The sequence below is a fragment of the Ochrobactrum chromiisoli genome, from assembly GCF_026241335.1.
In the GTDB taxonomy this organism is placed as follows: domain Bacteria; phylum Pseudomonadota; class Alphaproteobacteria; order Rhizobiales; family Rhizobiaceae; genus Brucella; species Brucella chromiisoli.
In genome coordinates this window covers 57,672-114,763 of sequence record NZ_JAPHAV010000009.1, presented here as the reverse complement: position 1 = coordinate 114,763, position 57,092 = coordinate 57,672, and the positions used below count along the sequence as shown (strand labels likewise).

Below are 57,092 nucleotides of genomic sequence, written 5' to 3'. Positions count from 1 at the left end.
CCTGCATTATTGGAAATGACGGTCAGATCTTTGACGCCCGATAACCGTACAGCCTCTATCAGGTTCATCGGAATGCCGCACAATCCAAAGCCTCCAGACATAATTATCATGCCATCGGTGAGCACATCCGCAAGCGCCTGCGTTGCGGTAGAATAAACTTTTCTCATTCTTCCTCCCATATGCCGCCTTGTGGTTCAATGCGGTATCATGAGGATAAATTACGGCTTGTTATTTGTGTTTAGTTAGCCGTATTTATACTGCAGTTCTTCATCTACAAAATTGAGATCCGGACGGTTAAGCGGCATCATGTTTTCCCTGCACGAAATCCCCGTTCCCATGGTCTACGCGACGTTCAGGATTATTCGGGATTGCAACGCGGAGTTCCTGACGCTTTTTGGCTATGCTCGTTCCGAGCTCGTCGATAGAAGCTTCGCACGTCTCTATCCGAAGCATTCAGACTTCGTTCGCACCGGTAAAATGTGGCAAGTGCATATGAGCGGCGGCAATATATATTATGACGAACGAATTATGACAGCCAGCGATGGCAAACGGTTCTGGTGTCAAGTTCATGGACGCACGCGTTGTCCAACCGATCCATTCGCGGAAGCACTTTATTGTTTCCAGCCCATAAGCCGTCCCGTTGCCAGCCAGCGGATACATCTGACAGACCGTCAACGGGAGATTGTCGCCCTCGTGGCTCAGGGCAAGACAAACTTAGAAATCGCAAGCGAATTGGGCATATCCACAAGAACAATTGAGTCGCATCGCGCAAGATTGATTAAATCAGCCGGTGTAAGAAACACTGCCGAGCTTATTGCCCGGTTTAGCAACAGCTGAAGAGGTGGCTTTGCTGGGATGGAATTATCAATGGCCAGAAAACTCTACTTTTAAACGCTATTAATTCCCGAGGGGATTGCCCTTCAGTTCCGTTGAATCAAAGAGGCGAAGCCAGGGCGAGAAATTAATTAGGCACTAAGCCTGGACTCAGAGGGCATTAATCCTTGCGAGCAGTCCTTCAGGCCAAGATGCGGAGAATGATGATGTAAGGTATTTTTCATTTGCATAGGTGCGAAATGCTTCAACATCCGGCTTGGTGATTTCAATGCCTTGGCTCTCAAAGAAATTCAGCAATTCAACCTCTTCTTTCAGATATTCGGCATTGCTCCAGGCAAAGGCTTTATCAGCAGCATTCCGTATCGCAATCTGTTGCTGTTCAGACAGGCTATCGAACAATTTCGCATTAATCATTAAAAGACCAAAACCGACATTGTGCTGCGTCAGTACAATCTGATCTGTGACCTCATAGAATTTCATAATTCGATTGTTCGAAAGCGGGTTGTCTTCTGCATCAATCGCGCCGGACTGCAAAGCGGTATACACCTCCGAATAGGCGACAGGCGTTGGATTTGCCCCGAGCGCTTCTCCAAGAAACTGCCATGCCTCACCGCCAGGCATCCGCAATTTGATACCCTTCATGTCCTCAGGGACTGTAATTTTCCGATTGCCTTTAAGATTGATATTTCGAGTCCCATAATAGGCTGGTGCCAGAATGTGAACTCCCATCTTCTCACGGGCCAACTGCTTGAATTCCGCCCCCACATCGCTGTTGAAAATCTTAGTCATGTGTGCGGCATTCCGAACGAGATAAGCAGCAGTCAGAATGCTGAAGGCGGGAACCTGCTCCGCAAAGTCTGATGGCGGCATCAATGCCATTTCCAAATTGCCTCTTTGCACGGCAACAATCTCAGTTCCCTGTCTGTACAAAGTCCCAGAAAAATATCCTTCAAAGGTAAAATCACCACTGATTTCCTTGGCGAATATCTCTTGCAGCGCTCGCGAGCGAGGTGCATCAGCTGTCGTGGAGTCTGCAAATCTGAGTTTAATAGCGTTCGCGCGAGCAAACTTTGGTAGAGCGATGACTGCTCCGGTTATTGCAGTCCCTGCCAGCAAGCCGCGACGGGTCAGAAGAGTCATGGTGTAATCCTCTAAACGTTCAAAACAAAACGGTTTTCAGGCAGCCCCTGACCGGCATTTTCGATTGCTAGGAGAGCTCCGGCAAGTGGTTCGCGAGATAGCTGATCTTCACTCAAAAATTTCGATGCCGTTGTTATGTACAGCGTCTTGTAATCTTTACCGCCGAAGCACAGACATGTGGGATTTGTGACAGGAAGCGCAATTACTTTATCAACAACACCCTTTGGCGTGTATCGAACAATCTTGCCGCCCGCGAAGAACGCTGTCCACAAGCACCCATCGGTGTCGAAGCACGCACCGTCTGGACGCTCCCCGGTATGCGAGTAGTCAGCGAAAACACGCTTGTTCGTAACCTCTCCATCAATGGGATCAAGGTCATAGACCCACGATATGTGGCGTCGTGTGTCGGTAAAATGAAGACGTCTACAATCTGGAGAAACAGCAATGCCGTTGCTCACGATTACGTCCTCAGCGATTTTCGCAAAACTTCCATCATGCATTATGCGATATAGAGCACCATTAGGGCGATGGAGCTTATTATCCATCGTTCCGATCCACAACCGCCCCTGAGGATCAACGCGTCCGTCGTTGAGCCGATTGTCAAGCCCGGCTTCTATCGTTGCAAATGAAGACCAACTTCCGCTTAGGTCGTCATGAAGATAGAGTTTAAGGTCTTTGGCAATAATCCGGCGACCGTCATCACATAATGCCTGCGACCCCAGCCATTCGCAATCCACTGTCGTAGTCAGGTGCTGGTTGGAGCTTGGATCAAACGATTGCAACTTCGGGTTTTCTATATCAATCCAAAGCACACTTTGCCGACGCTCACACCATAACGGTGTTTCACCAAGCCGATCACTTGACCGCACCGCAATATCGATTTTTGGTTGTGGGCAATGAGAATTCATTCGATATTCTTGCTTAATCGATGCTTCTTAAGTGGGCTAGTTCCGCGCAGAGCCCAGATGGCTGATAGATGTGACGGCGGCACGATAGCCCTGCACACCTAAACCCGCGATCACGGCGGTCGCTATTTTGGACATCAGCGAATTATGATAAACCGCTTCGCGACGATGTACGTTGGAAATGTGCAGCTCGATGATTGGCCCGTCGAACATCTTTAACGCATCCATGATGGCAACCGAACTGAAAGTGAAGGCTGCGGGGTTGATAATAATCCCATCGGCTTTTTCATCAATGGCTTCATGGATCCAGTCAATCAGTTCATATTCGCGGTTGGACTGGTGGAAAATAATCTCATCACTTCCAGCAGCTTCTTTGCAGATTGTTTCAACCTGCGCCAATGTTGTGTGACCGTAAATATGCGGCTCACGCGTACCAAGCCGATTAAGATTAGGGCCATTCAGTACATAGATTTTCTTAGTCATTTCATTCACCTGTTAGCCTGTGTAGCCGAAATAGCGCGGCACGCAGAGGACGATACTTGGAAAAATGGTTATGAGTGCAAGCGCTGCAAGCAAACCGAGGATAAACGGCGTGCCATCTCGGAGAAGGTCGCTCATCGACGCGCCTGAAATGCGTTTCACAACGAAGAGAAGCAGACCATAAGGCGGGGTTACCAAACCAATCATTACATTGAACACCACCACGACACCAAAATGGATCAGGTCGATACCGAGTGTGCTGGCCGTCGGGATAAGGACCGGCACGACGATAAGAATGATCGTGGCTCCTTCGAGAACAGCACCAAGCAGCAAAAGCAGCACATTCACGATCAGAAGGAAGGTCAGAGGCGTTAAGTCGAAGCTGAGCAGAAACTGACTGATGGAATTTGGGACGTTTTCGATGGTGACAATGTAATTGAAAACCAAAGCCGCGGCGATCAGCATGCCGATGGATGTTGTCGTGCGCGCAGCCGCCACCAGCGAACTATAAAACTCGCGTAAGCCAACATCACGATAAATGAACATTGAGACGAAAAGCGCATATCCCGCAGCAACGGCAGCCGCTTCCGTCGGAGTCATTACGCCACCACGCAAGCCAACAATCAAAACAACAGGGAGCATCAGTGCAGGGAGGGCTCGAAAGGTAATTTTGGGAAGTTCACGTAAAGGCACCGCTTCCTCTACAGGAAAGTTTTTTACGCGCGCCGTCCAGGACACAATGATCATTTGACTGACAGTGATCAACAGTCCGGGCAGAATGCCAGCCAGAAAGAGAAAGCCAATCGAAGCGTTTGAAACAAGGGCGTAGATGACCATCGGGATTGATGGAGGCAAGATAGGAGCCACCACAGCAGTTACAGCCGTCAGTGCCGCAGAATAACTGGCCGTGTATTTGCCGTTATGGGTCATCATTTTGAGCATCATTTTGCCCATGCCGGCAGCATCAGCGATTGCCGAACCCGACATACCTGCAAACAGAAGGCTCTGAAGCACATTAACCTGAGCCAGCCCGCCCCGGAACCGGCCAACCAATGCATTTGCGAAATTCATAATCCGGATGGTCATCGAACCGGAATTCATGAGCTCTGCTGCCAGAATGAACAATGGAACGGCAAGCATCGTATAGCTTGTGTACATGCTGTTGAGCAGTTGTTCCGCAGCCGTGCCAATATCCAAGCCTGCGAGAAGCAGATACAGGATCGAAGCAAGGATCATTGAATGCCCGACAGGCAAACCCAACAGTGCCAGTGTAACCAGCAGCACAATACACGCCGTAAACGGATCAATGAAACTCATGATACAGGCCCCGACACGTCTTCCGGCTTGAGGGCCGCGCGATCAAAGATTGCGTGCCAAAGTATCCACATGTATCGGCAGACAACAGCAAGAAGAAAAATGATGTAAATCGAAAAGACGATATCGAAGCGGATTTTTAGATAAGCTGTCGACTGGATTTTCATAAATGTGACGTAATCCCAGCTTGCGCGCAGGGAGTACAAGTAAAGGCCGATCAATATCAGTGAACTGATAATCACCATTATGCGCCGCACGCCGCGCGTAACCGACGCGTAAATCAGGTCAAAACGGATCTCTTCGTCTTCACGCACAACAAATGCAGCCCCCCAAAGCACAATCCAGAGCCACATGATGACGGTAAGCTCGGACGACCAGCCCGTAGGCCAGTTTAAGAAGTACCGAAAAACGATTTGAAGGATAAAGGAGAAGAACATAACGGCCAGCATAAGTGCCTGAATGTTTTCAGCCCGTTTCCGGAGCCATTCTCCCATTGCGGAGATTCTCATCGGATTACTCATGTTTGAAAAAAGCGGCGCACAGTGCCACTCTTTTGAGTGGCACCCTTAAAAGAGCGGATCAGAGGGCGTTGATCTTCTCCAGCAAGCCTTGGGGCCAAGACGCGGCCTTGCCCTGATCGACATAGTATTTCTGCGCATGTTCACGGAAAGCGGCCAGATCAGGCTCGTAAATTTCCAGCCCTTGTGCTTTAAATTTTTCGATCAAAGCTGCTTCATTGTTCAGATGTTGCTGATTGCTCCAGGCGATTGCGTTATCGGCTGCCTTCTGGACGCGCGCCTGCTGTTCTGGTGACAATTTCTCCCAAGCTGAAAGCGAAATCGTAAGAACGTCGAAGCCAACCAGATGAGACGTCTGAACAATCTGCTTCATGACTTCATTGAACTTCATGTTTTCAACGTTTGGCAAAGGATTGTCCTGCGCATCAATCGCGCCCGTCTGAAGTGCGGTGTAAGTCTCGGCATAGGCGACGGGTGTAGGGTTGGCGCCAAGAGAGCTTCCGAGGAATTGCCACGCATCACCGCCCGGCATTCTAAGACGAACGCCTGCGAGATCAGCAGGCGTATTGATCTTTTTATCCGTCCGCATCCCGACGTGCCGTGCACCAAAATAGGTCGGTCCTAAAACGCGGATTTTCAGTTTATCTTCCGCGAGCTTCTTCAGCTTCTCGCCTTCCTCGCTCTGGAAGAAAGCCGTAAGATGGTGAGCGTCCCGGAACAGATAAGCAGAGGTTAGAATGGACCATTCTGGAAGTTGCTCTGAAATATCCTGAGGTGCGATGTTGCCCATCTCAAGATTGCCGCGCTGCAATGCAACCAGTTCGGTGCCCTGACGGAAGAGCGTCGCGCCATAGTAACCGTCATATTTGAAATCACTGCCCAACTCTTCAGCAAAGCGCTTCATCATTTCTGCGCGAATATCTTGTTGAGAGAAAACAGCAGAAAAACGCAGCGTCGTTTCCTCGGCGCGTGCGGCATTGGATAGACCTACAATGAGCAGTGCGGCGGTGGTCGCTGCAAGAAACGCGCGTCTGGATATAGAATACATTTCAGTCTCCTCCCGAAGTGTGCGATGGCTCCTCAACCATGTTCCCGTATAATTTTTGACACATGGGATAATGCGGATCAATAGATAAAATGAAAATCGTATGATATTATTTGTTATGTCATTTATTCGACGACCTTGCAGTTGGCCAAACCTTTGAATTAAATGCAAGGGTAACCGGAGCTCCAATCTTGCACGCCCCTTCGAAAAGCATCACAGCAGGCGATAGCGCCTACGAACTGATTAAGTCCGATATTATATTCGGGCGGCTCAAGCCCGGACAAAGGCTTAAGCTCGACGAGATAAAATCAACTTATGACGTGAGCGTCAGCACGATCCGCGAGATTCTCTATCGTTTGAACGCGGAAAGTCTGGTGATTGCAGAAGGACAGCGCGGGTTTACCGTTGCCCCGGTCACCCAGAAAAATTTTCGCGATATTGCGTCAATGCGGATTTTTATTGAGGGCTATGCGCTCACCAAGGCGTTTGAGCGGGGTGATGTGGAGTGGGAAGCCGAGGTCGTTGCCGCGCACCATCGTCTCTCCCGGCTTGAAGAGCAAATCATAACGGGTGATCGTTCGAACCCCCAGGCCTGGAAGAATTACGATCGCGCATTTCACCACGCACTGGTGTCCGCTTGCGGATCTCAAACGCTGCTGCAAACGCATGCGCGAATCTTCGATCAGTATCTACGCTATCAGATTGCGGCTGTTATCTTTCGAGGTCGCATTGCAGCAGACGAACACCGGCAACTCTTGCAATGTGCGCTGGACCGCGATCATTTGAAGGCTATCAGCATTCTTTCGACACATATTCATTCCTGCGTCGATCATACTATCGATAACGGCCTTCTCCCCGTCTGATACGAGATGAATAAAAATCCTATGGCAAAACAGAGCACAACCATCGATCATACAGTTCTCCCGCAAACCATCGGCGAGCAGGCCTATCAGCGCATTCGTTCCGACATCATATTCGGTCGATTGAAACCGGGCCAGAAGCTCAAACTCGATGCTTTGCGCGCCGTCTACGACGCCAGTATCAGTACTTTGAGAGAAATTCTTAATCGGCTCGCGTCCGAAGGACTTGTGCTGGCGGAAGGCCAGCGCGGCTTTGATGTTGCGCCCGTTTCGATAGAAAATCTGAAGGAAATCTCAGAGTTGCGGCTTCTTCTTGAAACGCACGCGCTTCAGCAGTCATTTGCAGCCGGCGGCGTAGACTGGGAGGGCACTGTTGTCGCCTGTCATCACAAATTGGCAACCTTGGAACGTCAAATGGCCGATGGCGACAAATCGCAAACTGAAACCTGGAAACGCTACGACTGGGAGTTTCACCAATCTCTTATTTCCGCATGTGGTTCTCAGGTGTTGATGGAAACACATGCAAGTATTTTTGATAAATACCTTCGATATCAAATGATTGCCTTGTCGTTTAGAGGCGAGATTGCCGCGCAGGAGCACCAGGGGCTGCTTGACGCAGCCCTGAGCCGCAATGCTGAGGCGGCAATCACAATTCTGGAGTGCCATGTTAAAGGGGGGCTGGAGCATGCACTCGCAACGGGAACGATAAAATAACAGATAATAGAAGAAATATCTGATAAAACTTAAAACACCATTTGATTTTAGCTTTCTCCATTGTATCGTTAAAGTGATTTTGACGGGGAGGAGTGAGCATGATTAAGCTTGGTTTGATCGGAGACAATATTCTTGCGTCCAGTTCGCCGCGACTGCATCGCTTGGCGGGCGAGATTGTCGGGCTTGAGGTGACATATGACGCGCTCATCCCCAGAGAGCGTAACCAGGATTTCCACGCGCTTTTCGATTGGTGTGCAGGAGAAGGGGGCTATCGTGGGGTGAATATAACGTTCCCCTATAAGGAGATGGTTTTTGAACGTCTCACGGTGAATTGTCCGACCGTACAAGCCTTGGGCGCTTGCAACACCGCCATTTTCGAAGATGGGCTGGCAACAGGCTACAATACTGACTTCTCTGGCTTTCAGACAGCATATCGCAACGCGTTTCCCAATGATGCGCCGGGACATGTTGCAATGGCTGGTGCAGGCGGGGTTGGGAAGGCGATCGCTTTCGGCCTTGCCACTCTCGGCGCTAAAAGCATTCGCATTTTTGACCCTGCCCTTGAACGTGCGGAACAGCTTGTCTCTGCAATCAAAAGAACTTTCCCTGACATACAGGCGCTTGCGGTCAAGACTATCGAGAGCGCTTGCGCAAATGCTGATGGCTTGGTGAACTCCACGCCTCTTGGCATGGTTGGCTACCCCGGTTCAGCATTTCCGACGCATCTTCTGGCTAAAAGACGCTGGGTCTTTGATGCGGTCTACACTCCCGTTGACACCCAGTTTCTAACGGAAGCCACGCTTTCAGGAGCGACCTGCATTTCCGGCTATGAGCTGTTTTTTCATCAAGGTGTGGACGCGTTTAACCTCTTTGCCGGACAAGACATTGATAAGAAACTGCTTCGTGCGCAGTTAAAGCACGCCCCGAAAAGCAACGGCCGCCTTTGCGGAGAAATCAGCCCACCAGACTGATTTCTATTCCTGCTACGATCCGAGAACGATATGCGTAAAAACAAGAAGATAGAGTGAGCGTATTAGGTATCATTCAGCGCGACACGCTCTTGAGGCTCTACATCGAGCCGTGGCAGCGAGAATTTTTGGAAAAATCTCAGATGTGATTTCACGGCGCTGACTGCCGATCCCATCACGGCACCGTCTATGATCTTTTTTATTTCGGCATGCCTGCGGGGCGAAGATAACGGCGCAGTGCAGCTATTCTGAAGATAGCGTTCGCTGCGCCATATCCAGCATAACCGCTGCGTTGAACGATCTCGAAGAAAAAGCCTTGTTCGTCATTTGGGCTGTAGAGCTGAAAATATTCGCCCCCATCATCGCGATCATACAGCAAATTGGCTGCCTTTAATCGATCGGTAAATGCTGGCTCCAGGCCAAAACGCGCTTCAAGATCGTCATAATAGTTGGGGGAGATTTCGAGCATTGGAAAGCCGTTTTCGCGAAGTGCGGCGGCTGTCGCAAATATATCATCTGTCGCGAATGCCAGATGCTGTATGCCGGAACCAAACGTTTCAGCAATAAAGCGTCCTGCCAACGTGCGGTGATTTTCAGCGCCATTGAGCGTAATGCGCAGCGTCCCGCTTGCGTTTTCAATAACCTGACTGCGCACAACCCCTGCTGGATCGACAATATCGACCATCGGTGATTTATGTGCATCCGTGATCGACGTATAAAATAAAAGCCACGTCAAAAGTTCATCGAACTTCATTGTCTGCGCAATATGGTCGATATGCGTGAGACCGATCCCGCCGGTATCACCTGAATTTGCAACATGCTCGAATTCAATATCGAAAATACGGCCGAGATCAGTTTTCTCATCAAGAAAATAAATCAATCCGCCGCCAACGCCACGGATCGCAGGCTTGCCGATTTCTCCCGGATCAAGCGGTTGCTCAAAGGGTTCCGCGCCCAATGCAACGGCTCGTTCCAGCGCCGCGGCAGCATCATCCACGCTCAGTCCAATCGCGTAGGCTGTTGGTCCATGCATCGCGTAAGCCGTGCTTGCAAAGCCGCGAATATCCGTGTTGATAACGAGATATATCGCACCCTGACGATAGACGCGTACATCTTTGGTCCGGTGCTTTCCGACAAGGGCAAAGCCCAAAGTGGAAAAGACCTGGCCAAGTCTCTTCCCATTCTCTGCGTTGGCAGCAAACTCGATGAACCCAACACGATCCACTTTTGCTCGCTCCGGCATTTCAGAGACCGTTAAATGGCTTGCGGCCTCAATGCGCTTCACCTGATCACCGAGATAGATAAGTGATCTATGCCCATCTTCGGCAATCGAAGCAGGCAAGCCACCTCGAAACTGATCGTTGAAAATTTCGAGGGAAAAATAGCCGTCATAGCCTGTCGCGGCGACTGCACGCATGAAGTCCAGAACCGGCAGGTCGCCTTCTCCGGGCATGTTGCGATAGTGGCGGCTCCAATAAAGCAGATCCATGTCAATCAGCGGCGCATCGGCCATTTGAACAATGAAGAGCTTATCCTTGGGGATTGAGCGGATCGAATTTACATCGATTTTGCGCGCCAGCGTATGAAAACTGTCGAGAATAAGTCCAACATTTTGATGATCAGCACGCCGCACAATTTCCCATGCATCGCGGTGGTCATGAATATGTCGTCCCCATGCAAGCGCTTCGTATCCCACACGCAGGCCCCGCTTTGCTGCTCTTTCGCCAAGCGCATGAAAATCGTCAGCAGCCCTGTCGATGCCACCAAGAGCCGCAGGGGATACATTTGAACACACGAGAATAAGATCTGTGCCCAGCTCCTGCATCAAATCGAACTTGCGTTCTGCCCGGTCGAAAGTTCGGCTGCGCAAGGGCTCCGGCATACCCTCGAAATCACGAAAAGGCTGAAAAAGCGTAATGTCCAGCCCAAGGTCTCGCGCCATGCGGCCCACTTGCTGTGGGCTCTCATCAAAAGTGAGAAAATCATTCTCGAATATCTCGACACCATCAAAGCCAGCCTTCGCAATGGCCTCAAGTTTCTGTTGCAGATCTCCACTAATGGAAACGGTCGCTATCGACGTTTTCATGACATGCGCTCCTGATTGAGGCTGTGCTGATACGTGTTTTGCAGATTGAATCGGCTTAACGCGGAACCGGGTCTTAAATCGCAAAAATAGCTGCTGGATTGCTATTCTGTGTTCAGGTTATCAGCGTAATGCATGTCGATGATAATATCGCATACCAAATGTGCCGCCTTGCATAACATGATGTTAATTTTTGAGGCTGTTCAATCAATATCTGCGAATGAACTGACAGCATTCATTTCTGTACGAAGCAGCTGCACAAAATGATCGGCATAAACGGAGAGGGGGATATCGTTGCGATAAGCGATATAGGTATTAAAGTTGTTTTCAGCATCAATTGGAATGCTTTTGAGGCCCCTTACGACCGCATGTGCCACCGTAAACTCGTCAATGATCGCGATGCCCAATCCGGCCGCAACAAGGCTGCACACAGTCGATCCAAATCGCGCTTTGATGTTCATTTTATAATCAAGACCCGCATTGGTGAACATTGCAGCCATGATCGCCCCATAAGGATCTTTTGGATTGATCCCGATGAGTGGATATTGCGACATTTCCAGAGGGGTTATCTTGCTGCGTGATGCAAGAGGGCTATGTTCCGGCACGATGCATAAAAGCCGTCCCGTTGTAAGCGGCTCAAAATGGATAAGAGGGTGATCAAACCGCGATGAAATCGCAACAATTTCGCCGCGTCCCAGGAGAAGATAATCGACAGCTTCCTCAATCTTAAGAATGTCGAGGTCAAGATGAATATCTGGATAACGCTCGCGAAGTTTCGCAACAGTGCGTGGTATCATGACATTGGCAATGCTTGGCACCGATGCCACGCAGAGTTCCTGCGCCTTTCCCTTGCTCAGATCCGTAACAGCTGATTGAAGATCTTCGATTTTCCGGTGAACCGTATCGAGAAGATCAAAGATATTTCTCGCCTGTGGCGTAGGGACATATCGCCCGCCGCGCCGATCAAACAGCCTTACGCCGAGCGAGTCTTCGGAATATTTCATCAGCCTGCTAAGGCCGGGCGCTGATACATTGAGCAGTTTTGCAGCGCCAGCGATTGTGCCTGTCACCATGATCGCGCGGATCACTTCTATCTGGCGGAGCGTCAACATTCAGTCGCCTTTCAAAGAGTTTGTCACAAAAAACTTTGCGAAAGAACCATCGTAACCGCATGTCCAAGACCGCTTTAAGCAGGCTTGGTGAGCGCAAGCGACTAGAGCCCGTTCGCATGAGCGACTTGTCTAAAGAGACTTATCAAATAGCCGGAAAAGGTACAGCCAGATTGAGAACCAAGAAAGTGGAGAGATGGCATGATCTTACAAGAATCGGAAGGGTCGTTGTAAAGAAACACTGAGATATTTTAATTCGCCTAATATTTTATGCTTTATAACCTTTTTCAAGTCTGCTTGATGGCAGTATGCGTAAAATCATTGTTTTTGAACAACAATGGTAGGTGATTTGCCTTGGCGCAAGCATAGGCAAAGCAATTGCCGAAGTTTAGCTATACTGGATGGGCCACGAACCGCCGCTTTCACCTCAACAGCCTCGCGGGTATAATCCTTATAAATAACCGCTTCTGTAAGGCCTGCAGTTTGATATTCATCCGGTTCGGTTCCGGTAAATCCACGATACATGTCTGCTGATTTGATCCAATCAGATCGAAATGCGCTCTAATTGTGTTGGGCTGTTTCTTCGGTTTCCTCGGACGCTCGTGTCAGTCATTGCTGCTCCTGAGCTTGCTGACACCCAGCGCATTGAAAAAAGATTGCATCAAATTCCGCAATAAAAGTGAAAAAATCGCGGCAGAACCCTACACTTGATAGAGGTTCGCATAGGTTTGACGCAGGATGTTCTTTTGCACCTTGCCCATGGTGTTGCGTGGCAGGTCGGCGACGAACAGGATGCGCTTTGGCTGCTTGTAGCGGGCCAGCCTCTCGTTGAGCGCGAAAAGCACGTCTTCTTCTTCAAGTGTTACGCCATCCTTGCGCACGATCACCGCGGTGACGCCTTCGCCGAATTCGGGATGTGGAACGCCGATGACGGCGCTTTCGAAGACGCCCGGCAGCTGGTCGATCTCGGTTTCGACTTCTTTCGGATAGATGTTGTAGCCGCCGGAAATGACAAGGTCCTTACTGCGGCCGACGATGTGGACATAACCGCGCGCGTCGATCACGCCGAGATCGCCGGTGATGAAGAAACCGTCGCGGAATTCCGATGCGGTCTTTTCCTGCATGTGCCAGTAGCCCTGGAAAACATTTGGACCCTTTATCTCGATCATACCGGTTTCGCCATCGGGAACCGGTTTGCCGCTTTCCGGCTCGGTGATGCGCAGCGAAACGCCCGGCAGCGGGACGCCGACGGTTCCGGCCACACGTTCACCGTCATAGGGATTGGAAGTGTTCATGTTCGTCTCGGTCATGCCGTAGCGCTCAAGGATATGATGGCCGGTCATGGCCGCGAACTGGCGGTGCGTTTCAGCCAAAAGCGGCGCGGAACCAGAAACGAAGAGCCGCATATTGGCGGTTCTTTCGGGCGTCAGGTCCGCGCTCTGGATCAGCCGGACATAGAAGGTCGGCACACCCATCATCACTGTCGCCGTCGGCATCAGCGCCAGCGCCTGATCGCAATCGAATTTCGGCAGGAAATACATTGATGCGCCGGCGAGCATCGTAACGTTGGAGGCGACGAAAAGGCCGTGCGTGTGGAAGATCGGTAGGGCATGGATCAGCCGGTCGGCGCTCGTGAAGCGCCAGCAGTCGCGCAGCGTCGCGGCGTTGGAAAGCAGGTTGTCGTGCGACAGCATTGCGCCTTTTGAACGTCCGGTGGTGCCCGATGTGTAGAGGATGGCGGCGAGGTCGTCCGGGCCGCGCGCGACATCCTCGAACTCGCCCGTCTCGCCGGAGGCGAGCGCCATCAGGCTGCCGCCGCCTTCCTCGTCAAGAGTTTCGACGGCAGCGCTCCTTAAAGCCGCAATCTGCTCAAGACCGCTTCTCGCCTTCGGGGTGCAGACCACGAGGCGCGGCTCCGCATCGTCCATGAAATAGTCGAGTTCGGCAAGTGTATAGGCAGTGTTCAGCGGAAGGTAGACCGCTCCGGCCCGAATGCAGGCGAGATAGAGCATCAGCGCCTCCGGGCTCTTTTCGACCTGCACAGCAACGCGGTCGCCCGGCTGCACGTTCCGCTTGATCAGAGCCGCCGCCAAACGGGCAGAGTGCTTCAGCATGTCGCCGTAGGTCCATGTCGCGCCGCCCACCGTTTCAAGGAAAGGCGCGTCAGGCCGGATACCCAGGCGGATCGCGTCGAACAGATGATTGCTCATGCGCCGAACTCCTTGTTGCTTTTTGGGCTACGGTAGGCACGCCGTCAAACTCGCTTAATCCGTCCGTCCTTTCGCTACTACCTACGCGTTGCAGCAAGGGATTATAACCTTCGCCGCAAAGATTGGCTGTATCTCGCAAGGCATGGGACTATTCAGATTGTTTGAACCATTTTTGATATATTGCTTTATAAGTGCCATCGCGTTTTGATTGATGTAACCACTGATCGACGAAAGCAGCAAAGAAAGGTATTGGTTGTATCCAGTATGCTTTTTCAAATGAGTTGAAAGGCTTATCTGGATTGATTTCACATAGCACCCCAGGATGGATATCTTGCTGATGCCGTGTTTCAGATGCATCAGTAATCAGAACATCTGCTTTCCCCTGTGCGATCTGGTCAAAAATTGTGGTGTTGTCATTCCATAGGGCAATTTGAGCATGTTTAATGTGGGTACGTACAAATTTTTCATTTGTCCCCCTGGGTTTACGATTACCTTGACATTCGGCTTGTCGATATCTGCAAGCGAAATGTATTGATTGTGATCCGCACAGCGTGCAATTGGCGCTTTACCGTCTTGCAAATAAGGAAACGAGAAAAGTCCCATTTTCTGACGTTCCAACGTGATTGATATGCCTCCCATGGCGATATCGAATTTATGGCTGTTAAAATCCTGTGTCAAAGTCGGCCAACTGGTTGGTACAAATTCAATACGAACACCGAGCGGGTTTGCGAGATTTTTTGCAAGGTCGATATCGAAACCTTGATATTCACCGGTTTTGGGGTCTTTGAATGTGAAAGGACTGTAATCGCCAGTGGTTCCAACTTTCAATATGCCACGGGATAAGATCTCGTCGAAGCCGGCTTTGCCAACCTCATCAGTATGAGTATAACAGGACGCTAGTAAATCTGTTGCGATTACTGCAATCCGGATATTCATTATAATTATTTATAATATGTATATTGCTATAGTCTACAGAAAGTGTGGAAACTAATAATAATAATTTGAAGTTAATAGTGAATTGGCTCTGTTGTTCAATCTTTTATAATTGCTGTGAACGCAAGCTGTGAGGCCAATTTCCCGGTTGCCCCCGCCCAAAACAAATTTATACCTTTGCCGCTTTCACGAAGCGTGGATCGAATGTCTGCGCAAATGAAATATCCGCATTTGCCAGTTCCGGATCAAGAAGCTTGAGCATTTCGAACAGGCTCTTGAAGCCGTCTTCTGTAATCATGCCGTTTTCGGAATACATGGCACGGGATTTCTCGAAGCCTGTCTTGTACAGCGCGCGGTCACCCAGCAGATATTTTTCCGGCACAGCATTAGCGACATCATCGGCGGAAGCCTTGTGAATCCAGTTCAGCGCCTTAATGAAAGCATTGACGACGCGCTGTGTGGTCACCGGGTTTGCATTGATGAAGCTTTGCTGCACATAAACAGTCGCGCCCGGATTCGTGCCACCGAAAAGCTGGCGTGTGCCTTCTTCTGTACGCGTATCCAGAAGCAGCGTGATGTCACCATCCGCTTCCAGTTGCATGATGGCCGGATCGACATGGACGAGGGCGGCGATTTCGCCATTTTTAATGGCCGCAATGGCACTTGCGGCGCCGCCGACACCGATAATCGAAGCGGCGTCTGCGGAGAGGCCATTTTTGATGAGTGCATATTGCAACAGCAGCGAGGTCGAAGAGCCGGGCGCCGAGACCCCGACATTCTGGCCCTTGAGATCGGCAATCGTCTTGATCTCGTCGGCGAGGTCCTTACGCACGCCGATGCAGATGCCCGGAAAACGACCAAGCTCGCAGATGGCTTTGATGTCCAGCCCCCTGTTCTGCATACGAATGGTATGTTCATATGCGCCAGTGACTACATCGACCGAACCGCCAATCAGCGCCTGCAAAGATTTTGCACCACCACTAAAATCATTGATGGTCGCCTTGATGCCTTCTTCTTCGAAAAATCCTTTTCGCTCGGCAATGGTGAGCGGAAGGGTATAGAAGAGCGGCTTGCCGCCGACACCAAACATCAGCGCCGGCTTTTCCGGCGTGGCGGAGGCATCCTGCGCATGCGCGGGCAGGCGTGAGGCGATATCCGCAAGCCCGAAGGCGGCGGCGCCCAGCAATATCTCTCTACGCGTTGTCCTCATTGTATTCTCCTTGAATTTCCTTGCGGCTTTGAAGCGCATAAGCGCTTTAAACGCCATTATGACCGGCGGTTTTCGGACGCCAGACAAGCAGGCGCGCTTCCACGATGGATACGCCCCAGTCGATGACAAGCACGAATGCCATGAGCACCAACATGCCGGAAAAGACGCCGGTGACGTCGAACACGCCTTCAGCCTGCTGGATCAGATAGCCGAGCCCCGCTGACGAACCAAGATATTCCCCGACGACTGCGCCGACGACCGCAAAGCCGACAGCCGTATGCAGGCTTGAGAACATCCACGACAGCGCGGACGGCAGATAGACGTTGCGCAGGAGTTGACGCTCATTCATGCCCAGCATGCGTGCATTGGCGAGTATTGTCTGGTTCACTTCCTTCACGCCCTGATAGACGTTGAAGAAAACGATGAAAAAGACCAGCGACACACCAAGCGCCACCTTCGACCAAATGCCGAGGCCGAGCCACAGCGTAAAAATCGGCGCCAGCACGACGCGCGGCAGGGAGTTAGCCGCCTTCACATAGGGGTCAAAGATTGCCGCGAGCAAAAGCTTGCGGGCAAACCAAAACCCGATCAAAACACCACCGATTGCGCCGATAGCAAAGGCCAGCATGGCTTCAAGCAGGGTAATGCCGAGATGATACCAGATCGTTGCGCCGGCAAACCATTTATAGATACGCTGTGCCACATCGCCCGGCGTTGCAAAGAAGAACCTTGCCTTGACCGGGTTGCCCAGCAGATGGGTCGCGGTGAAGAGGTGCCAGATCAGAATAAAGAAGACAGCCACGCTGAGCTGTGCCAGAAACAGCATAGGCTTTTTCATTTTTTTCGCTTACCCGTCTGCTGATAGCCCTTGAGAACCTCTTCTTTGAGCACGCCCCATATTTCGCGATGAATTTTGTGAAACTGGTCGTCGAGACGAATTTCGGAAATCGCGCGCGGACGGGCGAGGGGAATTTTATATTCCGCCATGATGCGGGCACGCGGCCCGGCAGACATGATGACAACGCGATCAGCCAGCGCGATTGCTTCTTCCAAATCGTGTGTTACGAATATCACTGCTTTCTTGTCCCGTGACCAAAGGTCGAGGAGAAGGTCCCCCATGATGATACGCGTCTGCGCATCAAGTGGGCCGAAGGGTTCATCCATCAGCAGATATTTCGGATTGCGGATCAGCACCTGCGCAAGGCTGACGCGCTTGCGCTGTCCACCCGATAGCATATGCGGATAGCGATCACCGAAACTTGTAAGACCGACGCGATCAAGCCAGTCACGCGCCTGCTCGCGCGCATGAGCCTTTGATGTACCACCAATTTCCAGCCCGATGGAGACGTTGTCCAGCACGGTCTTCCAGGGCATGAGAGCATCCTGCTGGAAGAGATAGCCCGCCTTGCGATTAAGCCCTTGCAGCCGCTGGCCGCTGATTTCGACGCTACCGCTGGCAGGCACGAGAAGTCCGGCAACGACATTGAGCAATGTCGATTTTCCGCAGCCGGTTGAACCGACAATTGCCACAAATTCGTTTTCAGTAACGTCAAGATTGCTTTCGGCAACAGCATCGAAGCGACAGCCATCGGCCAACGTGAACGAAATCTGCACATCCTTGAGTGCGATTGCTGGTTTGCACGTTTCCTTCGGATGAATACGGCTTGGGTTTGCGCTCATGGCTCGCCTTTGCCCGCAAACTGATGATGTGTCTTGCCACAACGACTCTTATTTCGGCTCTGGCGCAAATTTTTCAGCAGGTAAAAAGAGCCCAGTCTTTTAAAGCAATTGCGCGACGAGCTATAGACTGTTGCCCTTTGTCCATTTCCCAAAGATACCTGCAAAGACAGGAGGGCTCTGATTGGACCATCAAGCTGTTCATTTGCAAGGCATGACGAGCCAGCTTGTGCCATTTTGAATGCACATAAACCCAACAGAAAGACGAGCATGACAGTCACGATATTCTTATAGACGTGACATGAAATCGAAAATTCATTATTGGCACCCAAAGAATCTATTCATTATGAGGAATTTAATACCTTTATAGAAATTAGAAATACCTAACATATAGCTTGGTATTATGTGCTATGCTCAGCCATTATTTCTTGAAGATTACGATAGAGAACTGAATAACGCCCATAAAAGAAAACGGCGTGCAGGATGACACTTGGAAAAACGAATTCCTTTGGAATCGACTGACAACCAGTTCCACCTTACTCAATTATGCGCACTGATGCTAACAGCGCTCAGTAAAAGTGAAAAACTGGCGACAAACCCGCCGACCATTGGCAAAATCCGCGTTCGTGGGATCATGCGTAAAAACAAAAAGATAGAACATTTAATAATTCAACTTAATTCAGTAATGCTCTAAGTTGAATTTCTGTGCAAAGCATTGCTGTGCGGTGTGGAGAAGCGAGCGCAATCGCGTTCATATTGTCAGATCGCCGCTTTAACGCTTTGCATCTGCGCGTTCCTTGACGACTTCCAACATCCTTCGCCCTTGGCGCTCTTGCGGGTTCATATCATGCGCATCTTCACCGCCTCCCTTGCAACTGAAACCAACACATTTTCTCCCGTTCCAACGGATATGGATGCCTTCAAAGCGGCATTTTATGCAGGGCCTGGTGAGCACCCGGATACGCCCACGTTGTGTTCTTCGGTTGTGCCGGTTTTGCGCCGACGCGCTGCGGCGCATGGGCTTAGCGTGATTGAAGGAACATCCTGCTGGGCTGAGCCTGCCGGTCTTATCCAGCGCAAAACCTATGAGACGTTACGGGATACAATTCTAAAAGAGCTGAGAGCGGCATTACCGGTGAATGCCGTGGTTCTGGGGTTGCATGGAGCAATGGTTGCGCAGGGTTACGATGACCCGGAAGGCGATTTTCTTGCGCATATCCGCGCGATTGTGGGGCCAGATGTTCTTGTTACAGCCGAGTTTGATCCACACAGCCATTTGTCTGCCAAGCGTGTTGCCCATCTTGATCTGATGGCGGCCTTTCTTGAGTTCCCCCATACGGATTTTGAGGAGCGCGGTGAGCATGTGGTTGATTTGACGCTTCGCGCTTTGCGTGGCGAGATAAAGCCTGTTATTTCGACCTTTGATTGCCGCATGATTACGCTTTATCCGACAAACCGCGAGCCGATGCGCTCTTTTGTGGACCGGATAAACCGCATGCAGGGCAAAGACGATATTTTGTCGATCTCCGTTATTCACGGCTTCATGGCGGGCGATGTGCCGGATATGGGAACCCGCATTGTTGTCGTAAGCGATAATGAAAAAGCGAAAGGCGATGCGCTGGCGCAAAGGCTTGGCCATGAGCTTTATCGCATGCGTAAATTGACGGCGATGCCGATGTTTGACACCGATGCCGGGCTTGATCATGTGGCAGCAGTGCGCAAATCCAATGCGTCTTTGCCTGTTGTCATTTCTGATATATGGGACAACCCCGGTGGTGGTGTTGCCGGTGATGCCACTTTCATCCTGCGTCATATGCTGCAACGCGGAATGGATAATTTTGCCGTGGCAACGATCTGGGACCCGGTCGCAGTGTCGTTTTGTCATGCGGCAGGCGAGGGCGCTGAACTTGAGCTTCGTATTGGCGGAAAATCGTCATGGCATGGCGGAGAGCCGCTTGATCTGCGCATCACAATTCAGAAAGTGATGGATGCCGGATGGCAAAGCTTCCGCAAGAGCCGGGTCAATCTCGGTCGGGTGGCGGTGATCAGACCGGTTGGAACGACGATCGATATTATCCTGATTACCAGCCGCTCACAGACCTATGAGCCGAATATCTTTTCCAATCTCGATATTGATTTTGCAGCCAAGGATTATCTGCTGGTTAAATCGACCAACCATTTTCAGGCTGGCTTTCAGCCGATAGCGTCAGAAATCGTTTATATAGCGGCGCCAACATCTTACCCGACCGATGCAGCCGTTACCCAATATAGAAAGGCGAGTATGGAGCTTTGGCCACGCATCGCCGATCCATTGGGGCTGGATTAGAGCGCATCCCGAAAAGTGTGAAACGGTTGTAGGGCAAGACACGCTCTAAATTAGCGGAGGCTTATTCGATGATGGCAAGCGCAGCACCAAGGCTTACGCTCTTGCCTGCTTCGGCACAAAGGCTGATCTTGCCTGAGCGCGGTGCTGCAATGCGCGTCTCCATCTTCATGGCTTCGATAATCGCAATGATTTCGCCCTCAGCCACCGTTGCACCATCTTCGACCAGCCATTGCTGAAATGTGCCGGGAATGGGGGCTGTAACGGTTCCCTCTGCGGCCTGTGGCACAGTTGATGCCGGTTTTTGGGGTGTGTTTAGCCCGGAAAATAACGCCGCCGGCAAACCGATGTCATGGCGCTTGCCGTCAATTTCGATGAAGCTGCGCAACAGGCCACCATCGACGGGATCAATCCTTGCCGACGGTTCAACACCCCGGAACTCAGTCTCGATCCAGTTGGTGAAGACGTTGAATCCATCTTCGCCGGTAAAGTCTTTTTCTTCGACAACCGCACGATGGAATGGAAGCACGGAAGCCACACCCTCAATTTTAAACTCGGCCAGCGCACGTCGCGCACGGATCAGTGCTTGCTTGCGTGTTGCCCCTGTGACGATCAGCTTGGCCATCATGGAGTCGTACAGGCCCGGTATTTCCGATCCGCTCTCGACGCCCGTGTCAAGGCGCACACCCGGACCCGAAGGCGCGCGGAAACGGGTGATCATGCCCGGCGTTGGCAGGAAGCCGCGGCCGGGATCTTCTGCATTGATGCGGAATTCAAAGGCGTGGCCGCGTGGTGTCGGCGTTTCGGTCACCGACAGCTTCTCGCCATCCGCAATCCGCAACTGCTCAATCACGATATCGACGCCGGTGGTTTCTTCGGTGATTGGATGTTCGACCTGAAGGCGGGTGTTGACCTCCAGAAACGAGATCGTGCCATTCTGCGAAAGCAGAAACTCGACAGTGCCAGCCCCGGTATAGCCCGCGGCTGCACAGATTGCGCGCGCGGATTCATGAATACGGTTGCGCTGGTCCTGCGTGATAAAGGGTGCAGGTGCTTCTTCAACGAGCTTCTGATTGCGGCGTTGCAGTGAACAGTCCCGCGTACCCAGAACCACGGTGTTGCCATGCGTGTCGGCGATCACCTGCGCTTCGATATGGCGAGGTTTTTCAAGAAACTGTTCTGCATAGCATTCGCCACGACCAAAGGCCTCAATGGCTTCCCGCACCGCGGAATCGAAAAGCTCCCCGACTTCGTCCAGATGATAGGCAACTTTCATGCCGCGACCGCCACCACCAAAGGCCGCCTTGATCGCAAGCGGTAAGCCCGCCTCGCGTGCAAAAGCCACCGCTTCTGCAGCAGATGCCAAGGGACCGGCTGACCCCTTGACGAGGGGGGCACCAACTTTTTCGGCAATGCGCCGTGCTTCAACCTTGTCGCCCAGCGAAGTGATGACTTCTGGCGATGGACCTACCCAGATGAGGCCAGCATCAAGGACGGCTTTGGCAAATTCGGCACGCTCCGACAAGAAACCATAGCCGGGATGCACTGCATCGGCACCGGCGCGTTTTGCAATGTCGAGTATTTTTGCAATATTGAGATAAGTATCCGCCGGGCGGCCTGCACCAAGGCCATAGGCCTCATCTGCAAGCTCTGCATGCAGTGAATTTGCATCGGCATCGGAATAGATTGCAACAGATGCCACACCATAATCGCGGGCTGCGCGGATGATGCGGATGGCAATTTCGCCACGATTGGCGATAAGCAGCTTTTTCATCAGACTATGATTTCCTGCGGCTCGAAAGCAGAGATCGGGTTAAAACGGATACGGGCGCCGATGGGTATCTGGCTCGCCAGATCGAGATGATGGCTGGCCACAACACCAATCACCGGGTAGCCGCCTGTCAAAGGATGATCGGCCAGAAAAAGCACGGGTTGCCCGTTTGGTGGCACCTGAATTGCCCCAAGGGCTGTGCCTTCGGATGGTAATTCATCGTGGTTGGCGCGTTCGATTGTTGCCGATCCGAACAGGCGCATACCGACGCGGCTTGATTGCGGCGTGACATCCCATTCCTGGGCTGTGAGGGTTGCAAGCCCTTGCGCCGTAAACCAATCGGTGCGGGGGCCAAGTACAATATCCAGTGTAACAACTTCACCTGCGCGGGGCAGGCGGCGCTGGTCGTGGCCAATATCACTGACTGCAAGTGCGGGGCCATTGGCGGGCACCAATATGTCGCCAACCGTAATGGGCTCCGGGCCGATTTTGGCAAGTGTATCGCGGGCTTTTGACCCGAGAACGTCGTCAACAGCAAATCCCCCGCGCAGTCCGAGATAGCTCAGCATGCCTTCGGGCGGGACGCCAAGGATCAGCTCGTCGCCAGCATTGAGTGCGATGGGGCTTGAAAACGTCGCGGTGAGTCTTGTTTGCTTGGCTGTACGGATGGTTAGCGGGCAGGGCGCGCCGGTTACAGCCACAGTGACCGCACGGTCAGCCTTGAAGGCAAAGCCGCCGAAGCTAATTTCAAGAACCGCAGCATCACGCAGATTGCCAAGACAGCGATTGACTTCAAGCATCGCTCTGCGATCAAGCGCACCCGATTGAGAGACGCCCTGACTTGCAAGACCCAAACGGCCCAAATCCTGAAACAGTGCCGGGCGGTCAGCCTGCGTGACAAGCAGGCCGTCTGCGGGTTTGTGAGAATTTTCCAGCTTGGTTGCGGGCTTTGAAACAGGAGTGGTTTCACTCTTGGCCATATCGCGAAAGCGCACGCGATCGCCGGGTGCAAGCAAGGCTGCACGTTTGCGGGTCGTGTCCCACATGGCAAGCGGTGTTGTGCCAAGCAATTGCCAGCCGCCAGGACTGTCGGATGGATAAATGCCGCCGAATTTGCCAGCAAGCGCCACCGATCCTGCCGGAATTTTTACACGCGGGCTTTGACGCCGTGGGACATCAAAGCTGGGGTCGTCGCAGGTCATATAGGCAAAGCCGGGTGCGAAGCCGGTAAAGGCAACCGTATAGGTTGCTTGCGTATGACGGCAAATGAGTTCTTCGACGGAGCAGCCAAGGAAAGCCGCGACATCATCAAGATCTTCACCATTGTAGCAAACAGGGATTTCGAAAAATGCACCACTGCGCGACCTGCGAACCGACAGATCAAGCTTCGCAATCTGCTTGGTCAGTTTTGCGCGATCCGTCATAAAGGGGTCAAAGTGCACCATAATGGTGCGCGCGCCGGGAATGACTTCGCAAATGCCTTTAAGCTCAGCTGCGAGCAGCGCATCAAGCAATGTCAGGCTTATGCCAAGATCGTCAAGCTCGACCAGAAAACTGTCGCTGCCGGAAGGCAGAAAGCGCAGGCGTTCACTCATGATGCAGTATGAACGAAAGGCTTGAGTTCTACGCCGCGTGCCTCAAGTGTGCTGCGCAATGTGCGGGCGATTTGAACGGCTGTCGGATTGTCGCCATGAATGCAGATCGACTGCGCATCAAGCGCGATGTCGGTTCCATCAATGGCGGTCACGCGCTGTTCATTGATCATGCGCAGCATTCGCTCTGCAATGACGTCAGGATCATGAATAACCGAACCTTCAAGGCGGCGATTAACGAGACTGCCATCAACATTATAAGCACGGTCTGCAAAAGCCTCGCAAACGACGCGCAGTCCCGCGTCGCGTGCCTGATCCACAATCGGTGCCGCTGCAAGCGCCATGAGCACCAGATCAGGGTCGATTGCCTTAATGCCTGCGATAACGTCTGCTGCCTGTCGTTTGTCATGCGCAATGGTGTTATAAAGCGCGCCATGGGGCTTTACATAGGTGACTTTTGTTCCGGCAGCTTGCGCCAGCCCTTGCAAGGCACCGATCTGGTAGATCGTATCGGCAATGAGTTCGCTGCTTGACGGGTCCATATTGCGGCGGCCAAAGCCGACCAGATCGCGATAGCCGATATGCGCGCCAACACGCACACCCCGCCGCGCCGCTTCACGCAATACGCTGAGAATTCCGGCAGGATCGCCAGCATGAAAGCCGCAGGCAATATTGGCACTCGTCACAATTGCCAGCATCGACGTGTCGTCACCCATCGGCCATGGCCCGAAGCCTTCTCCGAGGTCGCTGTTGAGATCGATAAATGCCATGTCTCTTCCCGGTTGAATAATCATTCTTTACGGATTATTGTTGAATAACCTATTATGTATTGTTCAACAATATGCAATTCGTATATTCGCTGGAAATTCACGGGGAATAACGCGGCGCAGGCCGCAGAGCGGTTTAAAGCATGTCGCGGAAAAATGGGAACCGGTTTTTCAACAACGACATGCGTAACAACAAGAACATAGAGCGAGCGTATTGGGTACGATTAAGCGCGACACGCTCTGGAGTGAGAAAGTCTGAAGGATATTCATGACGAACGCAATGCCTTCGCTTGATGATGACCAGCCATTGGCGACCCAAACCGCCGCTAAAATCCGCGAAATGTTGATTACAGGCGAATTATTGCCCGGAACCAAGCTTTCCGAACAACAGATTTCAGCGCAGTTTGGCATATCCCGCAACACGTTGCGTGAGGTTTTTCGCCTTCTGACCAGCCAGAGTTTGCTGACCTATATTCCCAATCGCGGTGTTTTTGTTGCAACGCCTGACGAGGCGACGGTCGTTGATATTTATCGTGTTCGGCGTGTTATTCAGAAAGGCGCCGTTCAAATCGCTGTTCCCGCTCACCCGGCTTTAGAGCGTATGAACGCGCTGCTGGAGCAGGCGGTTCTGGCCCAGGGAAAAGGCGACTGGCGGCAGGTTGGTACCATCAATATGGAGTTTCACCGTGCCATGGTGGAGCTTTGCGACAGCACCCGGCTGAGCGCCTGTTTTGATCTCGTTCTTGCGGAATTACGGCTGGTTTTTGCCCAGCTTGAAGATAACGCGCATCTTCATGAATCGTATATTGCGTTGAATGCAGAGCTTTTGGGTTCGCTTCAGGCCGGCAATAACGAGATCGCCGCGCAACAGCTTGATCGCTATCTTCTCAGCTCAGAGCGCTCCGTTCTCGCCGCACTTCAACGTAAAAAGCGAAGCTAGAGCATTTTCAGCAAAAGTGCGAAGCGGCTTTGCGTGGAATAATGCGTGAAAACAAATAGATAGAGCGGTTCCGTTTCAATGGGAGCCGCTTTTACTCAACGCTTCACTGAATTACTCTGCATTATCAATGCGTCCCAACGGCCTGACCATAGACGCGGATGACATTGCGCACCGCTTCGACCATGAGCGCGTGTGGCGTGGCTTCGACCTTGCCGGATGCAACAGCTGGATAAAGCGTGCCAAGATACTGGCTGATCAGCGTTTCCGGGATTTTGCGGCCTTCAAGACGCGTTAGAAGCGCATTGACAGCTGCCACGGCTTCCGGGTGTGGCCAGTAATAGCGAATGCGGTCGCTATAGGAGAAATGGCGCTGAAGACGCAGCTCTTCCGCATCGCCATGATAATATTTCTCCCAGTTCTTCGGCTCGTTGAGAAGAAGCTTCTCAAGCTTGCCGCGAACGGTCTCTTCTTCGGGCAGCTTGTCGAGGAAAGCTGCAATCTGATCAAGGCCATAGAGTGCTTCACGCAGCGCAAAAGTCAGGCCCGGTCCGACTTTGAGAATAGCAAAGCCATCATGAACCAGATCGGAGAGCGCCTCAACCGGCTGATAGTCGGTCGAATGAGCTTCAAAGACAAATTGTGGCGTTTCGTTGAGAACACCGCTTAAAGCTGTCGCTTTTTCACTGTCGTAATAGACAACGTTTTCATTGCCGAATTCCACGCCCGGCTGCACGACAACGCCGATCGCACGCGAGAATGCATCTTCTAAACCAAGCGCTGCAAAAGCCTTGCGATGAATGGCGATGGTTTCAAGAGCTGCATCTGGCTTGGTCAGTTCCAGATCTTCGATTTCTTCCATCGCGCCGCCTGGAATCGGAACTTCTGTGCCAACAATATAGACAGGCAGATCAAAGCCGGATTCAGCAGCTGCTTTTTCTGCAACCTTGGCAAGACGGGCCGCGCGTTCTGCGGTCACGGCATCAGGCAAGGCAACGGGTTCACCGGCACAGCCCATAGAGGTATCGAGGTGGATTTTGGTGAAGCCTGCTCGCACAAAACCATCCATCATCACTTCGGATTTTGCCATGGCTTCTTCAGCAGTGAGATGCTTCCACGGATTTGGGCCGAGGTGATCACCACCTAAAATAAGGTGCTTGGTATCAAAGCCAAGACGCGCTGCAATTTCTTCAACGAAACGCCGGAAGTCAGCCGGTGTCATGCCGGTATAGCCGCCATCCTGATTGACCTGATTGCAGGTCGCTTCGATCAGAACATCGGTGTTGGTGGCAATACCTTCGAGAAGAGCTGCTTCAATGACCAGCGGATGGGCCGAGCAGATTGAGGTGATGCCTCCGCGCGCGCCGCTCGCATAACGGGCGGGAAGTTGGCTCAATCGTTGCGTGCTGCTCATAACGGAACTCCGTGGGTATAACAAAAATTTCAGAGAGAAATGCGTTTCAAATTGCCGTCCAAAGCGAGAAGCTCTGGTAGTGGCGTGCCTGCACCAAGGTTGGGGGCAGCTTTGCCCATCACATCGGCAGGCACAACACAGGCCGCGCGAATGGCTTCTTCAAGCGGCACGCCGACATGCTGAACGAGATTAGCAAGACAGCCGACCATATCGATATGCGCACCTGCAAGTGATCCGGCTGCATTAACCAATGCGCCATCGCGCACTTCAATCCGCTCGCCATAAAGTTCGAAATGATCCGGGCCGCCAATGGTGGACATGGCGTCTGATACAAGGAACATGCGGTCACGCTTCGGGCGTGCACGCCATGCGATGCCGACCATTTCCCATGTCACATGATGCCCATCAACAATGATGCCGACAAAAGCATCGCTGCCGATTGCTGTGCCAACCACGCCCGGCTCACGCGATGTCATTGGCGGCATGGCATTGTAAAGATGGGTGAAGCAACTCACACCTGCGGCAAGCCCGGCGCGCGCCTGTTCCGTTGTGCCATTGGTGTGGCCGGCGGAAACCACGACACCCATATCAGCAATCTCGCGGATCGTGTCGCCCGGTACCATTTCCGGTGCAAGCGTGAGCATGACAGGCACATCCGCTTTGCGCAGAATTTTGAGCGCTTCAAGCGTGGATGCATCCATCGGGCGAATGAATTCAATGCGATGGGTGCCTTTGCGGGCAGGATTAAGATGCGGACCTTCGATGTGGAGGCCGAAGAAGCCATCCATGCCCTTGCACTCGACTGCTGCATGGGCGGCCTCGATCATGCGTTCCGGCTCACAGGTAATCAGGGTTGGCAGAACCCAGCCCGTGCCAAGTTTGCGCAATGTTGAAACGATATGCGCGATGCCTTTGGCGCTGGTGTCGGAATTGAGCATGACGCCGCCCGCACCATTGACCTGAAGGTCGATACAGGCTGGCATCAGCACATGCGGCGTGAGATCGGACGTCTCGTCCGATTTGCGCGGACGAAGGCGCGTGATACCAGAAGTGCCGATCTCGGCCACGAGACCAGTCTGAAGCCGCCCGTTCAGAAATACATAATCGGGGGCGACGAGACGAGTCATTGGCTTTCTCCTGATTTATTTAAGGCGTATAGGGCAACGCCGCGTGCGCCCGAACTATCACCGAAACGTGCAGTTCTGATGGCAGGGATACGTGTGGGGCCAAGTTTGCGCTTTTCAAATGCTTTTGAAACGCGCTCAGTGACGCCATCCATATTGGACAGGCCGCCGCCCAACACAAAACAATCCGGGTCGACAACAAGCTGCATGGTCAGAAGCGATTCCGCCATCAGGTCAGCCCAGTCATCGAGCACCTTTTCTGCGTTCGCATCGCCATTGGACGCGCGCAATGTCAGTTCCTGATTGGAGATGGTCTCATTGAGCTTAATTTGGGAAATAGCAGCAAGGCCCGTGCCGGAAACATAGCGTTCCATACAACCTGTCTTGCCGCAGCCGCAAGGGATCAGCGGAAGGCTCTGCTCGCTTAAGATTCGCGCAGGCATACCCGTATGACCAATTTCCAGTGCAAGACCATTATAGCGCGGCGGAATCTCGCCGTTGATGACAACACCAGCGCCCATGCCGGTGCCGACAATCAGGCCAATCATTGCTTCGCTTCCTTCGGCTGCACCGCCATGCGCTTCCGAATAGGCGAAAGCCATACAGTCGTTCATCAGCGGAAAGCTGCGCCCGAAACGTTTCTGAAGCGCTGCGCCCACATCGCGACCGGTGATCGGAATATTGGATGCAAAGCCGTGGCCGGTGGCCGGATCAATCCAGCCGGGCAGGCTGATGCCGACGGGCAGGTTTGGGTTGCCCGCCGTTTCGGTCAGCCATTCAATCTGCGCGGACAAGCCATCGATGAAAGCATCGAAGTCGCTGACAGGCGTTGGAATGCGCCGTGTCAGAACCGTTTCCATATTTGCGTCGAACAGGCGACCCTCAATTTTGGTGCCGCCCAGATCAATGGCGCCGCAGATCATGCTGACCTCGTGTTTCATGCTGTAAACGGGTAGATCTTAACGCCGGAAACAACGCGTGTCAGGTTGCCCTGATCAATAAACGGGTTGTCGATGTTAAGATTAAGTTCAGCCGACCAGCGGGCAGACCAGATCTGCGCCAGAAGCACATAAAGCACGGCATCCCAGCGGCTGTCGCCAGTCAGATCAAGCGCAAGATCACAACCTTCGCCGCCAACAGTGGTCACGGTTGCGGAAGGGAACTGCTGCGCAATCTCAACGGCAATGTCGCGATCATAACGCGCGGTGTGCTGATCCGGGTGAATGAAAACCACAACGCGGGTATTGCCGACAACAGAAGCCTTTGGTCCGTGACGGAAGCCAAGCGTGCTGTCCCAGTTGGTCATAACCTGACCAGCAGTCAATTCCAGAACCTTGAGTGCGCTTTCGCGTGAAACTCCGGTCAGTGCACCGGAGCCCAGGAAAATCGCGCGTTCTGGATGTGGGGCAGACATTGCGTCGAGCTTTGCTATCGCTTTTGCGCCTGCAGCCGAGAGCTTGTTAAGCTTGTCCGCGACATCCACCGTGTCATCAATGCAGGCGAGCGCCGATAAAAGCATGGTCGTATAGCTCGACGTCATGGCAAATGCCTGATCATGCGTTGCTTCCGGCAGAACGATCACGCGCTGGTCGCCCGGACCTTTCGCTTTGCGAACGGCCAGTGCGCTTTTGCCATTGCAAGTAATGTTGAGGCGGTGCGCCTTTGGGAAATGCGCGTCCAGCAGGTCGAGCGTTGCAATGGTTTCCGAGCTGTTGCCGCTGCGGCCAAATTGCACAACGAGCAGTTCCGCATCGTTGGACAGTGTTTCAGACGGATTGGAAACAATGTCGGTGGTTGGAATTGCTTCGAGCGAAATCGCGCCAGTCTTGGCTGATGCCAGTGCCTGACCGATAAAGGCCGAGGTGCCGGCGCCGCTGAAAACGATATGCTTGATACCCTTGGCGGCGATCCATGCGCGGATTTCAGCCGACTGTTTGGCAAGCGGAGCAGCCCATGCCTGCCAGATACCCGGCTGTGCGTGAATTTCCTGCCAGGTATGGCTCGTTTCCAGTTTAGTCATGAATACCGTCCTCTTGAGTACTGATGACACGCACGCCGCGCTCGCGGATGCGGTTGGCCATGTCGTGATTGGGCTCAAGATCGGTTACGATGGCCGTAATCCGATCCATTGCGCAGATACGATGCAGCCGTGGTTTGCTGAATTTGTTTTTATCGGCCAGCACGATGATGCGGCCCGAGGCTTCGATCATCGCACGGTTTTCGTGGGCTTCGTCTTCCAGGAAAGTGCTCACACCGGTTTCCGGATCGATACTGTCCGCCCCCATCACAAAGGTGTCGAAGCGCATTTCAGAAAGGGCAGTTTCAACCAGTCGTCCGGAGAAGGACATGGTCTCACGGCGTATGCTGCCGCCGGTCAGCATCACCTGATGCTGTTTGTGACGCAGCACACTTTGTGCGACGTCGAGACTGCGGGTCATGACGATGAGCGGTGCGAGATTGCCAAGGTGAGCGGCCAGACGCTCGGCGCTTGAGCCGTTATCAAACAGCACCGAAGTATCGCCTTCGAGCAAATGAACCGCCCTGCGTCCAATGGCATCCTTGGCGTCGAAATTGACGGCACGGCGGTCAACCGGATTGGCTTCCACGCCTGTGGGAACGAGACCAGGACGCTGGGCAAGTGACAAGGCAAGATCAATGCGGAAATCGGCAAGCCCTGCATAGCCAAAGCGCTGGCAGAAGCGGATGAGCGTCGGCTCTGACGTGCCAAGTTGATTGCACAATTCGCGTGCCGTGGAGCGAATGAAACCTACCGGATCATTTTCGATCAACAGGCATATGCCGCGCAGCTTCGGAGTAAGCTCCGGCACTGCCGCTTGCACAGTCTGATAGAGGTCTTCTGTCGGCTGCAACTCCGGCCCTTTCCTTGTGTCGTAGTTGTCTAGTTAAAAGAAAACTTTACTTCAACACAAATTTCTAATGTCTTCTGTTTATGTCAACACAAGTTACTTTTGCTTTTCCTTCACAATCAGGAAGGCGGCTGTCTGCCGTCGGCAACGGCATCAAGCGCTGCACGCAATTCGGCTACTTTTGCGGATGTGGTTCTTGTTGCGCCGGGCACAGCAAAGCCAAAATTCAGTAAGGTTTCGTCCGTGTCGATTGCGGCGCTGCAAGATGCATGAATTTCGGCGAGATCAGGCAGGGCAGCGGCGATGGCTGCAACTGTGCCCATATTCACGCCAGAACCCGGCATGATGGTTATTTTGTCTTTGGCAGCACGCTGCATTTTAGCAAGGCGTTCAAGACCGGATGTGGCTTTCAAAGCACCGCCTGAACTCAAAATCCGGTTGATTCCAAGCTCAGCCGCCATTTGCACCGCTTCCGCTGTGTCAGGGGTAAGGTCAATTGAGCGATGCAGAGCAATTTCAAGACCATCGGCTGCATTCACCAGCCTTTTCAGGGCTGGCCTATCAAGCTTGCCATCGGGCAGATTGGCGCCAATCACCACGCCTGCGAGACCAAGTGAGCGGGTTGCTGCAATTTCGGCTTCCATGATCTGCAATTCATCTTCCGACCACACGAAACTGCCGGCGCGGGGCCGTATCATTACCATGATCGGAATTGGCGCTTTGGCTGCAAGCTGCATCAGGCCAATGGAAGGCGTCAGTCCGCCGATTGCGAGTGCTGAACAAAGTTCAATCCGGTCTGCACCGCCTTTGATTGCGGCATCAAGACCTTCGGCATCATCAACGCATACTTCCAGTATTATCCGGTTCAAGGCATCCCCCTCAGTTCTTATTGTACTCTACCTTCGCCAGTATTGCGACACTCGCCAATCCCGCCATAGCCCCCATAATGGAGACGGTTCCATAGCCAGCAACGCTTGTGCCAATTGCAAAAAGCGCTGTGCCGATCCCCCCGATTGCTGATGCTGCGTAAATCTTCCATCGTGTGGTGAGGAATGCAAGCCAGACCAGATAGATTGCATAAAGAACCGACGCGACAAAGAAGATGCTGATCTGGCTTTTGCTGCGTCCGATACGCGCCCAGAGCAACATAAGCACCGCTTCAAGGCCGGCAACGAAGCCCATGACCATGCCGACATCTTCAACGGAGCCGCCGCCGCGCCCGGTAATGATCAGCGTGCAGCCATCTGTCGTTGAACGCCTCGGACAGCAGACGATTGTTTACAGCGTGCCGGAAGGCATGAGCGAAGCCTTCTGCATCATTACGCCGGGCACGGCACCTGTCAGCAGCGATGCAGCAAGCAAAATTGGTATCGACGCGCAATTCTGCCATCTGTTTGACCAGAACGGTATTGCCTTTATGCGCCAGGGTGATTTTTCCGATCTGCCTGCGAATTAAACGATCTGAAAATAGATGAGAACGGGGCGGCTGTGACGATGACAGCCGCTTTTTCTTTACGGTCTTTTTGGCTTTCACGCTTCAAAATGTCTGAAGTTTATTTATTCTGCCAACGGTTACCGACCTTTAACTTCGTCAACGACATAGCGAGTGAATAAGAATGACGTTTTCTGTGCTCTCCCCGGATGATCTTGGCCCCACCATTTGCGCTGGCGAAATACTGGTCGAGATCGTTGCAACAACCGTGGGCGACGGCTTTTTCGAAGCACAGCCACTGATTGGTCCTTATCCAAGTGGCGCTCCGGCAATTTTCATTTCGCAATGCGCGCGTATGGGCAATCAGTCCGCTATGGTTGGATGTGTGGGAGACGACGATTTTGGACGTGTGAATATCACGCGTCTTGAGAATGATGGAGTCGATGTTGCGGGCATATCCATTGATAAGGATTTTCCGACCGGTAGTGCTTTTGTGCGCTATCGATCTGATGGGTCGCGCGATTTTGTTTTCAATATTGTACAGTCTGCTGCGTCTCGCTTTGGCTGGACCGCCAATGTTGAAAAGCTTGCGCACCGTGCCGGGCATCTGCACGTCATGGGATCGGCACTGTCGATGCCTGCGGCGCGCGGAGTAATCGAACAAGCGGTTACTATCATCAAGGCGCGGGGCGGGACGCTCTCTGTTGATCCCAATCTGCGTAAGGAAATTAAACAGGATGCAGATACGGCGCAGTTTTTTGCACGGTTGATTTCCATGACGGATCTGTTGCTGCCATCTGGCGAAGAGCTTGAGCTTGCGGCAGGGGTTGAAGGCGAGGCCAACGCAATCGGGCATCTGTTCAAGCTGGGCGTGAAAGAGATCGTACTCAAGCGCGGTGGCGAGGGTGCAAGTTATTTTGCAGCCGATGGGACGCAGCTTCATCAGAGCGCGTTTATCGTTGATGAAATCGATCCCACCGGCGCAGGTGATTGCTTTGGCGGCGCTTATGTTGCTTGCCGCAGGCTGGGTCTGTCGCCCGATGTTGCGCTTAACTACGCCTGTGCCGCCGGTGCGCGTAATGTTACGCGACGGGGGCCGATGGAGGGGGCGGGAACACGCGCAGAACTCGATGCTTTCATGGTTGCAACCAAGCGCAGAACGTGACGGGCACTTGCCCAACACTTTTGTACGAACGTTGCCGATGAGGATTATGCTTTAAGGAATAGGGACCAGATTTTTTCTTTGTTCATTTTTTAACGCGCTTCCAAGCGACGCTTAAACGCTGTTTTAAGCATATTTATCGGTGCATAGCCTGCGAATGAGGAATGATTATCCAAATACGACGTCAATTGGTCAATTGTCGTCGAATTTGGTTTTTTTCTTGCGCTTTGGATGCTAAGTCGCTCTCGCGATCAATGTCGACAACCTTATATGGCGAATTCATCAGCATAGCCGAAGCCTGGAAGCCCCCAACATGACTGCACGTCTTTCATTCGCGCGTGAGCGTATCAATGTTCTTCTTCTCGAAGGTATCAACCAGTCTGCTGTCGATTATTTCAAATCGTCCGGCTACACCAATGTCGTTCATTTGCCAAAAGCACTGGACAAGGCTGATCTGATTGAAGCAATTTCGTCCGCACATATCGTGGGTATTCGCTCGCGCACGCAGCTCACCGATGAAGTGTTTGCAGCAGCGCAGCGTCTGATTGCCGTCGGATGTTTTTCGGTAGGCACCAATCAGGTTGATCTGAAAGCAGCGCGTAAGCGCGGTGTCCCGGTTTTCAATGCGCCTTTCTCGAATACACGCTCCGTTGCCGAGTTGGTGATTGGCGAAATCATCATGCTTATGCGGCGCATTTTCCCGCGCTCCACTTCTGCGCATAGCGGCGGCTGGGACAAGAGTGCCACGGGCAGCCGCGAAGTGCGTGGCAAGACGCTGGGCATTGTTGGCTATGGCAATATCGGTTCCCAGGTTGGCAATCTGGCTGAAAGCCTCGGTATGACGGTCCGCTACTTCGACATGACCGACAAACTGCAATATGGCAACGTGATCCCGACCGAAACACTTGATGAGCTGCTTGAAATTTCGGACGTGATCAGCCTGCATGTGCCATCGAACAAGTCGACGGCCAAGATGATCACCGAAGCCAAGCTGCGCAAGATGAAGAAGGGGGCTTTCCTCATCAACAATGCGCGTGGTTCTGTGGTCGATCTGGAAGCACTCGCCAAGGTTCTCAAGGAAGGTCACCTCGCAGGGGCTGCGATTGACGTTTTCCCGGTTGAGCCAGCATCCAACAAGGATCCGTTCGTTTCGCCGTTGCAGGGGCTGGAGAATGTCATTCTCACACCGCATATCGGTGGCTCCACCGAAGAGGCGCAGGAGCGCATCGGCATGGAAGTCAGCCGCAAGCTGGTGGAATATTCCGATGTGGGTTCGACGCTCGGTGCGGTCAATTTCCCACAGGTGCAATTGCCTGCACGTCCAAACGGCACGCGTTTCATGCATGTGCATGAAAACCGTCCGGGCATTCTCAACAGTTTGGTCAATATCTTCTCATCGCATAATATCAACATTATCAGCCAGTTTTTGCAGACCGATGGCGAGGTTGGTTATGTCGTGATTGAGGGGGATGCAATGGAAGATCATGCTGACGAGGTTCTTCAGGCTATGCGCGAGATTCCGGGCACAATACGCACTCGTCTGCTTTACTAGAGCACATTCCGAAAAGCCCGAAGCGGTTTTGCGTGGGATAATGCGTGGAAACAAACCGATAGAGCATTTCCAATGATTCAATCAAAACAGGAAATGTTCTAGGCGTCAAACGCTTGCGGTCATGCCGCCATCAACATGAAGCACCTGGCCATTGACGAAGGAAGAGGCGCTGCCGCTAAGATAGACCGCAGCGCCGACCAGTTCTTCGACATTCCCCCAGCGGCCCGCCGGTGTCCGCTTTTCCAGCCAGCCGGTGAAGTCAGGATTATCGACCAACGCCTGATTGAGTGGTGTTTTGAAGTAGCCCGGTGCAATTGCATTGATCTGGAGCCCGTGTTTGGCCCAGTCGGTTGCCATGCCGCGTGTCAGGTTGCGCACGGCACCTTTGGTTGCGGTATAGGGCGCGATTGACGGGCGGGCGAGTTCGCTTTGCACGGACGCGATATTGATGATCTTGCCGCGTTTGCGACCGATCATATGACGCCCAACAGCCTTGCCGACATAGAAGACACTTGAAACATTGGTTTCCAGCAGTTGCAGCCATTTGTCTTCCGGGAAATCCTCAAGCGGTGCACGATGCTGCATTCCCGCATTGTTGATCAGAATCTCAATTGCGCCGATGTCGCGCTCGATAGCATCGACGCCTGCTTTGACGGCTTCACGATTAGTCACATCGAAGGTGGAGATATGCGCTTTATGACCTGCATCTTGCAGGATCTTCACCGCAGTTTCGACTTTGGCCTGATTGCGGCCGTTGATGACGACCTCCGCGCCATGTTCCGCCAGACCTTGTGCGAGCGCGAAGCCAATGCCCTGATTTGACCCCGTTATCAGCGCCAGTTTTCCCGACAGGTTGAACAGCGGAAATGTCATAAGTTTCTCCCAGATATTCAGACGCATGAATGGTCTTTGGTACGCATATTCTTGCTTAAATGCTATCGATAACAGACACAAAGTTGAACAGCGGGAGAACCCCAAAACGGCGTTTTAAAAAATCGATATGCGGTTTTTTCCGTTTTTCCGCATGAAAATATGCTTAAGGCTTTCGAGATTGCAGGAGCATCGCACCCGGCCCATGAAAGTTCAGTTGCGCTTTCAAAGTCTGATGCTCAAAATGCCAATTAAATGAATAGTTTGATCAGTCGGCTTGAGCCGGATAGCAAGGCCATGTAAGGAGGACCTTGGGAGCAAGAGGAGGAACTGATGAAGATTACCGCACTGGAAACTGTGCGTGTGGCAGAGCGCGCCAATCTGCTGTGGGTTCTTGTTCATACGGATGAGGGGATCACCGGACTTGGCGAAACATTTTTCGGTGCGGAAACTGTTGAAGCTTACATCCATGAATATGTTGCACCACGGGTTATTGGCCGCGATCCACTCGAAATAGACCGTCTGGCATCTGACCTTGTGGGCTATGTCGGCTTTCGCTCATCTGGAGCGGAAGTGCGCGGCAACTCGGCCTTTGATATCGCCTTATGGGATATCTTCGGCAAAGCGACAAACCAGCCAATCGCGCAGCTTTTGGGTGGGTTCACCCGCCGCGAAATCCGAACATACAACACCTGTGCAGGCACGGAATATATCAAGAAAGCGACGGGTCAGACCACGGGCAATTATGGCCTTTCAACCGGTCGTGATTATGATGATCTGAATGGCTTTCTGCACAGGGCAGATGAATTGGCCCACTCTCTTCTTGAAGAGGGCATCACGGCTATGAAAATCTGGCCTTTTGATGCTGCTGCGGAAAAAACGCGCGGTCAATATATCGCATCGTCGGATATGAAAGCAGCGCTTGAGCCTTTTGAAAAAATCCGCAAGGCCGTTGGCGATCGCATCGATATTATGGTGGAATTCCACTCCATGTGGCAGCTTTTGCCCGCGATGCAGATCGCAAAAGCGCTGACGCCTTATGGCACTTTCTGGCATGAAGACCCCATCAAGATGGACAGTCTCTCCAGTCTCAAACGCTATGCAGACGTTTCTCCTGCGCCCATTTCCGCATCTGAAACGCTGGCCTCGCGATGGGGCTTTCGCGATTATCTTGAAACCGGCGTTGCGGGCATTGTCATGCTGGATATTTCCTGGTGCGGCGGATTGTCGGAAGCGCGGAAAATTGCGTCCATGGCTGAAGCGTGGCATCTGCCTGTTGCCCCCCATGACTGTACTGGTCCGGTGGTGTTGTGTGCTTCGACCCATCTTTCGCTCAATGCGCCGAACGCACTGGTGCAGGAGAGTGTCCGTGCCTTTTATCGGACCTGGTATCGCGATCTTGTCACGGCTTTGCCAGAGGTGAAGAACGGCATGATTACGGTGCCGCCCGGCCCGGGTCTTGGTATGGCATTAAACCCGGAGCTGGACAAAGCATTCACGGTAAGCCGCCGGGTTTCAGATACAGCCTCGATATAAGGTCGAGCAATTTAACTTACAGTCATGATCGGAGGCTCCATGTCTGCCACCACGCAACCACACCACGGCGGTAGCGCCATGCCAGCAATCGCCGGACCGGCTATTATGCTTATCGGCATGCTGATGTTTTCATTAAACGATGCAATGGGTAAATGGCTTGTCGCCAGTTACAGCGTTGGTCAGGTTATTCTCATTCGCAGCGTTGCGGCGCTTATAATTTTGGCGCCCTTTCTTTGGCGGGCTGGGCTTCAACCCATTGTGAGAGCAGAAAAACCTTTGCTGCAAGCAGCACGTGTTTTCTTTTCGACCTTGGAGGTCTTTGCGTTCTACTATGCGGTCATGTATCTGCCGCTGGCTGATGTTATGACATATTGGTTGGCCGCTCCGATCTATGTGGCGGCGGCTTCGCCTTTTCTGCTTGGCGAAAAAGTTGGCTGGCGTCGCTGGACAGCCATTGGTATCGGTTTCGTGGGGGTGATTATCGCGCTTAATCCTTCCAGTGCCATGTTTACCGCGCCCGCAATTATTTCAATTCTCGGTACGATTGCCTTTGCTTTCATGATGGTCTCAGGCCGCAGCCTACGCGCCACACCGGACAAGACGCTGGTTTTCTTTCAATTAATGGGTGCGCTGATCGCGGGCTTCATTTTTGCGCCGTTTGACTGGCGGCCGATGGAAACGTCTACCGATCTTGCACTCATGCTGCTTTTGGGAATCGTTGCGATGGCTGCGCATATGCTCGTTAATCGCGCATTGAAAATATCCGATGCGGCAACAGTCGCTCCGTTGCAATATACGCTTTTGTTGTGGGCTGTGCTGTTTGGCTGGATGTTCTTTGGAGATGTTCCGAGAACAAGCATGATGATCGGCGCAGTGCTCATCGTGGGATCAGGGTTGTTCATCTTCTTCCGTGAACAACGGGTAAAGCGGGAAGCCTGAAAGCGTATTCTTTATCTTTCAAAAACTTCTCAATGAAAAAAGCCCGCGGTGAATGAACACTGCGGGCTTTCCTTTTTGCATTGGTGCTTAGATTTACTTGCGCAGATCAGCGAGGATGCTCTGAACGCGGTCAACGATATCCGGGCCGATGTCAGCCTTATGCTTTTCGTAGATCACCTGAGACTTTTCGAGGATGCGGGCATGTTCTTCGGGCGTGATCGTGTTGAATTTAACGCCAGCCGCTTCGATTTTTGCCAGCGACTTCTTGTTCAGTTCGGCAATCACGCTGCGTTCGACATCGCGACCAACGCTGGCACATTCCTTCAGAGCAGCCTGTTCTTCAGGAGAATAGGTGTTGAAGATGGGCTTGGAGAACAAGAAAAGAAATGGTGTGTAAGCGTGTTTTGTTTCGGAAACATATTCCTGCACTTCATAAAATTTAGAGGTGTCGATTGTCACATAGGGATTTTCCTGTGCATCAATCGCCTTTGTTTCCAGCGCGGAGAAAACTTCACCAAAGGCCATTGGAGTGGCATTGGCGCCAAAATTTTTGAATGTATCGAGGAAGATATTGTTCTGCATAACGCGAACTTTCATACCTTCAAGATCTTCCCATTTGTTGACTGGGCGCTTGGAGTTGGACAGGTTGCGGAAGCCGTTCTCCCAATAACCCAGATTAACCAGACCTGCTGCATCGAGCTTTTCATTCAGAAGATCGCCGAATTCACCATCCATGACGGTATAGGCTTCTTCAGCGTTGGCGAACAGGAACGGAAGATCGAAGACGCCGAGTGCTGGAACAATGCCAACCAGAGGCGAAGAGGACGTGACAACGGCTTCCTGAACGCCAGAACGCAGAGCCTGCGTTGCCTGAAGATCACCGCCTAAAGCGCCACCCCAGAATGCGGTCAGCTTCAGCTTTCCATCCGATTTTTCATCAAGACATGCCTGCATTGCCTTGATGCCATCGCCAACCGGGTGATCAGCATTGATGCCATTGGAGACGCGGATATTGCGGCTCTTGAATTCAGCCTGCGCTGGTGCAATGGCAAACGTTGCAACGGCAGAAACCAGTGCGGTTGTTGCGATTAGGAATTTTCTCATAAGTATCCTCCCAGAGTTATAGAAAGTAGAAGAAACCAGTGGCTCAATAGAGCCAGCTGGCAGGAACAAGAACGAGACTTGGGAACAGAACCAGAAGGAGCAATACGCAAATCTCGGCAATCAAGAACGGAAAAACGCCTGTTATGACACGACCGAGCGGCACGCGGCCAACGCCGGAGACGACGTTCAGCACAACACCAACCGGTGGTGTGAGAAGGCCGATAGATGTGTTCATGATAAAGAGAACGCCGAAATAAACAGGGTCAATACCTGCTTTTTGGATAATCGGCATCAGAACCGGCGTTAAGATCAGAATCGTGGGTGTCAGATCAAGTGCTGTACCCACAACCAGAACCAGAAGCATGATCACGAAGAGCAACAAGGTCGGACGGTCGATCAGTGGTTCGATATAATTGCTGATCTCAGCCGGAATATTCGCTGCTGTAATAAGCCAGGCAGACACGAGAGCCGCGCAGACAAGGAACATAACAACAGACGTTGTTTTCGCGGCTCGAAGAAACACGTGACCAAGATCGGTAATCTTGAGTTCGCGGTAAATGAACATGCCCACAAAGAGGGCGTACATGGCCGCAACGACCGCCGCCTCAGTGGGCGTTACAATTCCGGCCCGGATGCCACCCAGAATGATGACAGGCATGCCAAGTGCCCATGCAGCGCGACCACTGGCTTTCAGGCGCTCTTTGCCTGAAACGCGAGGAAGAGTTTCGACTTTGTCCTTCCGGACAACCAACAGCCAGGTGATGATGAGACAGATTCCCATCAAGATGCCGGGGAAGATGCCTGCCATGAAAAGTTTGGTGATGGAGACATTGGCGGCGACACCGAAGACAATGAAGGCCATTGAAGGTGGAATGACCGGCGCAATAATGCCGCCTGCAGCAATAAGGCCGGCAGAGCGAGGAACATTATAACCCGCCTTGGCCATCATCGGAATGAGAATGGCAGCAAGTGCTGCAGTGTCGGCAGCCGCAGAGCCGGAAATCGACGCCATGATGATGGCCGCGAAAATGGCGACGATGCCCAATCCACCGCGAATATGACCAACGCAGGCAATTGCAAAATCAATGATCCGGCGGGACAGGCCGCCTGAGTTCATCAACTCACCAGCGAGAATGAAGAAAGGGATCGCCAGCAGTGTGAATGTATCAGCGCCTGCAATCATGTTCTGCGCAATGATCTGCGTATTGAACATGTCCATGTGCCACATCAGCGCGACACCACAGAGCATAAGTGCAAAAGCGACCGGTACGCCGATGGCCATGGCGCCGACGAGCGATCCAATGAATACGAGAAGAGTCATCAGGCACGCTCCGAGAGTTTTTCAATGCTAGTATGTTCACCCGCGAAGGCAGAAATTTCGTCTTCGGTGATGCGGCCCGTTACAATGCGGAACAGTCTTTCAAGCGAAATCAGGAAAATGCCGGCGCCCGTGAACAATCCGATGCCGTAAACCCAGCCCATGGAAAGACCGCTCACAGGCGCGACCATGGAGGCGTTGATTGGTAGTTGCTGCCAGGTTCCCCAAAACAGGACCGCCGAAACGCCCAGAATGATCAGGTTGGAAAAGCCCATGAGAACAATTCTGCCGGTTCGCCCAAAGCGTGAAACGACCGTTTCCACACCCATATGCAGGTTTTCACGGTGTGCAACGACGGCACCAATAAAGGTCAGCCAGACAAAAAAGTATCGGGACATTTCATCGGAAATGGCAATGCCTGAATTCATGCCATAGCGAAGGACAACATTGATGAAAACCATCAGTGCCATGCTTGCCAGCGCCAAAATCATAAGCAGCGCCAGAAATCGGAAAAACAGATCAGTTAGCTTCTTGATCATGACATCATGCCTTTTGTATTCGGCGCAGAGACGCGGTCGAACAAAATAGCATTTTGCACATTGGCAGGCAAAATTCTGAGTGCACTCAGCGAATGCTTTGAATTCAAGCGACCCTCCTCCCGATAGCCTCCCTCCAATGGAAGCTACAATTATTTGTTTCCTGTCTCCGGCACAGGGAAACATACGACTCAACATTTAGCGACAAACAGGTCGCTTGCTGGCCTTCTCCTCCACATGGAACAAGGCTATGCTCATCTTATAAGACAGCGGCCTCCAAAACCGACGCTGCCTTATTGTCAGGATGTCTGACAACCGTGCCAACTGTTTTAGTTGGAGTTTGTTTCCCTGTCCAGAACTGAAATTACGTGTTCAGTGATCGTCTGTTAAAGCTTAACTTTAAACGGTTGTCTGCGTTATCAGCGGGCCCGCAAAAAACATCGATAGAGATTGACCGTCGCTCCGCGCTTCGCAGCAACGCATGCAGGCAAAGGTTCCCCACATATTATGTGCGCAAAGTCCGCCCGCATGCAGCGCGCCTGTGTATATTCTTCAGGCGCTTGCTTGAGAGTTCACAGGAAAGCTCAATTGGCAGCCCGGATTCATCACGTGAGCCGGATCAATTGCAGTCTTGATCTTGCTCAGCAACTGCCTGCGAATATCAGGCAGGCGTTTTTCAAAATCTGGACGCTTCAGACGGCCAATCCCATGTTCTGCGCTGATTGAGCCTTGGTAACGTTCGAGCACATCATTGATGATGTTTTTGGCTGCATAAATGCAGGCATCAATCTCTTTGCGATCAAGCATCATGGGCGGCAGAACATTGAGGTGAACATTGCCGTCGCCAACATGACCGTAAGACACGCAAATGCACTCTGGAAGAGAAGCATAAACGGCAGCTTCTGCGTCACGGACAAAATCGGCGAGGCGCGACAATGGCACAGAAACGTCTGTCCGCAGATGTGGCCCACGCTTGGCCTGACCTTCATTCATTCCTTCGCGGAACAGCCACAGTTTACGGGATTGGTCATGCGAAGTTGCAATAACCCCGTCCACAACAAGACCATCCTGCATGACGTTTTCAAGAAAGCGCTGCATGAGGTCTTCAATATCGATCAGGCCGGAGCCGGAAATTTCCATCAGCACATAGGCCGGGTAATTTCCATCCATCGGTAGGGCCAAATCCGGCATTGCTTCGCGTGCCAGAGTGAAGGCAAGAGGTGGCATGAACTCGAATGCCGACATCAAGTCGCAACAATCATATCGTGCGCGGCGATAGAGCGCGATCGCATCATCAAGAGAATTCAGTCCGAGCAGCGCGGTCGTGACCTGTTCAGGATGCGGCATAAGCTTGACGGCAACGGCTGTAATGATGCCCAAAGTGCCCTCAGCGCCAATGAACAGCTGCTTCAGGTCTATACCGCGGTTATCTTTGCGCAGCGTTGAAAGGCCATCGAAAATGGAGCCATCCGGTAGCACAACTTCCAGACCGAGGACGAGTTCACGCGTCATGCCATAGCGCAGCACATTAATGCCGCCTGCATTGGTGGACACATTGCCGCCAATGCGACAAGACCCCTGTGCGCCCAGCGCAAGTGGAAAGAACATTCCAGCCGCTTCAACCCTGTCCTTGAATTCCGACAGAATGCAGCCAGCCTCGACGACTGCCGAAAAATCATCGGCATCAATGCTGCGCACCGTTGTCATGCGCTCAAGGTTTAGAACAACCTGCGTTGCTGGGGAATCGGGTATTGCGCCAAGCACAAGACCGGTATTGCCGCCTTGCGGGACAATGGAAAGTCCACGCGCGCTCACCGCTTTTACGCATGCGGACACATCTTGTGTGGAGCGCGGACGCAGCACCGCAAGAGCACTGCTAATCACATCATCGTGCCAGTCCCGGCAATAGCGATCCATATCGTCGCCGCACAGAACAAGGTCTGCTCCCAATTGAGCGACCAGCGCCTGCACATGATCTGATGCGATGTCAGCGGCGCTCGTTGGTCTGATTTCCAGTTGCATGATTCCTCCAGCCGCCTGCCTGCCTTGTTCGATGATGCAGAGGGCAAATTCATTATTTTGGTTTTCAAGCGCATGATATAAGGTTATCAGACAACCTTACAAATACTTTTTCGGGCTTGTGGTGTTGGAGCACACAGAATCGAATAAGACCTGTCGTGGAGGAGAAGACAATGCATATTATGATTATAGGCGCGGCAGGTATGGTCGGCCGCAAGCTGTCGCAGCGATTGGTTAAAGATGGCGGCCTTGATGGCAAGTCAATCGAAACACTGACGCTGGTCGATGCCGTAAAGCCGGAATCGCCTGCAGGTTTTACAGGCAAGGTCAGGCTTGAAAGTGGCGATTTTTCTGTACCCGGCACCGCTGAGAAGCTGATCGAAACACGCCCAGATATCATTTTTCATCTGGCGGCCATTGTTTCGGGTGAAGCAGAGCTTGATTTTGATAAGGGATACCGGATCAATCTCGATGGCACGCGCCTTCTGTTTGATGCCGTTCGCCACGCGCACATGGAAGACGGTTATTTTCCGCGCATTGTTTTCACGTCTTCGATTGCAGTTGTCGGCGCGCCGCTGCCGTTTCCTATTCCCGATGAGTTTCACCTGACGCCACTAACCAGTTATGGCACGCAGAAGGCAATCTGCGAGTTGCTGTTGTCGGATTATACGCGGCGCGGCTTTTTCGATGGCATTGGTATCCGCTTGCCGACGATTTGCATTCGTCCGGGCAAGCCCAATGCCGCCGCATCAGGCTTCTTCTCGAATATCTTGCGTGAGCCCTTGATCGGGCAGGAAGCCGTGTTGCCCGTATCCGAAGACGTTCGTCATTGGCATGCTTCGCCGCGCTCTGCCGTTGGCTTTCTCATTCATGGGGCGACGATGGATCTTCAGCGCGTTGGAGCGCGCCGCAATTTGTTTATGCCGGGTCTTTCCGTCACCGTCGGAGAACAGATCGAAGCATTACGCCGTATCGCCGGTGAAAAAGCGGTCGCGCTTATTCGTCGCGAGCCGGATGAGATGATCATAAAGATGTGTGCGGGATGGGCGCCGGGTTTTGAAGCCAAGCGCGCGCGTGCGTTGGGCTTTGAGGCAGAAACCTCATTTGACCAGATTATTCATGCTCATATTGAGGATGAGCTTGGAGGTTCGCTTTGACGCGCAAGATTGCTTTCCTTGGCACAGGCCTTATGGGCGCGCCAATGGTTCGACGCCTGCTTGGTGCTGGTTATAGCGTTTCTGTGTGGAATCGCGACAACACAAAGGCCGAGCCCTTGGCCCAAAAGGGTGCGATTGTCGCCACAAGCGCTGTTGAAGCAGTCAAAGACGCCGATCTGGTTTTTACAATGCTCTCCGATGGCAAAGCGGTCGGCGCGGTGCTGTTTGATGGGGGCGTTGCAGCCGCGCTTAAGGCGGGTGCCGTTGTCATTGATACTTCGTCTATCGCTCCACCGATTGCGCGGGAACATGCGCAGCATTTGAATGCAATGGGTATCCGGCATATTGATTGCCCTGTTTCCGGCGGGACTGTCGGAGCAGAGGCAGGAACCCTTGCACTCATGGCTGGTGGTGATGGGGCACTTGTTGAAGAACTGGCGGATGTGTTTGCAGCTCTTGGCCGTGTTACGCATGTCGGGCCTTCGGGTGCGGGGCAGATATGCAAGCTTGCCAACCAGCAGATTGTTGCAATCACCATCGGTGCCGTTGCTGAAGCCATGATGCTGGTGGAAGCCGGTGGTGCGGATCGCGGCAAGTTTCGCGATGCCATTCGTGGTGGCTTTGCGGAAAGCCGCATTCTGGAACTGCATGGCAAACGCATGGTAGAGCGCAGTTTTGAGCCGGGTGGACCTTCACGGTTACAATTGAAAGATCTGGATGCAGTCGCAGCAATGGCTGAAACTCTGTCCCTTGAGTTGCCGCTGACCGAGGGAGTTCGTGATGAATTCCGCGCATTTGTAGAATCCGGCCATGGGGAAAAGGACCACTCAGGCTTGTTGATGTATTTGGAGAGGCTCAACAATCGTGAGCGGGAGGAAGACCAATGAATGATGATCGAAACACGCCGCGTCGACTACGCTCTCAGGATTGGTTCGATAATCCCGATCATCTGGATCTGACAGCGCTCTATCTTGAGCGCTTCATGAATTATGGCACCACGCCTGAAGAATTGCGTTCGGGCAAGCCAATCATTGGTATTGCCCAGTCTGGCAGCGATCTCAATCCCTGCAATCGACATCATCTTGATCTTGCAAAGCGTATCCGGGACGGTATCCGGGACGCGGGCGGCATTGTCATTGAGTTTCCAAGTCATCCGCTGTTTGAAAACTGCAAGCGCCCGACGGCAGCGCTGGATCGAAATCTGGCCTATATGACGCTGGTTGAAATCCTCTATGGATATCCGCTTGATGGCGTTGTGCTGACAACGGGTTGCGACAAGACCACCCCATCCGCTTTGATGGCCGCTTCGACTGTTGATATTCCGGCAATCGTGTTTTCGGGCGGACCTATGCTTGATGGCTGGCATGAGGGCAAGCTCGTAGGCTCCGGCACGGTGATATGGCAGTCGCGGCGCAAATATGCAGCGGGTGAAATTACCAAAGAAGAATTTCTTGAAGCAGCGCTGAGTTCTGCGCCGTCCGTCGGCCACTGCAATACGATGGGAACGGCATCGACGATGAATGCTATGGCAGAGGCGCTTGGCATGTCGCTTACAGGTTGCGCTGCCATTCCGGCGGCCTATCGTGAGCGCGGCCAGATGGCGTACCGCACAGGCCGCCGCGCGGTCGAACTGGTGCTGGAAGACATCCGTCCATCCAGTATTCTGACGCGCGCATCATTCATCAATGCGATCAAGGTCAATTCGGCGATTGGCGGTTCAACCAATGCGCAGCCACATCTGATGGCGATGGCAAAACATGCCGGTGTGGAACTGAGGCCAGAAGACTGGCAGGATGAGGGGTTTGACATCCCGCTGCTTGCCAATATCCAGCCAGCGGGTGAATATCTGGGTGAGAAATTCCACCGGGCGGGCGGTGTTCCGGCAATCATGTGGGAACTGCTCTCGGCGGGAAAGCTTGACGGGTCCTGCGCAAGTGTTACCGGAAAGACGATTGCCGAAAATCTCGAAGGTCGACAAGCTTCCGATCGCGATGTGATTTACCCTTATGCACAGCCGCTCAAGGAGCGTGCGGGCTTCCTTGTCATGAAGGGCAATCTGTTTGATTTTGCCATCATGAAAATGAGCGTTGTCTCACCGGAATTTCGCGAACGTTATTTGTCTGAACCGGGCCGCGAGGGTGTTTTCGACGGTCGTGCCATCGTTTTTGACGGATCAGAGGATTATCATCAGCGCATCAATGATCCTGCGCTCGATATTGATGAGCGCTGCATTCTGGTCATCCGGGGCGCTGGTCCACTCGGCTGGCCGGGTTCTGCCGAAGTCGTCAATATGCAGCCACCGGATCACTTGTTAAAACGTGGCATTACGAGCCTGCCAACGATCGGGGACGGTCGCCAATCGGGAACAGCGGACAGTCCGTCCATTCTTAACGCTTCACCGGAAAGTGCTGCGGGCGGCGGTCTGGCTTGGGTGCGCAATGGCGATATCATTCGCATCGACTTCAATGAAGGCCGGTGCGATATGTTGGTGGATGATGCCGAGATTGCACGCCGAAAAGCAGACGGCATTCCAAAAACACCGGCGGATGCCACGCCATGGCAGATGATCTATCGGCAGACCGTCACCCAACTCGCCGATGGCGCAACAATCCGCGATGCGGAAAAATTCCGCCAGCTCTCGAAGACACCTCCTCGGCACAACCATTAATCGACATGGTTCGCCATTTGGTTCTTAAGAGCATTTCCAGCAAAAGTGCGAAGCGGTTTTGCGGGGCATAATGCGTTAAAACAGATATTTAGAGCGCCGATCTGATTCAATCAGACGGCGCTTTAAGCTTTTCGATGTGTCCCAAAGCCTGACCGACATCCTCACCCCGCTCAGGTCGGATTATGCTCCCATCACCCATGGTATGACTGGACGTCACACGTGAGATGCGGATGCGTTTGACGGTTTTACCCTCTCCAACCTCCATCCATTGCACAGCGGCATTTTGGTCTGTGTCATTGAGCAGTGCTATGATGTCGAGCCCGCGATGCTGGAGTTCACGCAGTGCGCGGTTTGGCAATAGTCGGGACAGGAATTTCAAGGGGGCAGCGGGTAGTTTGAATTGTTCCACGCAGATGCCGTCAACATATTTCTCGATAAGAATGAAGTTCATGGAACGACCTTTCTACGTTCGTTATAAACGGCCTTCTTATGGCCAAAGAGGAAGCCTGGATCAGGTAGGATCACGGCCACTATATGCAAAACCATAAGCGCGGTTCGGGGAATCGTGCTGTAGGAGTTGTTTGAAACATCCCCTTGAAGATGTTGATAGCTCAAAACACGCGCTTTCGCCCATGAGGTGCGGGTCCACAGGTTGATGACCAGACTTGTGTGGTCATTTCAGCGCTCTTCGTCCGAAATTCTCAATCAGATAATCGATGTGGTGGGCATTGTTTGCAATTCGCTTCCAAAGCCAAACCATCAGGCAGCACATGAGCCCCCACGCGATGATAACGTCTGAAAGAAAATGGGCTCCAAACATGACACGATTAAACGATGCAAATAATAGAATGGGTGTGAGAATAGCCACGCTTGTCGCGCGCCATTTTGCCGGTATCAATACGATTATTGCAAGTGTTGCAGCCGCAGTCGCCGCTTCCCCTGAAGGGAATGAACAATTACGACCGCATTGAGCCGCATATTGCCAAACAGGCGTAAACTCAAACGAGCCGCCAAATTCAACCAAGCTGCGTGGCCGCGCACGTCCCATGAAATTTTTGAGAATCTGCACTGTAAGAAATGGCCCCATAAGAAACGTCAAAATGACGAAAAAAGCCTTGTGGGGGGGAAAGAGCTTAAACTTTCGCGGCTTAAGAGCGTAAAGAAATATGAGCACACACATCAGAACGAGCAGGTAGATCATCGCGCGGCGGTTGGCGTTGCGTATTGCCAGCAGGATTGAATTTTCCGACAGCGGAAAGGTGTGGCCAGTTGCAAAAAAGCGTGTAACTGCCAAATCAAACGCAGGAAACATAATAAAAATGAGACTGGATGCCAGAAGAAAGCCGATAGCACGCGTCGTGTAAGCGGACAGCCATCTGTGCTGGGCAACATCCGCCCGATAAGAAATATCGCTGCCGCTGGAAACAAGATTGTGCATTTCGATAGCCTTGCAAAATTAACATGGCCACGACTTGTACCCCGATTGTCAAGAAATGATGGAGGACACATCTGTCTCCTGTCAAAGCACAACAGCAGATCTGCATATCTGTTGTTTGGAAATTGCTTGTTGACCTTTTCTCCGGCATAACGCGTCCTGAAACATAGACTATAATAGAAGTTCGGAGCCCAAGGTGGAAAACAGCCTCATTCTGGTCGTCGAGGATGAGCCGGAAATCGCGCAAATTCTATGTGCTTATCTGGAACGGGAGGGATATCGGACGGTTCGCGCAGCTGATGGTGAAACAGCATTGCAACATCATACACTTCTCTCGCCAGATCTCGTTTTACTCGATGTGCGGCTCCCCAAAATGGATGGCTTTACCGTGCTTGGCCGTTTACGTCAGGCTGAAAACACACCCGTTATTATGATAACTGCACTGGCAGAGGATCTGGATCGGCTCAGTGGGCTGCGCTTGGGAGCGGATGATTATATTGTGAAACCGTTCAATCCGCAGGAGGTTGTTGCACGCGTTAAAGCGGTGCTTCGCAGAACCAACGCAGCCTTATCAGAGACGGTGCGCCGTTTCGGCAATTTCGAAGTCGACTTCAAGGCATATTCGGCTTTTGTACACACAGATGAAAGGCGTGTCCCCTTACAGCTCACCCTGAGCGAGTTTCGTATTCTCGCTTACATGATCCGCAGGCCGACGCATGCTTTTGAACGAGCCGATATTCTGGACGCCTGCTTGCCGGAAAGTGAAGCGCTTGAGCGGACGGTCGACACCCATATTTCAAATCTGAGGCGGAAGCTTGAAGAGCTGGGCCAGACTGGCTTTTTTTCGGCGGTGCGGGGTATCGGTTACCGCTTTTGTGATCCAAAATGAGGCTTCCTGCTCTTTCACTCGCTACACAGACAGCCGTCATTATTGCTGCGATGCTGCTGCTCAGTGTCGGATTGGCTTACGTAGGTGTTAATTGGTATTCGTCCTATCTTGAGGAAAGTCTGTTACAGACACTGCCAAGCGGTGCGGCGAATGCCTACCGGGACTTGAATGCGGGTGTATTGCCTGACACAGCGGGCCTCAAAGAGCTATTTGAATCACTCAATGGGCTTTCCGAACCTTTAGATTGGCATCTTTACGTTTCAGTTCTGGTATCCGGCCTGCTTTCAGCACTGATCTGCAGTGCGATAGGGATCTATTTGGCGAGAAGAATTGCGCAGCCACTTGAACAGTTAACAGTGGTTGCTGAAGCTTTGAAGTCGGGCGATTTTTCGGTCCGAATGACGGGTTCTCATAAGAGCACCATAGAAGTGTCGAGCCTTATTGATAGCTTCAATGCACTTGCAACAAGCCTACAGGATATGGAAAACAGGCTGCAATTCAATAACATGGCCGTTGCACACGAGTTGCGCACGCCGCTCACGATTTTGCGCGGCACAATGCAGGGCATGGTTGATGGCGTTTTTCCGATGGAAAAGAAGGCTTTGGAAAATCTTCTTTTGCAAGCTGAAGGATTGTCGCGAATTGTCGAAGACCTTCGAACATTATCCCTTGCAATCGGCCAGAAACTTGTCATCCACACCGAGCGGATAGAACTTTCCGGACTGATTGAAGGTGTTCTGCATTCTGCAAAGCCAATGTTTGATACAAGTCATATTGCGGTTGAAACGGCGCTGCAGCCGGTTGTTGTATCGGGAGATTCTCAGCGTATCCGACAAGCAATCTTGGCGCTTCTTGAGAATGCTTGCAGATATGCAGAAACGGGCGCGAGCCTGCGATGCGAAATAGACAAGCTGGATGATGGTTTTGTCGCAATTCGAATCCTGGATCGTGGTCCCGGCTTTCCAAAGGATATGTGTGGCGTTGAAGTGAAACCATTTTGGCGCGGGGAAATATCGCGATCGCGAGCCACTGGCGGAACAGGGCTGGGGCTTTCAGTGGTTCAGGCGATCGTGATCGCTCATGGCGGAAAGCTGGACCTGCAAAATAGATCTGGCGGCGGCGCATCGGTGTCGATCATTCTTCCGGGCCATGGTGACGATAACGTGGCTTGACGGTGTTTTCGCGTGAAGTTTGTCATGGCGAGAACGGGTATATTTTCCAGCTGTTAGAGCATAAATCCCATCGCAATGAAGCGGGTATCGATCAGATTAGCCGTTTGGCCTCATAGTTGGGGCAAATCTCACCCATATTGACTGGTATGGTAGTATGGTATAAGCAGAAAATGAGGAGATTAAATCATGCAGAGCCCATTGGTGCGACCAACGCATGTCAGTGTCGTGGATCAGCTTTACGCAACATTGCGGGCTGCCATCATTGACAATTTATTGTCGCCGGGCACGCGGATTTCGGAAGCTGATGTGGCTCAACAATATGGCGTCAGCCGCCAGCCCGTACGCGAAGCTTTTATTACGCTTGCCAATGAAGGCTTGCTCGAGGTTCGCCCTCAGCGAGGCACGTTTGTTGCAAAAATTTCACTGCAAGCGGTTATGGATGCCCGTTTCGTTCGCGAGGCTGTCGAGGCGGACATTGTGAAGCTTCTGGCCCAATCGCCTGACGAAGCGCTTGTCACAGAACTGCGTGCATTGCTTGTTCGTCAAGAAGAGCTCATCGGCGGATCGGCTCGCGATTTCATGGATGCAGATGAAATATTCCACCGCACACTTGCTGAAGGCGCTGACAAAGGCAAAGCCTGGCGGGTGGTGGTTGAAATGAAGGCCCAGATGGATCGGGTGCGTTTTCTTTCAAGTATGCATTTTCCTGTTGCGCGCCTGATCGCTCAACACCGTGAGGTGGTTGATGCCATTGCCGCAGGAGACGTGGCGAGAGCCGAACAATTCATGCGGCAGCACCTTCAGGGGATTTTGATTGATCTGCCTGTCATCAAGCAGGAGCGGCCCGAGTATTTTCTATAGTGCCGGAAAACAACGGCGCTGAAATCATTCCAGAGGAGGAAAGAATGAAGTTTCGATCTTTTAAACACATAGCAGCAACCTGCGCCATGCTTGCCGTGATGGGCGGGACCTCGTTTGCACAGGAGGTCACGCTTAAACTTGGTCATCTCGCCAATGAAGAAAACATCTGGCACAAGGCTGCGTTGAAATTTGCAGATGAAGTCAAGTCCCGCACCGAAGGACGGGTGGCGGTCGAAGTTTATCCGAATGAATCGCTCGGCAAGGAAATCGACGTCATCAACGGCATGCAGCTCGGCACTGCCGATATGACCATCACCGGCGAGAGCCTTCAAAATTGGGCACCGAAAGCCGCTTTGCTGGCTTTGCCATATGGATACAAGTCGCTTGAGCATATGGACAAGGTTGCATCCGGCGATATCGGCAAGCAGATTGAAGCCGAAATTATTGAGAAGGCGGCTATTCGACCGCTGACATATTTCGCGCGTGGGCCGCGCAACCTTTCAGCCAATCGTGAGATCACGAAGCCTGATGATTTGAAGGGCTTCAAGGTTCGCGTACCAAATGTGCCAATTTTCGTGGCTGCATGGCAATCGCTGGGTGCCAACCCCACCCCTATGGCTTTCTCGGAAGTCTTTACCTCGCTTCAGAACGGCACCATCGAAGGGCAGGAAAATCCGCTTGCTCTGTTCAAGTCGGGTGGCTTTTATGAAGTTCAAAAAGTCGTCAACAAGACTGAACATGTTCGCTCGTGGATTTATCTCACCATATCAGAGCGTAGCTGGAACAAATTGTCGGAAGCTGATCAGGCCGCTTTGCTGGAAGCTGCCAAGATCACACAAGCCTACGAACGCGAACTGTTTACCGCTGACGAAAAAGCACTCGTTACCGATCTCGAAGCACATGGTGTGAAATTCGTTGACGTCGATCAGGCCGCTTTCGCCAACAAGGCGAAAGATGCCGTCATCGCGTCTGTGCCGCAGGAAATCCGCCCATTGGCCGAACAGGTTTTCAACGACTGAGATAAAGGCTCTGCCGGATTAAATCCGGCAGCTACCCTGTCGAGGATACCATGACAAAAGCATTCAAAGGATTGGAGGGCGTATTTCGCCTTCTGATACTCGCAACATTTCTTGTGCTGATCGGCGCTGTTCTGCTGCAGGTTTACGCACGCACCTTCCTGAGCACGGCTCCCGTCTGGACGGAAGAGCTGACCCGGTTCTGCCTGCTCTATATAGGTGCGCTCGGCGCTGGCCTTGCCCTGCGCAGCGGCGATATGGTCAATGTTGATCTGATATGTGAGAGCTTGCCCGGACGGTTGCCCTGGCTGTTGCGACTGGTCAGCGCAATCTTGACATTGGTGTTTGCAGTCATCCTTTTGCCCGCCGCATGGGACTACACCACCATTGGCAGCCGTCAGACGGCACCTTCTCTGGGCTGGAGAATGGATATCATCCACGCCTCGCAGCTTATTTTGTTTGTTGCCCTGATCATTTGGGCGCTGATGCGTATCATTGAGATGCTGACAGGCCGCCATGATGGGCGCCCCATCCCCAATTCGGAGGAAAACTGATGGGTCTGACCCTTCTTCTTGGCACATTTGTGCTCGGTCTGGTCATCGGTCTACCCGTGGCCGTCACATTGGGCCTGTCTTCAATGGCCTATCTCCTGTTTGCTGATATTCCGCTCGTTGTCATTCCTCAGAAAATGTATGCCGGGATGGACAGTTTCGTGCTGCTCTGTATTCCGGGCTTTATTCTGGCAGGCAATTTGATGAATTCCGGTGGCATTACGGAGCGTATCATTCGCTTTGCCAACGCTTTGGTTGGATGGATGCGCGGTGGACTTGCGCAAGCCAGTATCGCAGCCTCCATGCTTTTTGGCGGCATTTCCGGCACTGCGGTTGCCGATGTTGCATCCGTTGGCGGCATGATGATCCCCGGCATGAAAAAAGTCGGATATCCTGCCTCTTTCTCGGCAGCTGTGACCGCTGCATCATCCACAGTCGGTCCAATGATCCCGCCGAGCGTTCCGATGATTATTGTCGGCTCGCTCTCCGGGCTTTCAGTCGGAAAACTGTTTCTGGCTGGCGCAGTTCCTGGTTTGCTGATGGGTTTTGCGATGATGGTAACAACCTATTTCATCGCAAAGAAAAAGAATTTCCCGCGTGAAAGCTGGAAGGGCGTTCGGGAGTTGTTCACGTCGTTCACTGGCGCGATCTGGGCTATTGCAATGACTGCGCTGATCGTCGGCGGCTTGCTGATCGGGATAACCACACCAACCGAAACTGCTGTGGTGGCATGTCTTTATGCAGCACTCGTGGGCCTGTTCATCTATCGCGAACTGCCGGTAAGCCGTATTCCCAAAATCATTATCGACAGTGCAATCAGTTCTGCCGGCATTCTGGTGCTGGTAGGCACTGCAAATGTTTTTGGCTGGATTTTGGTTGCAGAGCGCATTCCCCAGACACTGGCCAATGCAGTTCTTTCGTTTACGGACAACAAGTTCGTTGTGATTTTGCTGATTAACATTTTGCTTCTGTTCGTTGGCATGTTCATGGAAACGATTGCCGCGCTGATCATCCTGTTTGTGCCTTTGCAGGCACTGGCTATCGCCGTCGGTATTGACCCCATTCACTTTGCCTGTTTTGCAGTGTTGAACCTGATGATCGGTCTGACGACCCCTCCCGTCGGTGTTTGCCTGTTTGTGGCGTCAAATATCGCACGACTCCCTCTATCACCGGTGATCAGAGCGATTATTCCCTACATCATCACCAATATTATCGTTCTTCTCATGGTCAGCTACTTCGCGCCTTTGGCGACATGGTTGCCCAACACTTTGATGCCTTGAGGTTGTGATGACGGAGCAATCGGTAACACGTGTCGTTTGCCTTTATGCGCAGGATGATTTGCGCATTGAGAACAGGCCGCTCGAAACACCGGGGCCAGGTCAGGTCCTGGTCGCAATTCAGGCTGGCGGAATTTGTGGATCTGATCTGCATTACTGGCTGGAAGGCGGTATCGGAACCATTCGTGTTCGCGAGCCGATCATCTTGGGGCATGAGGCATCCGGGCGCATCGAAGCGCTCGGTGAAGGGGTGACGGGTCTGAGGCCTGGCCAGCTTGTGGCCTTGAACCCGTCCCAGCCTTGCGGTGCGTGCCGTTTTTGCCAGCAGGGCCTTGCGCGCCACTGCACTGCGATGCGGTTTAAAGGTTCTGCAATGTATCTTCCGCATCAGCAAGGCATGTTTCGCGACAGGATCGTCATTGAAGCGGATCAATGCTTTGCCGTGCCTGATGACATCGATCCGGGTGCTGCCGCTTGTTCAGAGCCGCTGGCTGTGTGTTTGCATGCAGCCAATCGGGGTGAGGCAATTGCCGGCAGCCTGTCCGGCAAAGTCGTGCTGGTGACGGGAGCGGGCCCGATTGGCGCGCTTTGTGTTGCCGTGGCAAAAAAGCGGGGCGCTTCCGAAATTATCGTGACAGATATTCAGGACGCGACACTGGCGATTGCTGCAAAAATGGGCGCTGATCACACAGTCAATATTGCGGCCAATCCAACCGGCCTTGACCGATGGAAAGATGATAAAGGCAAGGTTGATCTCGTGTTTGAGTGTTCCGCCGCAGCTCCTGCAATCAATGATGCAATTTCGTGTTTGCGTCCACTCGGCACGATGGTGCAAGTGGGTGTTGCAGGGCCAACAACCATGCCATTGAATGTGATGGTTGGTAAGGAAATTCAGTTTATCGGTTCGCAGCGTTTTGATACCGAATTCGCTGATGCTGTGCAGCTTATCGGATCGCGCGCAATTGACCCATGCCCAATCATTACATCCACTTTGCCTGTGACCGATGCGCTTGCCGCATTTCGTGCGGCAACCGACCGTTCCCAATCGGTCAAGGTTCAAATTACTTTTGCCGCTGCATCTGCACGGCACTGAAAACAGAGAGACGACACTATGAGACAGACCTGGCGCTGGTTCGGCCCCAAGGACCTGGTATCCATCGATGATATGTTGCAGGCAGGAGTGGAAGGCGTTGTAACAGCCCTTCACCATGTTGCGACGGGCGTCGTCTGGTCGCCTGCAGAAATTGAAAAGCGAAAACAAGACATCGCCTACATGAAGAACGGGGAAGCCTCCGGTCTTCGGTGGGAGGTCGTTGAAAGCCTTCCGGTTTCTGAGGATATCAAACGCCAGACGGGTGATTGGAAAACACATATCGCAAACTGGAAGACCTCCATGCGAAACCTGCGTGATGCAGGTGTTGAGGTCATCTGCTATAATTTTATGCCGATCCTCGACTGGACGCGCACTGATCTGGCGTATCGATTGCCAAATGGCGCCACCTGTATGCGCTACGACGCGATTGATTTTGCAGCCTTTGATTTGTTTCTTTTACAACGCAACGGCGCATCGGATGATTATAGTCCAGAGGTCTATGAGGCGGCACACAAGCGGTTTGCAGACATGCCTGAGGCACGACGTCTGGAGCTCTCGGGGAATGTCGTGTTTGGCTTGCCCGGTGCCGCTGAACGCATGTCGATGGATGATGTGAAGCGTCATCTTGCGCATTACGACAATATTTCGCCTGAACGTCTCCGGGGGCATCTGATTGATTTTCTGGCAGAGGTCAGCCCGCTGGCAGAAGAACTTGGTGTGCGTTTATGCTGCCACCCGGATGATCCACCGTTTTCGCTGCTTGGTCTGCCGCGCATCATGTCGACCGAAGCCGATTATAAGGCCGTGATGGATGCGGTGAATATTTCGGCAAATGGCATTACGCTTTGCACCGGATCACTGGGCACACGCGCTGATAATGATCTGCCGGGTATGATGAAGCGGCTGGGCGATCGGGTGCATTTTCTGCATCTGCGCAATGTCGCCCTTGAAGAACCGCATCTTGGTGGATCGTTCCATGAGGCCGCTCATCTGGAAGGCCATACCGATATGGTTGCCATGATTGCAGCCATTCTTGCCGAAGAAAATCGGCGCAAGCTTGCGGGCCGCGCAGACTGGCAAATTCCAATGCGGCCTGATCATGGTCAGGACATTCTGGATGATCTGAACAGAAAAGCGCAGCCGGGTTATCCGTCCATTGGTCGGTTGAAGGGGCTGGCGGAATTGCGCGGGATCATGACCGCCCTGTCGCATCCAGATGTCAGGGTGGTGGAATGACAAGACTTTCGGCGCAGGCAAATCTGGGTGCATCGGCCAGTTGGCCTGCTTACACACCGCAGAACCATGGGGCTGGAATTGTCCATTTGGGGCTTGGCAATTTTGCACGCGCTCATCTGCTTGCTTACACCGATGCTGCTCTCGCACAAAATGGCGGCGACTGGCGTGTTATCGGCGTATCGCTGCGTGGAACGTCTGTTGCGGAGAGTTTAAATCCACAGAATGGTCATTACACGCTGATCACACGCGGCGCGACCACAGAGGCACGGGTGATCGGCGCGCTTGAACGGGTATTGGCCGGACCTGATGTTAGTGGCGATGCATTGGAAGCCATGGCATCTCCTGGCTGCCGTATTGTCAGTTTGACGGTGACGGAAAAAGGATATGGTATCACCAGCGATGGTCAGCTTGATGATAGCCATCCTGCGGTCGCTTTCGACCTTGCAAATCCTGATGCGCCCAGGGGAGTGATCG

The 57,092-nt window shown here is 52.5% G+C and carries 55 protein-coding genes and 2 pseudogenes (2 of these 57 cut by a window edge); 24 read left to right on the top strand and 33 right to left on the bottom strand.

What is annotated here, in order from left to right:
* Window positions 1–167, bottom strand: partial view of a CoA transferase subunit A gene (locus OPR82_RS16140; RefSeq protein WP_265985959.1) — the 5' end (the start) only. Its footprint begins 547 nt before the window's first position; 167 of the gene's 714 nt are visible here — the first part of the coding sequence; its start codon is at window positions 165–167; its stop codon lies beyond the left edge, outside the window.
* 139 nt (window positions 168–306) lie between these two features.
* On the opposite strand from OPR82_RS16140, the gene OPR82_RS16135 reads away from it, so the two are divergent.
* A complete protein-coding gene (locus OPR82_RS16135; protein ID WP_265985957.1) occupies window positions 307–837 on the top strand; it encodes a LuxR C-terminal-related transcriptional regulator in 531 nt (176 codons plus the stop codon).
* 147 nt (window positions 838–984) lie between these two features.
* Here OPR82_RS16135 and dctP (OPR82_RS16130) read toward each other — a convergent pair whose 3' ends face one another.
* The 6 genes from dctP (OPR82_RS16130) to dctP (OPR82_RS16105) form a co-directional block, all read right to left on the bottom strand.
* Window positions 985–1,974, bottom strand: coding sequence for a TRAP transporter substrate-binding protein DctP (gene dctP, locus OPR82_RS16130; RefSeq protein ID WP_265985956.1), 990 nt, complete (start codon window positions 1,972–1,974; stop codon window positions 985–987).
* Window positions 1,975–1,985: 11 nt separating this feature from the next.
* A complete protein-coding gene (locus tag OPR82_RS16125; RefSeq protein WP_265985955.1) occupies window positions 1,986–2,882 on the bottom strand; it encodes an SMP-30/gluconolactonase/LRE family protein in 897 nt (298 codons plus the stop codon).
* Window positions 2,883–2,918: 36 nt separating this feature from the next.
* Window positions 2,919–3,362, bottom strand: coding sequence for a type II 3-dehydroquinate dehydratase (locus tag OPR82_RS16120; RefSeq protein WP_265985954.1), 444 nt, complete (start codon window positions 3,360–3,362; stop codon window positions 2,919–2,921).
* Between the two features lie 12 nt (window positions 3,363–3,374).
* Window positions 3,375–4,676 (bottom strand): TRAP transporter large permease, encoded by a 1,302-nt coding sequence (locus OPR82_RS16115; RefSeq protein WP_265985952.1) that lies wholly within the window; start codon window positions 4,674–4,676, stop codon window positions 3,375–3,377.
* Window positions 4,673–5,182, bottom strand: coding sequence for a TRAP transporter small permease (locus OPR82_RS16110; protein WP_265985951.1), 510 nt, complete (start codon window positions 5,180–5,182; stop codon window positions 4,673–4,675). The genes OPR82_RS16115 and OPR82_RS16110 overlap by 4 nt, the downstream gene beginning before the upstream one ends.
* Before the next feature lie 70 nt (window positions 5,183–5,252).
* Complete coding sequence (dctP, locus tag OPR82_RS16105; RefSeq protein ID WP_265985949.1) at window positions 5,253–6,239, bottom strand: TRAP transporter substrate-binding protein DctP; 987 nt, start codon at window positions 6,237–6,239, stop codon at window positions 5,253–5,255.
* Window positions 6,240–6,427: 188 nt separating this feature from the next.
* Here dctP (OPR82_RS16105) and OPR82_RS16100 point away from each other — a divergent pair, with 188 nt between their 5' ends.
* The 3 genes from OPR82_RS16100 to OPR82_RS16090 all read left to right on the top strand — a co-directional run bounded on the left by OPR82_RS16100 (window position 6,428) and on the right by OPR82_RS16090 (window position 8,781).
* The gene (locus OPR82_RS16100; RefSeq protein ID WP_265985948.1) at window positions 6,428–7,099 is read left to right on the top strand and encodes a GntR family transcriptional regulator; all 672 of its coding nucleotides are present in this window, start codon (window positions 6,428–6,430) and stop codon (window positions 7,097–7,099) included.
* 21 nt (window positions 7,100–7,120) lie between these two features.
* Window positions 7,121–7,810: a GntR family transcriptional regulator gene (locus OPR82_RS16095; RefSeq protein ID WP_407673268.1), complete on the top strand. Its 690-nt coding sequence runs from the start codon at window positions 7,121–7,123 to the stop codon at window positions 7,808–7,810.
* 98 nt (window positions 7,811–7,908) lie between these two features.
* A complete protein-coding gene (locus OPR82_RS16090; protein WP_265985947.1) occupies window positions 7,909–8,781 on the top strand; it encodes a shikimate dehydrogenase family protein in 873 nt (290 codons plus the stop codon).
* A 196-nt stretch (window positions 8,782–8,977) separates the two neighbouring features.
* Here the strand turns inward: OPR82_RS16090 and OPR82_RS16085 are convergent, their stop codons facing one another.
* The 9 genes and pseudogenes from OPR82_RS16085 to OPR82_RS16045 form a co-directional block, all read right to left on the bottom strand.
* Complete coding sequence (locus OPR82_RS16085) at window positions 8,978–10,864, bottom strand: bifunctional sugar phosphate isomerase/epimerase/4-hydroxyphenylpyruvate dioxygenase family protein (RefSeq protein ID WP_265985946.1); 1,887 nt, start codon at window positions 10,862–10,864, stop codon at window positions 8,978–8,980.
* Window positions 10,865–11,064: 200 nt separating this feature from the next.
* A complete protein-coding gene (locus OPR82_RS16080) occupies window positions 11,065–11,973 on the bottom strand; it encodes a LysR family transcriptional regulator (protein WP_265985945.1) in 909 nt (302 codons plus the stop codon).
* Window positions 11,974–12,257: 284 nt separating this feature from the next.
* A pseudogene (locus tag OPR82_RS16075) lies at window positions 12,258–12,362 on the bottom strand (VapC toxin family PIN domain ribonuclease); the annotation flags it as partial.
* 309 nt (window positions 12,363–12,671) lie between these two features.
* Entirely contained in the window at window positions 12,672–14,180 is a 1,509-nt protein-coding gene (locus tag OPR82_RS16070; protein ID WP_265985944.1) for a malonate--CoA ligase, read from the bottom strand.
* 363 nt (window positions 14,181–14,543) lie between these two features.
* Window positions 14,544–15,116, bottom strand: a complete 573-nt coding sequence (locus OPR82_RS16065; RefSeq protein WP_323054560.1) for a transporter substrate-binding domain-containing protein — start codon at window positions 15,114–15,116, stop codon at window positions 14,544–14,546.
* Window positions 15,117–15,282: 166 nt separating this feature from the next.
* Window positions 15,283–16,323, bottom strand: a complete 1,041-nt coding sequence (locus OPR82_RS16060; protein ID WP_265985943.1) for an ABC transporter substrate-binding protein — start codon at window positions 16,321–16,323, stop codon at window positions 15,283–15,285.
* A 46-nt stretch (window positions 16,324–16,369) separates the two neighbouring features.
* Window positions 16,370–17,161: an ABC transporter permease gene (locus OPR82_RS16055; RefSeq protein ID WP_265985942.1), complete on the bottom strand. Its 792-nt coding sequence runs from the start codon at window positions 17,159–17,161 to the stop codon at window positions 16,370–16,372.
* The gene (locus OPR82_RS16050; protein ID WP_265985941.1) at window positions 17,158–18,003 is read right to left on the bottom strand and encodes an ABC transporter ATP-binding protein; all 846 of its coding nucleotides are present in this window, start codon (window positions 18,001–18,003) and stop codon (window positions 17,158–17,160) included. Before OPR82_RS16050 ends, OPR82_RS16055 begins: the two co-directional genes overlap by 4 nt.
* A gap of 410 nt (window positions 18,004–18,413) precedes the next feature.
* A pseudogene (locus tag OPR82_RS16045) lies at window positions 18,414–18,525 on the bottom strand (IS6-like element ISPmar1 family transposase); the annotation flags it as partial.
* Between OPR82_RS16045 and OPR82_RS16040 the strand changes: the two are divergent.
* Entirely contained in the window at window positions 18,491–18,694 is a 204-nt protein-coding gene (locus OPR82_RS16040) for a hypothetical protein (RefSeq protein ID WP_265986013.1), read from the top strand. The pseudogene OPR82_RS16045 and the gene OPR82_RS16040 overlap by 35 nt on opposite strands.
* A gap of 153 nt (window positions 18,695–18,847) precedes the next feature.
* Window positions 18,848–20,326 (top strand): M81 family metallopeptidase, encoded by a 1,479-nt coding sequence (locus OPR82_RS16035; protein WP_265985940.1) that lies wholly within the window; start codon window positions 18,848–18,850, stop codon window positions 20,324–20,326.
* Between the two features lie 61 nt (window positions 20,327–20,387).
* Here the strand turns inward: OPR82_RS16035 and OPR82_RS16030 are convergent, their stop codons facing one another.
* From OPR82_RS16030 to OPR82_RS16020, 3 genes are read right to left on the bottom strand one after another with little or no spacing between them, the layout of a single operon-like run.
* Window positions 20,388–22,097 (bottom strand): acetyl/propionyl/methylcrotonyl-CoA carboxylase subunit alpha, encoded by a 1,710-nt coding sequence (locus OPR82_RS16030; protein WP_265985939.1) that lies wholly within the window; start codon window positions 22,095–22,097, stop codon window positions 20,388–20,390.
* Complete coding sequence (locus tag OPR82_RS16025; RefSeq protein ID WP_265985938.1) at window positions 22,097–23,689, bottom strand: 5-oxoprolinase subunit B/C family protein; 1,593 nt, start codon at window positions 23,687–23,689, stop codon at window positions 22,097–22,099. Before OPR82_RS16025 ends, OPR82_RS16030 begins: the two co-directional genes overlap by 1 nt.
* Complete coding sequence (locus OPR82_RS16020; RefSeq protein ID WP_265985937.1) at window positions 23,686–24,456, bottom strand: LamB/YcsF family protein; 771 nt, start codon at window positions 24,454–24,456, stop codon at window positions 23,686–23,688. The genes OPR82_RS16025 and OPR82_RS16020 overlap by 4 nt, the downstream gene beginning before the upstream one ends.
* Before the next feature lie 265 nt (window positions 24,457–24,721).
* Between OPR82_RS16020 and OPR82_RS16015 the strand changes: the two genes are divergently transcribed.
* Window positions 24,722–25,393, top strand: a complete 672-nt coding sequence (locus tag OPR82_RS16015) for a GntR family transcriptional regulator (RefSeq protein WP_265985936.1) — start codon at window positions 24,722–24,724, stop codon at window positions 25,391–25,393.
* Window positions 25,394–25,517: 124 nt separating this feature from the next.
* Here the strand turns inward: OPR82_RS16015 and OPR82_RS16010 are convergent, their stop codons facing one another.
* The 7 genes from OPR82_RS16010 to OPR82_RS15980 all read right to left on the bottom strand — a co-directional run bounded on the left by OPR82_RS16010 (window position 25,518) and on the right by OPR82_RS15980 (window position 31,983).
* Window positions 25,518–26,804 (bottom strand): D-tagatose-bisphosphate aldolase, class II, non-catalytic subunit, encoded by a 1,287-nt coding sequence (locus tag OPR82_RS16010; RefSeq protein WP_265985935.1) that lies wholly within the window; start codon window positions 26,802–26,804, stop codon window positions 25,518–25,520.
* A 29-nt stretch (window positions 26,805–26,833) separates the two neighbouring features.
* Window positions 26,834–27,931 carry an N-acetylglucosamine-6-phosphate deacetylase gene (gene nagA / locus OPR82_RS16005; protein ID WP_265985934.1) on the bottom strand — a complete coding sequence of 366 codons (1,098 nt, stop codon included), beginning with the start codon at window positions 27,929–27,931 and terminating at the stop codon, window positions 26,834–26,836.
* Entirely contained in the window at window positions 27,928–28,851 is a 924-nt protein-coding gene (locus OPR82_RS16000; protein WP_265985933.1) for an ROK family protein, read from the bottom strand. The genes nagA and OPR82_RS16000 overlap by 4 nt, the downstream gene beginning before the upstream one ends.
* A gap of 14 nt (window positions 28,852–28,865) precedes the next feature.
* Window positions 28,866–29,948 (bottom strand): SIS domain-containing protein, encoded by a 1,083-nt coding sequence (locus OPR82_RS15995; protein WP_265985932.1) that lies wholly within the window; start codon window positions 29,946–29,948, stop codon window positions 28,866–28,868.
* Window positions 29,941–30,798 carry a DeoR/GlpR family DNA-binding transcription regulator gene (locus OPR82_RS15990; RefSeq protein WP_265985931.1) on the bottom strand — a complete coding sequence of 286 codons (858 nt, stop codon included), beginning with the start codon at window positions 30,796–30,798 and terminating at the stop codon, window positions 29,941–29,943. The genes OPR82_RS15995 and OPR82_RS15990 overlap by 8 nt, the downstream gene beginning before the upstream one ends.
* Before the next feature lie 116 nt (window positions 30,799–30,914).
* Window positions 30,915–31,664 carry a copper homeostasis protein CutC gene (locus tag OPR82_RS15985; RefSeq protein WP_265985930.1) on the bottom strand — a complete coding sequence of 250 codons (750 nt, stop codon included), beginning with the start codon at window positions 31,662–31,664 and terminating at the stop codon, window positions 30,915–30,917.
* A gap of 10 nt (window positions 31,665–31,674) precedes the next feature.
* Window positions 31,675–31,983 carry a hypothetical protein gene (locus OPR82_RS15980; RefSeq protein ID WP_265985929.1) on the bottom strand — a complete coding sequence of 103 codons (309 nt, stop codon included), beginning with the start codon at window positions 31,981–31,983 and terminating at the stop codon, window positions 31,675–31,677.
* Between OPR82_RS15980 and OPR82_RS15975 the strand changes: the two genes are divergently transcribed.
* The 3 genes from OPR82_RS15975 (at window position 31,976) to serA (ending at window position 34,941) form a co-directional block, all read left to right on the top strand.
* Window positions 31,976–32,251, top strand: coding sequence for a hypothetical protein (locus OPR82_RS15975; protein WP_265985928.1), 276 nt, complete (start codon window positions 31,976–31,978; stop codon window positions 32,249–32,251). The two genes, OPR82_RS15980 and OPR82_RS15975, sit on opposite strands and share 8 nt — an antisense overlap.
* A gap of 160 nt (window positions 32,252–32,411) precedes the next feature.
* A complete protein-coding gene (locus tag OPR82_RS15970) occupies window positions 32,412–33,392 on the top strand; it encodes a tagatose kinase (protein WP_265985927.1) in 981 nt (326 codons plus the stop codon).
* Window positions 33,393–33,702: 310 nt separating this feature from the next.
* Entirely contained in the window at window positions 33,703–34,941 is a 1,239-nt protein-coding gene (serA, locus tag OPR82_RS15965; protein ID WP_265985926.1) for a phosphoglycerate dehydrogenase, read from the top strand.
* A gap of 105 nt (window positions 34,942–35,046) precedes the next feature.
* Here serA and OPR82_RS15960 read toward each other — a convergent pair whose 3' ends face one another.
* Window positions 35,047–35,814: an SDR family oxidoreductase gene (locus OPR82_RS15960; RefSeq protein ID WP_265985925.1), complete on the bottom strand. Its 768-nt coding sequence runs from the start codon at window positions 35,812–35,814 to the stop codon at window positions 35,047–35,049.
* Window positions 35,815–36,144: 330 nt separating this feature from the next.
* On the opposite strand from OPR82_RS15960, the gene OPR82_RS15955 reads away from it, so the two are divergent.
* Entirely contained in the window at window positions 36,145–37,347 is a 1,203-nt protein-coding gene (locus tag OPR82_RS15955; RefSeq protein ID WP_265985924.1) for a mandelate racemase/muconate lactonizing enzyme family protein, read from the top strand.
* Between the two features lie 39 nt (window positions 37,348–37,386).
* Window positions 37,387–38,286: a DMT family transporter gene (locus tag OPR82_RS15950; protein WP_396998340.1), complete on the top strand. Its 900-nt coding sequence runs from the start codon at window positions 37,387–37,389 to the stop codon at window positions 38,284–38,286.
* Window positions 38,287–38,379: 93 nt separating this feature from the next.
* On the opposite strand, the gene OPR82_RS15945 is transcribed toward OPR82_RS15950, so the two are convergent.
* The 4 genes from OPR82_RS15945 to OPR82_RS15930 all read right to left on the bottom strand — a co-directional run bounded on the left by OPR82_RS15945 (window position 38,380) and on the right by OPR82_RS15930 (window position 43,266).
* Entirely contained in the window at window positions 38,380–39,390 is a 1,011-nt protein-coding gene (locus OPR82_RS15945; protein ID WP_265985923.1) for a TRAP transporter substrate-binding protein, read from the bottom strand.
* A gap of 43 nt (window positions 39,391–39,433) precedes the next feature.
* Complete coding sequence (locus OPR82_RS15940) at window positions 39,434–40,711, bottom strand: TRAP transporter large permease (RefSeq protein WP_265985922.1); 1,278 nt, start codon at window positions 40,709–40,711, stop codon at window positions 39,434–39,436.
* On the bottom strand, window positions 40,711–41,247 hold the full coding sequence (locus OPR82_RS15935) for a TRAP transporter small permease (protein ID WP_396998342.1): 537 nt from the start codon (window positions 41,245–41,247) through the stop codon (window positions 40,711–40,713). The genes OPR82_RS15940 and OPR82_RS15935 overlap by 1 nt, the downstream gene beginning before the upstream one ends.
* A 549-nt stretch (window positions 41,248–41,796) precedes the next feature.
* Window positions 41,797–43,266 carry an FAD-binding oxidoreductase gene (locus tag OPR82_RS15930; protein WP_265985921.1) on the bottom strand — a complete coding sequence of 490 codons (1,470 nt, stop codon included), beginning with the start codon at window positions 43,264–43,266 and terminating at the stop codon, window positions 41,797–41,799.
* A 170-nt stretch (window positions 43,267–43,436) separates the two neighbouring features.
* Between OPR82_RS15930 and denD the strand changes: the two genes are divergently transcribed.
* Genes denD through OPR82_RS15915 form a run of 3 tightly spaced genes read left to right on the top strand, consistent with a single transcriptional unit; the run spans window position 43,437 to window position 47,088 of the window.
* The gene (denD, locus tag OPR82_RS15925) at window positions 43,437–44,420 is read left to right on the top strand and encodes a D-erythronate dehydrogenase (protein WP_265985920.1); all 984 of its coding nucleotides are present in this window, start codon (window positions 43,437–43,439) and stop codon (window positions 44,418–44,420) included.
* Window positions 44,417–45,307 (top strand): NAD(P)-dependent oxidoreductase, encoded by an 891-nt coding sequence (locus tag OPR82_RS15920; protein ID WP_265985919.1) that lies wholly within the window; start codon window positions 44,417–44,419, stop codon window positions 45,305–45,307. The genes denD and OPR82_RS15920 overlap by 4 nt, the downstream gene beginning before the upstream one ends.
* On the top strand, window positions 45,304–47,088 hold the full coding sequence (locus OPR82_RS15915; protein ID WP_265985918.1) for an IlvD/Edd family dehydratase: 1,785 nt from the start codon (window positions 45,304–45,306) through the stop codon (window positions 47,086–47,088). Before OPR82_RS15920 ends, OPR82_RS15915 begins: the two co-directional genes overlap by 4 nt.
* Window positions 47,089–47,194: 106 nt before the next feature.
* Here OPR82_RS15915 and OPR82_RS15910 read toward each other — a convergent pair whose 3' ends face one another.
* Window positions 47,195–47,539 carry a hypothetical protein gene (locus tag OPR82_RS15910; RefSeq protein WP_265985917.1) on the bottom strand — a complete coding sequence of 115 codons (345 nt, stop codon included), beginning with the start codon at window positions 47,537–47,539 and terminating at the stop codon, window positions 47,195–47,197.
* 222 nt (window positions 47,540–47,761) lie between these two features.
* A complete protein-coding gene (locus tag OPR82_RS15905; protein WP_265985916.1) occupies window positions 47,762–48,526 on the bottom strand; it encodes a phosphatase PAP2 family protein in 765 nt (254 codons plus the stop codon).
* A gap of 193 nt (window positions 48,527–48,719) precedes the next feature.
* Here OPR82_RS15905 and OPR82_RS15900 point away from each other — a divergent pair, with 193 nt between their 5' ends.
* From OPR82_RS15900 to OPR82_RS15860, 9 genes are all read left to right on the top strand, one after another.
* Window positions 48,720–49,412, top strand: coding sequence for a response regulator (locus OPR82_RS15900; RefSeq protein WP_265985915.1), 693 nt, complete (start codon window positions 48,720–48,722; stop codon window positions 49,410–49,412).
* Window positions 49,409–50,584 (top strand): ATP-binding protein, encoded by a 1,176-nt coding sequence (locus OPR82_RS15895; RefSeq protein WP_265985914.1) that lies wholly within the window; start codon window positions 49,409–49,411, stop codon window positions 50,582–50,584. Before OPR82_RS15900 ends, OPR82_RS15895 begins: the two co-directional genes overlap by 4 nt.
* Window positions 50,585–50,770: 186 nt before the next feature.
* Complete coding sequence (locus OPR82_RS15890) at window positions 50,771–51,445, top strand: GntR family transcriptional regulator (protein WP_265985913.1); 675 nt, start codon at window positions 50,771–50,773, stop codon at window positions 51,443–51,445.
* A gap of 44 nt (window positions 51,446–51,489) precedes the next feature.
* Window positions 51,490–52,464, top strand: a complete 975-nt coding sequence (locus OPR82_RS15885) for a TRAP transporter substrate-binding protein (protein WP_265985912.1) — start codon at window positions 51,490–51,492, stop codon at window positions 52,462–52,464.
* A 50-nt stretch (window positions 52,465–52,514) separates the two neighbouring features.
* Window positions 52,515–53,015 (top strand): TRAP transporter small permease, encoded by a 501-nt coding sequence (locus tag OPR82_RS15880; protein WP_265985911.1) that lies wholly within the window; start codon window positions 52,515–52,517, stop codon window positions 53,013–53,015.
* Complete coding sequence (locus tag OPR82_RS15875; RefSeq protein WP_265985910.1) at window positions 53,015–54,292, top strand: TRAP transporter large permease; 1,278 nt, start codon at window positions 53,015–53,017, stop codon at window positions 54,290–54,292. The genes OPR82_RS15880 and OPR82_RS15875 overlap by 1 nt, the downstream gene beginning before the upstream one ends.
* Before the next feature lie 7 nt (window positions 54,293–54,299).
* A complete protein-coding gene (locus OPR82_RS15870) occupies window positions 54,300–55,382 on the top strand; it encodes an L-idonate 5-dehydrogenase (RefSeq protein WP_265985909.1) in 1,083 nt (360 codons plus the stop codon).
* Between the two features lie 18 nt (window positions 55,383–55,400).
* Window positions 55,401–56,618, top strand: coding sequence for a mannonate dehydratase (gene uxuA / locus OPR82_RS15865; protein ID WP_265985908.1), 1,218 nt, complete (start codon window positions 55,401–55,403; stop codon window positions 56,616–56,618).
* A protein-coding gene (locus OPR82_RS15860) for a mannitol dehydrogenase family protein (protein ID WP_265985907.1) crosses the window boundary here: on the top strand, window positions 56,615–57,092 show its start. 989 nt of this gene lie beyond the right edge of the window; the window shows 478 of its 1,467 coding nt (coding positions 1–478); the start codon lies at window positions 56,615–56,617; its stop codon lies off the right edge, out of view. The genes uxuA and OPR82_RS15860 overlap by 4 nt, the downstream gene beginning before the upstream one ends.

Coding starts and splice junctions, on each gene's coding strand:
- OPR82_RS15905 (WP_265985916.1), bottom strand. CDS start 48,526: ATGCACAATCTTGTTTCCAGCGGCAGCGATATTTCTTATCGGGCGGAT.
- OPR82_RS15995 (WP_265985932.1), bottom strand. CDS start 29,948: ATGACTAAACTGGAAACGAGCCATACCTGGCAGGAAATTCACGCACAG.
- OPR82_RS16025 (WP_265985938.1), bottom strand. CDS start 23,689: ATGAGTGAACGCCTGCGCTTTCTGCCTTCCGGCAGCGACAGTTTTCTG.
- OPR82_RS16120 (WP_265985954.1), bottom strand. CDS start 3,362: ATGACTAAGAAAATCTATGTACTGAATGGCCCTAATCTTAATCGGCTT.
- OPR82_RS15935 (WP_396998342.1), bottom strand. CDS start 41,247: ATGATCAAGAAGCTAACTGATCTGTTTTTCCGATTTCTGGCGCTGCTT.
- OPR82_RS15940 (WP_265985922.1), bottom strand. CDS start 40,711: ATGACTCTTCTCGTATTCATTGGATCGCTCGTCGGCGCCATGGCCATC.
- OPR82_RS16135 (WP_265985957.1), top strand. CDS start 307: ATGTTTTCCCTGCACGAAATCCCCGTTCCCATGGTCTACGCGACGTTC.
- OPR82_RS16010 (WP_265985935.1), bottom strand. CDS start 26,804: ATGAGCAGCACGCAACGATTGAGCCAACTTCCCGCCCGTTATGCGAGC.
- nagA (WP_265985934.1), bottom strand. CDS start 27,931: ATGACTCGTCTCGTCGCCCCCGATTATGTATTTCTGAACGGGCGGCTT.
- OPR82_RS16035 (WP_265985940.1), top strand. CDS start 18,848: ATGCGCATCTTCACCGCCTCCCTTGCAACTGAAACCAACACATTTTCT.
- OPR82_RS16095 (WP_407673268.1), top strand. CDS start 7,121: ATGGCAAAACAGAGCACAACCATCGATCATACAGTTCTCCCGCAAACC.
- dctP (WP_265985956.1), bottom strand. CDS start 1,974: ATGACTCTTCTGACCCGTCGCGGCTTGCTGGCAGGGACTGCAATAACC.
- OPR82_RS16080 (WP_265985945.1), bottom strand. CDS start 11,973: ATGTTGACGCTCCGCCAGATAGAAGTGATCCGCGCGATCATGGTGACA.
- OPR82_RS15980 (WP_265985929.1), bottom strand. CDS start 31,983: ATGGTCATGGGCTTCGTTGCCGGCCTTGAAGCGGTGCTTATGTTGCTC.
- OPR82_RS16125 (WP_265985955.1), bottom strand. CDS start 2,882: ATGAATTCTCATTGCCCACAACCAAAAATCGATATTGCGGTGCGGTCA.
- OPR82_RS16050 (WP_265985941.1), bottom strand. CDS start 18,003: ATGAGCGCAAACCCAAGCCGTATTCATCCGAAGGAAACGTGCAAACCA.
- OPR82_RS16115 (WP_265985952.1), bottom strand. CDS start 4,676: ATGAGTTTCATTGATCCGTTTACGGCGTGTATTGTGCTGCTGGTTACA.
- OPR82_RS16030 (WP_265985939.1), bottom strand. CDS start 22,097: ATGAAAAAGCTGCTTATCGCCAATCGTGGCGAAATTGCCATCCGCATC.
- uxuA (WP_265985908.1), top strand. CDS start 55,401: ATGAGACAGACCTGGCGCTGGTTCGGCCCCAAGGACCTGGTATCCATC.
- OPR82_RS15885 (WP_265985912.1), top strand. CDS start 51,490: ATGAAGTTTCGATCTTTTAAACACATAGCAGCAACCTGCGCCATGCTT.
- OPR82_RS15950 (WP_396998340.1), top strand. CDS start 37,387: ATGTCTGCCACCACGCAACCACACCACGGCGGTAGCGCCATGCCAGCA.
- OPR82_RS15895 (WP_265985914.1), top strand. CDS start 49,409: ATGAGGCTTCCTGCTCTTTCACTCGCTACACAGACAGCCGTCATTATT.
- OPR82_RS15945 (WP_265985923.1), bottom strand. CDS start 39,390: ATGAGAAAATTCCTAATCGCAACAACCGCACTGGTTTCTGCCGTTGCA.
- OPR82_RS15955 (WP_265985924.1), top strand. CDS start 36,145: ATGAAGATTACCGCACTGGAAACTGTGCGTGTGGCAGAGCGCGCCAAT.
- OPR82_RS15970 (WP_265985927.1), top strand. CDS start 32,412: ATGACGTTTTCTGTGCTCTCCCCGGATGATCTTGGCCCCACCATTTGC.
- dctP (WP_265985949.1), bottom strand. CDS start 6,239: ATGTATTCTATATCCAGACGCGCGTTTCTTGCAGCGACCACCGCCGCA.
- OPR82_RS16085 (WP_265985946.1), bottom strand. CDS start 10,864: ATGAAAACGTCGATAGCGACCGTTTCCATTAGTGGAGATCTGCAACAG.
- OPR82_RS15890 (WP_265985913.1), top strand. CDS start 50,771: ATGCAGAGCCCATTGGTGCGACCAACGCATGTCAGTGTCGTGGATCAG.
- OPR82_RS16000 (WP_265985933.1), bottom strand. CDS start 28,851: ATGATCTGCGGCGCCATTGATCTGGGCGGCACCAAAATTGAGGGTCGC.
- OPR82_RS15975 (WP_265985928.1), top strand. CDS start 31,976: ATGACCATGCCGACATCTTCAACGGAGCCGCCGCCGCGCCCGGTAATG.
- OPR82_RS16020 (WP_265985937.1), bottom strand. CDS start 24,456: ATGGCATTTATCGATCTCAACAGCGACCTCGGAGAAGGCTTCGGGCCA.
- OPR82_RS15910 (WP_265985917.1), bottom strand. CDS start 47,539: ATGAACTTCATTCTTATCGAGAAATATGTTGACGGCATCTGCGTGGAA.
- OPR82_RS16090 (WP_265985947.1), top strand. CDS start 7,909: ATGATTAAGCTTGGTTTGATCGGAGACAATATTCTTGCGTCCAGTTCG.
- OPR82_RS15915 (WP_265985918.1), top strand. CDS start 45,304: ATGAATGATGATCGAAACACGCCGCGTCGACTACGCTCTCAGGATTGG.
- OPR82_RS16015 (WP_265985936.1), top strand. CDS start 24,722: ATGACGAACGCAATGCCTTCGCTTGATGATGACCAGCCATTGGCGACC.
- OPR82_RS16070 (WP_265985944.1), bottom strand. CDS start 14,180: ATGAGCAATCATCTGTTCGACGCGATCCGCCTGGGTATCCGGCCTGAC.
- OPR82_RS15870 (WP_265985909.1), top strand. CDS start 54,300: ATGACGGAGCAATCGGTAACACGTGTCGTTTGCCTTTATGCGCAGGAT.
- OPR82_RS15960 (WP_265985925.1), bottom strand. CDS start 35,814: ATGACATTTCCGCTGTTCAACCTGTCGGGAAAACTGGCGCTGATAACG.
- OPR82_RS15875 (WP_265985910.1), top strand. CDS start 53,015: ATGGGTCTGACCCTTCTTCTTGGCACATTTGTGCTCGGTCTGGTCATC.
- OPR82_RS16065 (WP_323054560.1), bottom strand. CDS start 15,116: ATGAATATCCGGATTGCAGTAATCGCAACAGATTTACTAGCGTCCTGT.
- OPR82_RS16110 (WP_265985951.1), bottom strand. CDS start 5,182: ATGAGAATCTCCGCAATGGGAGAATGGCTCCGGAAACGGGCTGAAAAC.
- denD (WP_265985920.1), top strand. CDS start 43,437: ATGCATATTATGATTATAGGCGCGGCAGGTATGGTCGGCCGCAAGCTG.
- OPR82_RS16060 (WP_265985943.1), bottom strand. CDS start 16,323: ATGAGGACAACGCGTAGAGAGATATTGCTGGGCGCCGCCGCCTTCGGG.
- OPR82_RS15880 (WP_265985911.1), top strand. CDS start 52,515: ATGACAAAAGCATTCAAAGGATTGGAGGGCGTATTTCGCCTTCTGATA.
- OPR82_RS16055 (WP_265985942.1), bottom strand. CDS start 17,161: ATGAAAAAGCCTATGCTGTTTCTGGCACAGCTCAGCGTGGCTGTCTTC.
- OPR82_RS15930 (WP_265985921.1), bottom strand. CDS start 43,266: ATGCAACTGGAAATCAGACCAACGAGCGCCGCTGACATCGCATCAGAT.
- serA (WP_265985926.1), top strand. CDS start 33,703: ATGACTGCACGTCTTTCATTCGCGCGTGAGCGTATCAATGTTCTTCTT.